Source organism: Lysobacter sp. CC-YZS074 (genome assembly GCF_056739745.1).
Genome location: NZ_CP200301.1, coordinates 2,344,366 through 2,400,567, shown reverse-complemented (window position 1 = coordinate 2,400,567; position 56,202 = coordinate 2,344,366). Strand labels below are relative to the sequence as shown.

The 56,202-nt window shown below is 67.3% G+C and carries 55 protein-coding genes and 3 tRNA genes (1 of these 58 only partly in view); 43 read left to right on the top strand and 15 right to left on the bottom strand.

Going from position 1 to position 56,202, the window contains the following annotated elements:
• Positions 1 to 353: the 5' end (the start) of a tRNA (N6-isopentenyl adenosine(37)-C2)-methylthiotransferase MiaB gene (gene miaB, locus U8331_RS10850; protein WP_481131044.1), read on the bottom strand. It extends 1,048 nt beyond the left edge of the window; 353 of the gene's 1,401 nt are visible here — the first part of the coding sequence; the start codon lies at positions 351 to 353; its stop codon lies off the left edge, out of view.
• Between the two features lie 167 nt (positions 354 to 520).
• On the opposite strand from miaB, the gene U8331_RS10845 reads away from it, so the two are divergent.
• The 6 genes from U8331_RS10845 to U8331_RS10820 all read left to right on the top strand — a co-directional run bounded on the left by U8331_RS10845 (position 521) and on the right by U8331_RS10820 (position 5,679).
• Positions 521 to 1,417 carry a lytic transglycosylase domain-containing protein gene (locus U8331_RS10845; RefSeq protein ID WP_481131043.1) on the top strand — a complete coding sequence of 299 codons (897 nt, stop codon included), beginning with the start codon at positions 521 to 523 and terminating at the stop codon, positions 1,415 to 1,417.
• A gap of 166 nt (positions 1,418 to 1,583) precedes the next feature.
• Complete coding sequence (gene petA, locus U8331_RS10840; protein WP_481131042.1) at positions 1,584 to 2,240, top strand: ubiquinol-cytochrome c reductase iron-sulfur subunit; 657 nt, start codon at positions 1,584 to 1,586, stop codon at positions 2,238 to 2,240.
• A 3-nt stretch (positions 2,241 to 2,243) separates the two neighbouring features.
• On the top strand, positions 2,244 to 3,503 hold the full coding sequence (locus tag U8331_RS10835) for a cytochrome b (protein WP_481131041.1): 1,260 nt from the start codon (positions 2,244 to 2,246) through the stop codon (positions 3,501 to 3,503).
• Between the two features lie 22 nt (positions 3,504 to 3,525).
• Complete coding sequence (locus tag U8331_RS10830) at positions 3,526 to 4,260, top strand: cytochrome c1 (protein WP_481132960.1); 735 nt, start codon at positions 3,526 to 3,528, stop codon at positions 4,258 to 4,260.
• Between the two features lie 165 nt (positions 4,261 to 4,425).
• A complete protein-coding gene (locus U8331_RS10825) occupies positions 4,426 to 5,061 on the top strand; it encodes a glutathione S-transferase N-terminal domain-containing protein (protein ID WP_036209291.1) in 636 nt (211 codons plus the stop codon).
• Between the two features lie 108 nt (positions 5,062 to 5,169).
• The gene (locus U8331_RS10820) at positions 5,170 to 5,679 is read left to right on the top strand and encodes a ClpXP protease specificity-enhancing factor (RefSeq protein ID WP_481131040.1); all 510 of its coding nucleotides are present in this window, start codon (positions 5,170 to 5,172) and stop codon (positions 5,677 to 5,679) included.
• Positions 5,680 to 5,748: 69 nt separating this feature from the next.
• Here the strand turns inward: U8331_RS10820 and U8331_RS10815 are convergent, their stop codons facing one another.
• Positions 5,749 to 6,072, bottom strand: coding sequence for a DUF3301 domain-containing protein (locus U8331_RS10815; RefSeq protein WP_481131039.1), 324 nt, complete (start codon positions 6,070 to 6,072; stop codon positions 5,749 to 5,751).
• On the opposite strand from U8331_RS10815, the gene U8331_RS10810 reads away from it, so the two are divergent.
• Entirely contained in the window at positions 5,981 to 6,931 is a 951-nt protein-coding gene (locus U8331_RS10810; protein WP_481131038.1) for an FHA domain-containing protein, read from the top strand. The two genes, U8331_RS10815 and U8331_RS10810, sit on opposite strands and share 92 nt — an antisense overlap.
• A 12-nt stretch (positions 6,932 to 6,943) precedes the next feature.
• Here U8331_RS10810 and nadC read toward each other — a convergent pair whose 3' ends face one another.
• Together nadC and U8331_RS10800 are read right to left on the bottom strand one after the other, a co-directional pair.
• The gene (gene nadC, locus U8331_RS10805; protein WP_481131037.1) at positions 6,944 to 7,810 is read right to left on the bottom strand and encodes a carboxylating nicotinate-nucleotide diphosphorylase; all 867 of its coding nucleotides are present in this window, start codon (positions 7,808 to 7,810) and stop codon (positions 6,944 to 6,946) included.
• Positions 7,807 to 8,076 carry a Trm112 family protein gene (locus tag U8331_RS10800; RefSeq protein ID WP_481131036.1) on the bottom strand — a complete coding sequence of 90 codons (270 nt, stop codon included), beginning with the start codon at positions 8,074 to 8,076 and terminating at the stop codon, positions 7,807 to 7,809. The genes nadC and U8331_RS10800 overlap by 4 nt, the downstream gene beginning before the upstream one ends.
• Before the next feature lie 108 nt (positions 8,077 to 8,184).
• Here U8331_RS10800 and purE point away from each other — a divergent pair, with 108 nt between their 5' ends.
• Together purE and U8331_RS10790 are read left to right on the top strand one after the other, a co-directional pair.
• Positions 8,185 to 8,688, top strand: a complete 504-nt coding sequence (purE, locus tag U8331_RS10795; RefSeq protein ID WP_481131035.1) for a 5-(carboxyamino)imidazole ribonucleotide mutase — start codon at positions 8,185 to 8,187, stop codon at positions 8,686 to 8,688.
• Positions 8,685 to 9,833 (top strand): 5-(carboxyamino)imidazole ribonucleotide synthase, encoded by a 1,149-nt coding sequence (locus tag U8331_RS10790; RefSeq protein WP_481131034.1) that lies wholly within the window; start codon positions 8,685 to 8,687, stop codon positions 9,831 to 9,833. Before purE ends, U8331_RS10790 begins: the two co-directional genes overlap by 4 nt.
• Positions 9,834 to 9,899: 66 nt before the next feature.
• On the opposite strand, the gene U8331_RS10785 is transcribed toward U8331_RS10790, so the two are convergent.
• A complete protein-coding gene (locus U8331_RS10785; protein ID WP_481131033.1) occupies positions 9,900 to 10,478 on the bottom strand; it encodes a superoxide dismutase in 579 nt (192 codons plus the stop codon).
• A 160-nt stretch (positions 10,479 to 10,638) separates the two neighbouring features.
• Between U8331_RS10785 and grxD the strand changes: the two genes are divergently transcribed.
• The 5 genes from grxD (at position 10,639) to ppnN (ending at position 17,251) form a co-directional block, all read left to right on the top strand.
• The gene (grxD, locus tag U8331_RS10780; protein WP_481131032.1) at positions 10,639 to 10,959 is read left to right on the top strand and encodes a Grx4 family monothiol glutaredoxin; all 321 of its coding nucleotides are present in this window, start codon (positions 10,639 to 10,641) and stop codon (positions 10,957 to 10,959) included.
• The gene (locus U8331_RS10775; RefSeq protein ID WP_481131031.1) at positions 10,956 to 11,699 is read left to right on the top strand and encodes an SDR family NAD(P)-dependent oxidoreductase; all 744 of its coding nucleotides are present in this window, start codon (positions 10,956 to 10,958) and stop codon (positions 11,697 to 11,699) included. The genes grxD and U8331_RS10775 overlap by 4 nt, the downstream gene beginning before the upstream one ends.
• Positions 11,700 to 11,732: 33 nt before the next feature.
• Positions 11,733 to 12,332: a YhgN family NAAT transporter gene (locus U8331_RS10770; RefSeq protein WP_481131030.1), complete on the top strand. Its 600-nt coding sequence runs from the start codon at positions 11,733 to 11,735 to the stop codon at positions 12,330 to 12,332.
• Between the two features lie 255 nt (positions 12,333 to 12,587).
• A complete protein-coding gene (locus U8331_RS10765; RefSeq protein WP_481131029.1) occupies positions 12,588 to 15,758 on the top strand; it encodes a TonB-dependent receptor in 3,171 nt (1,056 codons plus the stop codon).
• A 110-nt stretch (positions 15,759 to 15,868) separates the two neighbouring features.
• The gene (ppnN, locus tag U8331_RS10760; RefSeq protein WP_481131028.1) at positions 15,869 to 17,251 is read left to right on the top strand and encodes a nucleotide 5'-monophosphate nucleosidase PpnN; all 1,383 of its coding nucleotides are present in this window, start codon (positions 15,869 to 15,871) and stop codon (positions 17,249 to 17,251) included.
• A gap of 50 nt (positions 17,252 to 17,301) precedes the next feature.
• Here ppnN and U8331_RS10755 read toward each other — a convergent pair whose 3' ends face one another.
• A complete protein-coding gene (locus tag U8331_RS10755; RefSeq protein ID WP_481131027.1) occupies positions 17,302 to 18,318 on the bottom strand; it encodes a sensor histidine kinase in 1,017 nt (338 codons plus the stop codon).
• A gap of 167 nt (positions 18,319 to 18,485) precedes the next feature.
• On the opposite strand from U8331_RS10755, the gene U8331_RS10750 reads away from it, so the two are divergent.
• The 6 genes from U8331_RS10750 to U8331_RS10725 are packed head-to-tail and all read left to right on the top strand — an operon-like array spanning position 18,486 to position 25,019.
• Entirely contained in the window at positions 18,486 to 19,091 is a 606-nt protein-coding gene (locus U8331_RS10750) for a GspH/FimT family pseudopilin (protein WP_481131026.1), read from the top strand.
• A gap of 16 nt (positions 19,092 to 19,107) precedes the next feature.
• Positions 19,108 to 19,581: a type IV pilus modification protein PilV gene (gene pilV / locus U8331_RS10745; protein ID WP_481131025.1), complete on the top strand. Its 474-nt coding sequence runs from the start codon at positions 19,108 to 19,110 to the stop codon at positions 19,579 to 19,581.
• A 20-nt stretch (positions 19,582 to 19,601) separates the two neighbouring features.
• The gene (locus tag U8331_RS10740) at positions 19,602 to 20,570 is read left to right on the top strand and encodes a PilW family protein (protein WP_481131024.1); all 969 of its coding nucleotides are present in this window, start codon (positions 19,602 to 19,604) and stop codon (positions 20,568 to 20,570) included.
• A complete protein-coding gene (locus U8331_RS10735; RefSeq protein ID WP_481131023.1) occupies positions 20,567 to 21,103 on the top strand; it encodes a pilus assembly PilX family protein in 537 nt (178 codons plus the stop codon). Before U8331_RS10740 ends, U8331_RS10735 begins: the two co-directional genes overlap by 4 nt.
• An 11-nt stretch (positions 21,104 to 21,114) precedes the next feature.
• Positions 21,115 to 24,558: a pilus assembly protein gene (locus U8331_RS10730; protein ID WP_481131022.1), complete on the top strand. Its 3,444-nt coding sequence runs from the start codon at positions 21,115 to 21,117 to the stop codon at positions 24,556 to 24,558.
• A 2-nt stretch (positions 24,559 to 24,560) separates the two neighbouring features.
• Positions 24,561 to 25,019: a type IV pilin protein gene (locus U8331_RS10725; RefSeq protein ID WP_481131021.1), complete on the top strand. Its 459-nt coding sequence runs from the start codon at positions 24,561 to 24,563 to the stop codon at positions 25,017 to 25,019.
• Positions 25,020 to 25,073: 54 nt separating this feature from the next.
• Here U8331_RS10725 and U8331_RS10720 read toward each other — a convergent pair.
• Both U8331_RS10720 and U8331_RS10715 read right to left on the bottom strand, forming a co-directional pair.
• Positions 25,074 to 25,150: transfer RNA gene (locus U8331_RS10720), tRNA-Asn, on the bottom strand.
• A gap of 34 nt (positions 25,151 to 25,184) precedes the next feature.
• Positions 25,185 to 25,766, bottom strand: a complete 582-nt coding sequence (locus U8331_RS10715) for a GspH/FimT family pseudopilin (protein WP_481131020.1) — start codon at positions 25,764 to 25,766, stop codon at positions 25,185 to 25,187.
• Between the two features lie 136 nt (positions 25,767 to 25,902).
• Between U8331_RS10715 and uvrB the strand changes: the two genes are divergently transcribed.
• The gene (gene uvrB, locus U8331_RS10710; protein ID WP_481131019.1) at positions 25,903 to 27,948 is read left to right on the top strand and encodes an excinuclease ABC subunit UvrB; all 2,046 of its coding nucleotides are present in this window, start codon (positions 25,903 to 25,905) and stop codon (positions 27,946 to 27,948) included.
• Positions 27,949 to 28,031: 83 nt separating this feature from the next.
• A tRNA-Val gene (locus tag U8331_RS10705) sits at positions 28,032 to 28,106 on the top strand.
• 117 nt (positions 28,107 to 28,223) lie between these two features.
• Here U8331_RS10705 and U8331_RS10700 read toward each other — a convergent pair.
• The 4 genes from U8331_RS10700 to U8331_RS10685 all read right to left on the bottom strand — a co-directional run bounded on the left by U8331_RS10700 (position 28,224) and on the right by U8331_RS10685 (position 30,818).
• Positions 28,224 to 28,460, bottom strand: coding sequence for a helix-turn-helix transcriptional regulator (locus U8331_RS10700; protein WP_481131018.1), 237 nt, complete (start codon positions 28,458 to 28,460; stop codon positions 28,224 to 28,226).
• A complete protein-coding gene (locus tag U8331_RS10695; protein WP_481131017.1) occupies positions 28,457 to 28,864 on the bottom strand; it encodes a hypothetical protein in 408 nt (135 codons plus the stop codon). The genes U8331_RS10700 and U8331_RS10695 overlap by 4 nt, the downstream gene beginning before the upstream one ends.
• A gap of 760 nt (positions 28,865 to 29,624) precedes the next feature.
• Entirely contained in the window at positions 29,625 to 30,083 is a 459-nt protein-coding gene (locus U8331_RS10690) for a hypothetical protein (RefSeq protein WP_481131016.1), read from the bottom strand.
• 99 nt (positions 30,084 to 30,182) lie between these two features.
• On the bottom strand, positions 30,183 to 30,818 hold the full coding sequence (locus tag U8331_RS10685) for a tyrosine-type recombinase/integrase (protein ID WP_481131015.1): 636 nt from the start codon (positions 30,816 to 30,818) through the stop codon (positions 30,183 to 30,185).
• A gap of 1,044 nt (positions 30,819 to 31,862) precedes the next feature.
• On the opposite strand from U8331_RS10685, the gene U8331_RS10680 reads away from it, so the two are divergent.
• From U8331_RS10680 to U8331_RS10580, 21 genes are all read left to right on the top strand, one after another.
• Positions 31,863 to 32,879, top strand: coding sequence for a UDP-glucuronic acid decarboxylase family protein (locus tag U8331_RS10680; RefSeq protein WP_481131014.1), 1,017 nt, complete (start codon positions 31,863 to 31,865; stop codon positions 32,877 to 32,879).
• On the top strand, positions 32,866 to 34,014 hold the full coding sequence (locus U8331_RS10675) for an NAD-dependent epimerase/dehydratase family protein (RefSeq protein WP_481131013.1): 1,149 nt from the start codon (positions 32,866 to 32,868) through the stop codon (positions 34,012 to 34,014). The genes U8331_RS10680 and U8331_RS10675 overlap by 14 nt, the downstream gene beginning before the upstream one ends.
• Positions 34,011 to 35,144, top strand: coding sequence for an NAD-dependent epimerase/dehydratase family protein (locus tag U8331_RS10670; RefSeq protein ID WP_481131012.1), 1,134 nt, complete (start codon positions 34,011 to 34,013; stop codon positions 35,142 to 35,144). Before U8331_RS10675 ends, U8331_RS10670 begins: the two co-directional genes overlap by 4 nt.
• Entirely contained in the window at positions 35,141 to 36,103 is a 963-nt protein-coding gene (locus U8331_RS10665) for an MDR/zinc-dependent alcohol dehydrogenase-like family protein (protein WP_481131011.1), read from the top strand. Before U8331_RS10670 ends, U8331_RS10665 begins: the two co-directional genes overlap by 4 nt.
• Positions 36,100 to 37,113, top strand: a complete 1,014-nt coding sequence (locus U8331_RS10660; RefSeq protein ID WP_481131010.1) for a Gfo/Idh/MocA family protein — start codon at positions 36,100 to 36,102, stop codon at positions 37,111 to 37,113. Before U8331_RS10665 ends, U8331_RS10660 begins: the two co-directional genes overlap by 4 nt.
• Complete coding sequence (locus tag U8331_RS10655) at positions 37,103 to 38,272, top strand: glycosyltransferase family 4 protein (protein WP_481131009.1); 1,170 nt, start codon at positions 37,103 to 37,105, stop codon at positions 38,270 to 38,272. Before U8331_RS10660 ends, U8331_RS10655 begins: the two co-directional genes overlap by 11 nt.
• Positions 38,269 to 39,411: a CgeB family protein gene (locus U8331_RS10650; RefSeq protein WP_481131008.1), complete on the top strand. Its 1,143-nt coding sequence runs from the start codon at positions 38,269 to 38,271 to the stop codon at positions 39,409 to 39,411. The genes U8331_RS10655 and U8331_RS10650 overlap by 4 nt, the downstream gene beginning before the upstream one ends.
• Positions 39,404 to 40,495: a CgeB family protein gene (locus U8331_RS10645; RefSeq protein WP_481131007.1), complete on the top strand. Its 1,092-nt coding sequence runs from the start codon at positions 39,404 to 39,406 to the stop codon at positions 40,493 to 40,495. The genes U8331_RS10650 and U8331_RS10645 overlap by 8 nt, the downstream gene beginning before the upstream one ends.
• A complete protein-coding gene (locus U8331_RS10640; RefSeq protein WP_481131006.1) occupies positions 40,492 to 41,616 on the top strand; it encodes a CgeB family protein in 1,125 nt (374 codons plus the stop codon). Before U8331_RS10645 ends, U8331_RS10640 begins: the two co-directional genes overlap by 4 nt.
• Entirely contained in the window at positions 41,600 to 41,881 is a 282-nt protein-coding gene (locus tag U8331_RS10635) for a hypothetical protein (protein ID WP_481131005.1), read from the top strand. The genes U8331_RS10640 and U8331_RS10635 overlap by 17 nt, the downstream gene beginning before the upstream one ends.
• Positions 41,874 to 42,662, top strand: coding sequence for a TIGR04290 family methyltransferase (locus U8331_RS10630; protein WP_481131004.1), 789 nt, complete (start codon positions 41,874 to 41,876; stop codon positions 42,660 to 42,662). Before U8331_RS10635 ends, U8331_RS10630 begins: the two co-directional genes overlap by 8 nt.
• Positions 42,663 to 43,082: 420 nt before the next feature.
• On the top strand, positions 43,083 to 44,984 hold the full coding sequence (thrS, locus tag U8331_RS10625; protein WP_481131003.1) for a threonine--tRNA ligase: 1,902 nt from the start codon (positions 43,083 to 43,085) through the stop codon (positions 44,982 to 44,984).
• A gap of 66 nt (positions 44,985 to 45,050) precedes the next feature.
• Entirely contained in the window at positions 45,051 to 45,575 is a 525-nt protein-coding gene (infC, locus tag U8331_RS10620) for a translation initiation factor IF-3 (RefSeq protein ID WP_481132959.1), read from the top strand.
• Between the two features lie 236 nt (positions 45,576 to 45,811).
• Complete coding sequence (gene rpmI / locus U8331_RS10615) at positions 45,812 to 46,009, top strand: 50S ribosomal protein L35 (RefSeq protein WP_036207173.1); 198 nt, start codon at positions 45,812 to 45,814, stop codon at positions 46,007 to 46,009.
• Positions 46,010 to 46,022: 13 nt separating this feature from the next.
• Positions 46,023 to 46,382: a 50S ribosomal protein L20 gene (gene rplT / locus U8331_RS10610; RefSeq protein WP_445099907.1), complete on the top strand. Its 360-nt coding sequence runs from the start codon at positions 46,023 to 46,025 to the stop codon at positions 46,380 to 46,382.
• Between the two features lie 217 nt (positions 46,383 to 46,599).
• Positions 46,600 to 47,610, top strand: coding sequence for a phenylalanine--tRNA ligase subunit alpha (gene pheS / locus U8331_RS10605; RefSeq protein WP_481131002.1), 1,011 nt, complete (start codon positions 46,600 to 46,602; stop codon positions 47,608 to 47,610).
• Between the two features lie 19 nt (positions 47,611 to 47,629).
• The gene (gene pheT / locus U8331_RS10600; protein WP_481131001.1) at positions 47,630 to 50,017 is read left to right on the top strand and encodes a phenylalanine--tRNA ligase subunit beta; all 2,388 of its coding nucleotides are present in this window, start codon (positions 47,630 to 47,632) and stop codon (positions 50,015 to 50,017) included.
• A 28-nt stretch (positions 50,018 to 50,045) separates the two neighbouring features.
• A complete protein-coding gene (locus tag U8331_RS10595) occupies positions 50,046 to 50,351 on the top strand; it encodes an integration host factor subunit alpha (RefSeq protein ID WP_481131000.1) in 306 nt (101 codons plus the stop codon).
• A complete protein-coding gene (locus U8331_RS10590) occupies positions 50,344 to 50,700 on the top strand; it encodes a MerR family transcriptional regulator (protein WP_481130999.1) in 357 nt (118 codons plus the stop codon). Before U8331_RS10595 ends, U8331_RS10590 begins: the two co-directional genes overlap by 8 nt.
• A 61-nt stretch (positions 50,701 to 50,761) precedes the next feature.
• Positions 50,762 to 50,838, top strand: a tRNA-Pro gene (locus U8331_RS10585).
• A 285-nt stretch (positions 50,839 to 51,123) separates the two neighbouring features.
• The gene (locus tag U8331_RS10580; RefSeq protein ID WP_481130998.1) at positions 51,124 to 52,140 is read left to right on the top strand and encodes a TraB/GumN family protein; all 1,017 of its coding nucleotides are present in this window, start codon (positions 51,124 to 51,126) and stop codon (positions 52,138 to 52,140) included.
• 17 nt (positions 52,141 to 52,157) lie between these two features.
• Here U8331_RS10580 and dxs read toward each other — a convergent pair whose 3' ends face one another.
• The 3 genes from dxs to U8331_RS10565 all read right to left on the bottom strand — a co-directional run bounded on the left by dxs (position 52,158) and on the right by U8331_RS10565 (position 56,134).
• On the bottom strand, positions 52,158 to 54,074 hold the full coding sequence (gene dxs / locus U8331_RS10575; protein WP_481130997.1) for a 1-deoxy-D-xylulose-5-phosphate synthase: 1,917 nt from the start codon (positions 54,072 to 54,074) through the stop codon (positions 52,158 to 52,160).
• A 190-nt stretch (positions 54,075 to 54,264) separates the two neighbouring features.
• Entirely contained in the window at positions 54,265 to 55,332 is a 1,068-nt protein-coding gene (locus U8331_RS10570) for a hypothetical protein (RefSeq protein WP_481130996.1), read from the bottom strand.
• 121 nt (positions 55,333 to 55,453) lie between these two features.
• Positions 55,454 to 56,134 (bottom strand): HNH endonuclease, encoded by a 681-nt coding sequence (locus U8331_RS10565; protein ID WP_481130995.1) that lies wholly within the window; start codon positions 56,132 to 56,134, stop codon positions 55,454 to 55,456.
• Positions 56,135 to 56,202 lie beyond the last annotated feature (68 nt).

The following is a 56,202-nucleotide window of genomic DNA, read 5'->3' as shown; positions in this document are numbered from 1 at the left end:
ACGTACGGCGCGCGCTTGACGATCGCCTCGCCTTCCTGGCTCGCCACGCAGCCGCCGACACCGATCAGCACCGGCCGCTCCCCCTGCTTCAACGCCTTCCAGCGACCCAGCTGGCTGAATACCTTTTCCTGGGCTTTTTCGCGTATCGAGCAGGTATTGACCAGGATCACGTCGGCTTCTTCGACGTTCGTGGTCAACTCCAGGCCGTCGGAGGCGGCCAGCACGGCGGCCATCTTGGCCGAGTCGTACTCGTTCATCTGGCAGCCGTGGGTCTGGATGAAGAGCTTTTTCGCGCCGGCCGTGACGGTCACGGCGGCATCGTCCCGCGACGGGACGGCAAGGATGTCGGTCATTTCGGGTGTCCGGGAAGGGCGGCGGTTAATCCGCGCCGGAGTGGCTGACTGGAAGCCGAACAGTTTAGCCCGGAGACGGTGCGAACCCGCGCGGTCCGTCGCGTTTTGGAAAACTTTGCGGAATCAGGGGCTTGGCAAGTTCCGGGTGAAGGGGGACACTCGTGTCCATGAGGGGAGGGATCGGGTTTCTCGCGCTTGCCTGCCTGCTGGTCGCCACGCCCGTGGTCGCCGGCACCGTGTACCGCTGCGACAGTGCCGACGGCGGTCGCAGCTACGTCAGCAAGCGCATCCCCGGCGCGAAGTGCAGCGCCATCAGCAGTTATACCGCCAGCAAGTCGCCGCCGCCGGCGGCCAAGACGGCGCCGGGCGCGGCGGCGGTCGGCAGCGCCACCCCGGCGAGCCGCACCGAGGGTTCACCCGCGTCGGTCTCCGCCTCCATGACCAACGCCGCGCCGGTGCGTCCGGTCCAGTCCGGTTCGGCCGGATCGCGCTTGGTCCAGGGGCAGGTGTATTCCTACATCAAGGACGGCGTGCGCCATTACACCAGCGAGCGGCCCAAGGGCGCGGTCGCCCGGGCCAGTGCGGTACGCACCATCCAGTACAGCTTCCTGGAGACCTGCTACGCCTGCGCGGCCAAGCCGGGGGTGGATTTCGGCAATGTCCGTCTCAACACGACCGCCTACCGCGATGAAATCGCCGCGGCCGCGGCGAAGCACGGCGTCGACGAGGCGATCGTCCGCGCCATCATCCATGCCGAGTCGGCGTTCAATCCGACCGCCTTGTCGCGGGTAGGTGCGCAGGGTCTCATGCAGCTCATGCCGGCGACCGCGCGCCGCTTTGGCGTGGGCAACGCGTTCGACGCCGGGCAGAACATCCAGGGCGGGGTGGAATACCTCGCGTGGTTGCTGAAGCGGTTCGACGGCAACCTGACCCTCGCCGCCGCCGGCTACAACGCAGGCGAGGGCAATGTCGACAAGTACAACGGGGTTCCGCCCTTCAGCGAGACGCAGCGGTACGTCCAGCGCGTGGGCGTGCTGGCCGAGCGCTATCGCGCGGCGCAGTGACCTTCGCGTGCCGCGTCGCGAGCGGAATCGGGACAAGGTCACCGCGTAACCGGATTGTCGGGTCGTTAACCGTTCCGTTACACTTCCCCGTCTTTTGAGCCGCCAGCCGTCGCCAGTGGCGCGGGCTGTGCGGTGAACGTCGATTTCAAGATTTGCGGAGTGCCGGATGGCCAACCAAGGGATCCATGATCCTCGCAGCGAGCACGCGGGCGTGCCCGCTGGCGAGCCCGTCAACCACGGTCGCCGCAGGTTCCTGACCGCGACCACCGCCGTGGTCGGCGCCGTCGGTGCCGGTTTTGTGGCGGTGCCGTTCATCAAGTCGTGGAACCCCAGCGAGCGCGCAAAGCTTGCCGGTGCGCCGATCAGCGCCGACATCAGCACCCTCGACGTGGGCCAGCGCCTCGTCCTGGAATGGCGCGGCCAGCCGATCTGGATCGTGCGCCGCTCGCCGGAGATCCTGCAGGCGTTGCCGACCCTCGACGACCAGCTGCGCGACCCGATGTCGGAGAACCCCGAGCAGCAGCCGGCCTACGTGCTCGAGGGCGACGCCCACATGCGCTCGATCAAGCCGGAGGTCTCCGTGCTGGTCGGCCTGTGCACGCATCTGGGCTGCTCGCCGGAAATGAAGGCCGAGATCCGCCCCGAACCGTTCGACCCGAACTGGAAGGGCGGTTACTTCTGCCCGTGCCACAAGTCGCGCTTCGACATGGCCGGCCGGGTGTTTCAGGGCGTGCCCGCACCCACCAACCTGCTCGTGCCGCCGCACCACTACGAAAACGACACCACCATCGTCATCGGTGTCGATCCTCAGGGAGCTGCCTAAGCCATGGCGAAGATCATCCAACGCCTGTCGGTGGGCATGACCAACTGGGTCAACGCGCGCGCCCCCGGCCTCGCTCCGGTCTACAAGAAGCACATGACCGAGTACTACGCGCCGAAGAACTTCAACATCTGGTACATCTTCGGTGTGCTGTCGCTGGTGGCCCTGGTCAACCAGATCGTCACCGGTATCTTCCTGACGATGCACTTCAAGCCGAGTGCGGCGGAAGCCTTCGCGTCCGTCGAGTACATCATGCGTGACGTGGAGTGGGGCTGGCTGATCCGCTACATGCACTCCACCGGTGCCTCGCTGTTCTTCATCGTGATCTACCTGCACATGTTCCGCGGCCTGCTCTACGGCTCCTACAAGAAGCCGCGCGAGCTGGTGTGGATCCTCGGCATGCTGATCTACCTGGTGCTGATGGCCGAAGCCTTCATGGGCTACGTGCTGCCGTGGGGCCAGATGTCGTTCTGGGGCGCCAAGGTGATCATCTCGCTGTTCGGCGCGATCCCGGTCATCGGCAACGGCCTGACCGAGTGGATCATGGGTGACTACCTGCCCGGCGATGCCACCCTCAACCGCTTCTTCGCATTGCACGTGATCGCGATGCCACTGGTGCTGTTGCTGCTGGTCGTTCTGCATCTGGGCGCGCTGCACGAGGTCGGCTCGAACAACCCCGACGGCGTCGAGATCAAGAAGGGGCCGAAGGGCAACCGCTGGTCGCCAGTGGCACCGACCGACGGCATCCCGTTCCATCCGTACTACACGGTCAAGGACACGGTGTTCGTCGGGTTCTTCCTGCTGTTCGCCGCATTCATCATTTTCTTCGCCCCGGCATTCGGTGGCTGGTTCCTCGAGCACGACAACTTCGTCGAGGCCAACCGCCTGGTGACTCCGGAGCACATCAAGCCCGTCTGGTACTACACCCCGTATTACGCGATGTTGCGGGTCATCCCCGACAAGCTCGGCGGCGTGATGGTCATGTTCGGTGCGATCGCGATCCTGTTCGCGGTGCCGTGGCTGGACCGCAGCAAGGTCAACTCGGTTCGCTATCGCGGCTGGATCTCCAAGCTGATGCTCGCCGTGCTCGCGGTGTGCTTCGTCTGGCTCGGCAAGATCGGTGCCGGCCCGGGTACCGATCCGGTGGAAACGATCATCGGGCGTGTCCTGACCTTCCTTTATTTCGCCTTCTTCATCACGATGCCGCTGTGGACCAAGATCGACAAGACCAAGCCGGTGCCGGAACGGGTGACGATGCATGACTAAGTCCAAGCTTTTCCGCAACCGGATGTTCTCCCGCTTCGCCACCGTCGTGGCCGGACTGCTGGTTTCGGCTTCGGCCGTCGCCGCCACCGGTGGCGAGCTCGAGCACGCGGGCGTCGACCTCGGTGACCAGGCTTCGCTGCAGCGCGGCGCCCAGCTGTACATGAACTATTGCTCGGGCTGCCATTCGCTCAAGTACCTGCGTTACTCGCGGATCGCCGAGGACCTGGACCTGACCGAAGACCAGGTCATGGAGAACCTCAACTTCACCGGCGCCAAGTTCGGTGAACAGGTCCGCATCGCGATGCCGGAAGAGCACGCGACCGAGTGGTTCGGCAAGATGCCGCCGGATCTCAGCCTGATCGCGCGCGTGCGTGGCAGCGACTGGATCTACACCTATCTCAAGTCCTTCTACCTGGACGAGTCGTCGACGCTGGGCTGGAACAACAAGCTGTTCCCCAACGTTTCGATGCCGAACCCGCTGTGGGAGCTGCAGGGCCTGCAGCATGCGGAGTACGGCGATCCCGACCCGGCCACTGGCGAACGCGCCGTCACCGGGCTCAAGGTCACCCAAGCGGGGACCATGGACCCGCAGGCGTTCGACCAGGCGGTGCGCGACATCACTGCATTCCTCGAGTACGCCGGTGAACCGGCCGCCCTCAAGCGCCAGAGCATGGGCGTGTGGGTGATCCTGTTCCTCGCCGCGTTCACGTTCCTCGCCTGGCTGCTGAAGAAAGAGTACTGGCGCGACGTGCACTAGGCGTTCCCGCTGGAAAGGCCCGCACCCCGTCGTGCGGGTTTTTCCATGTCGGGCCGGGATGCCGGTCCGGCGGCGGGTGGACGCGACTCGAGGCCGTGACGACCGCCCGCGCTGGGTGGGCGGCGTCTTGCGACCGGCGGATTCCGGGCGCTGGAGAGGTCGATGATGGCGGCGAGTCCCCGTATGCGTAATGCCCTTACCCTGTTTTCCTCGAACGACTGCGTCCTGTGCCACCGCGTGCGGCTGGTGCTGGCTGCCAAGGGCGTTACCTACGACCTGATCCCGGTCGATCCGCAGAATCCGCCCGAAGACCTCGTCGACCTCAACCCCTACCACTCGGTGCCGACGCTGGTCGAGCGCGATCTGGTGCTGTACGCGGCCAGCGTGGTGAGCGAATACCTCGACGAGCGTTATCCGCACCCGCCGCTGATGCCGGTCGATCCGCTGTCGCGGGCCCGGCTCCGCCTCGCGATGCTCCGCCTCGAGCACGACTGGGTGCCGCAGGTACAGGCCATCCAGCTCGGCAACAAGGCCCAGGCCGACGCCGGCCGCAAGCGCCTGAAAGAGCTACTGACGGCCTCGGTCCCGTTGTTCAAGGCGTTCAAGTTCTTCCTCAACACCGAGATGAGCCTGGCCGACTGCGCCATGGCACCGATCATCTGGCGCCTGCCCGCCCTCGGGGTGCCGCTGCCGAAGGATGGCAAGGCGATCGAAGATTACGGCAACCGTATTTTCCGCAATCCGGGCTTTACCCGCAGCCTGACCGAACAGGAACGCCGCCTGCGCGACCTGCCGGCCTGAGCTCCGAGGCCGGCATGCCCGTGCGGGCGCCACCGGATGTGGCGTGATGAACGCGCGCCGGTCGTCCGAACGCGTCGCGTCCACGCGCGACTGCTCTAGACTGCACGCATGAATGAACATGCGCCAATGACCAGCCACCGCCCGTACCTGTTGCGGGCGCTTTACGAGTGGATCGCCGACAACGACATGACGCCGCACCTGCTGGTGGATGCCACCCGCGCCCATGTGCGGGTGCCGGCGCATGCGGTGAAGGACGGCAGGATCGTCCTGAACGTCGCGCAGCGGGCGGTGTCGGGCCTGCAGATGGACAATGAACTCATCAGTTTCAGCGCCCGCTTCGGCGGCGTCAGCCAGGCGGTGTCGGTGCCGGTCGGGGCCGTGCTGGCGATCTACGCGCGCGAGACGGGGCAGGGGATGGCATTGCCGGAAGACGCCACGGACGAAGCCGATGGCGGCACAGCCGCCGTATCGGATGATCGTCCGGCATTGAGTGCGGTGCCGGGCGAGAGCCGCCAGGAGACGAACACGACGGAAGGTGACGGCGACGGCGAGGGACCGGAGCCAGCGCCGGACGGATCCGGCGCTCGGCGCGGCGCGCACCTGCGCGTGGTCAAGTAAGGCTTCGCAGGCGACCTGCCGGCCCGCGGATACCGGAGGGCGGGAGGCGCGTCATCACTGCACGCGTCATTACTGCAATCGCGCCGGCGCCGGTGTGACCGGGCCGCTGAAGGACACCAGCCGGTCGCCTCGTAGCACCAGTCGCCCTGCATGGCGGTCCGCGCCGTTGCGGGAGTAGTCGAAGCGGAACGTACGTTCGAAGCCGAGCCAGCCGCTGTCCTGCCGGCACAGCCGCAGTCCGATCGCGTGGACGCTTTCGTCGAGCCACTGGACGCCGGCAGCCCGGCACGCATCGCGGCCCATGCGTTCTGCCTGCTCGGCCGCGGCACGGCCCGCGCTCCAGAACGCGAACACGCCCGCTGCGACGATCATCACGATCAACAAGGTTGGCATTGGCTTAATGTGGCGGCGCCCGATGTCGCGCGCAAGAGGCGCGGGATCGCTTTTCAGGGGGAAAGCATCCGACATGAAACTGGTCTTCCCGGGTGGCGAGCACCCGCAGGTCCTGCTCGGCCGTGGCATCAACCGGGTCGGCTCGGACCCCCGTGCGAACATCGTCCTCGACCGCCCCGGCGTCATGCCGCAGCACTGCCAGCTCCATGTCACCGAGCACGGCGTGATGCTGTCGGTGTCGAACGGGATGGCGGTCAGTGTCAACGGCCGGCCGGTCGACGGGCTGATCCGGCTGCGGCCGGGCGACAGCGTGTGCTTCGACCAGGTCCAGGCCCGGCTTGCGTCGCTCGAGCCGATCACGATGGCGGCGTCGGACGTGGCCGCCGGTTTTGCGCGGCCGGCCGCCAACGACGATCCCGGCGCCACCGCGGTGCGCCCGGTGCTGCCACGCTTCACGTTGCGCGTCCTGTCCGGCCGTGCGGCGGGACGCAGCTATCCCCTGGTCGGCCCGGTGACGGTGGGGCGTGCGGCGGAGTGCGACGTCCAGCTCTCCGACGACGGGATTTCGCGGCGCCACGCGCGCCTGGTTCCCGGCGCGGACGGTGTCCGGCTGGAAGACCTGGGTTCCTCCAATGGAAGCCTCGTCAACGGCAAACCGGTGTTGCGTGCGGTCGTTCGCGCCGGTGACGAGATCGGCTTCGATTCGGTCCGGTTCCGTCTCGTCGAAGCGGGAGCGGTGGAGCCGATCCATGTCCCTGCCACCGCCGGACGCCGCAACACGCAGGTGCCGGTCTGGGTGTGGTCCGCGGCCGGCGCGATCGGTCTGGTCGTACTGGTGGCGTTCGCCTTCCTGCCCTGAGTCGCAGGCGCGTCAGGCGGCGACCGGCGGCGGCCCGAGCTTGAGCGACAGGTCGATGGCGCGGACGTGCTTGGTCAGTCCGCCGATCGAAATGCAGTCCACCCCGTCTGCGGCAATGGCGCGCAGGCCGTCGAGATCGACCCCGCCGGACACCTCGAGCGGGACCGGCCTGGGGTGCGCGGCAGTGATCGCCACCGCCTCGCGGCGGGTGGGCGCGTCGAAATCGTCGATCAGGATCCGGTCGCATCCGGCGTCCAGCGCCTCGCGTAACTGCTCCAGCGTCTCGACTTCGACGATCAGGGGCAGTGCGGGCTGGGCGTCACGGGCGATGGCGATGGCCCCGGCGAGCGAACCGGCGGCGCGGACGTGGTTCTCCTTGAGCATGACGGCATCGAACAACCCCATCCGGTGGTTGTGCCCGCCGCCGACGCGAACGGCGTATTTCTGCGCCTGGCGCAGGCCGGGAATGGTCTTGCGCGTGTCGAGGATCCGCGCGCCGGTGCCCCGCACCGCGGCGACATGCAGCGCCGTGGCCGTAGCCGTGGCCGAAAGGGTCTGCATGAAATTGAGGGATGCTCGCTCGGCGCTCACCAGGGCCCGCGCGCGGCCCTGCAGTGTCGCCAGCACGGTTCCGGCAGCAACCCGTTCGCCTTCGCCGACCCGCCAGTCGATCCGCACGTCCGGGTCGAGCGCGCGATGGCAGGCGTCGAACCAGGGACGGCCGCAGACGATCGCGTCCTCCTTGCACAGCAGGTAGGCGCTGTCGTCGATGTCCGGCAGCAGTGCCGCGGTGACATCGCCGGTGCCGAGGTCCTCGGCCAGCGCCGCGGCCACGTCCGCCGCGACCGCCTCCAGCGGTGGAGCGAAGTCCGCGCTCATGCCGGCGGGAAACCGTCGACCTGCGCGGTGGCGAGCGCTTCCTCGGCCAGCAGCACGGGAATCCCGTCGTCGACCCGGTAAACCCGCTTGCGGTCCCGCGTCACCAGCGCCTCGCGCAGCGGCCCGGACTGGGGCGAGCCGTCGCCGCGGACGACGCCGCCAGCCGCGATGGCCTGGTTGATGGCCTGCAGGTCGCGGTTGTCGACCAGCGCGAGCGGTTGGCGGGTGCTGGGGCAGACGAGCAGGTCGAGCAGCTTGCGATCCACGGGAACTCCTTGGTCGATCGCCGGTGCGGCCGTCCGGATCCCGTGCGGACCGGCGGTGAAGCACCGGCGGAAGGTCGGTAGAATACCGTTTTGCCGCAGGGCCGAAACATGACAGACACCGCGCAGGCGCCGCTCGTCGGCATCGTGATGGGCTCCCGCTCCGATTGGGAAACGATGCAGCACGCCGCCGCACGCCTCGAAGCGCTCGGCGTGCCGCACGAGGTCCGCGTGGTTTCCGCGCACCGCACGCCGGACGTGTTGTTCGATTACGCGGCAAGCGCGGCCGGGCGCGGATTGCGCGCCATCATCGCCGGCGCGGGCGGCGCCGCGCACCTGCCGGGGATGCTGGCGGCGAAGACGGCGGTGCCGGTACTCGGCGTGCCGGTGCAATCGAAGGCGCTGAACGGCATGGATTCGCTGCTCTCGATCGTGCAGATGCCGGCCGGCATCCCGGTGGCGACATTCGCGATCGGCAACGCCGGGGCGGCCAATGCCGCGCTGTTCGCGGCGGCGATGCTCGCCGGCAGCGAGCCGGGGATCGGCGAGGCACTGGCGCAGTTCCGCCAGCGGCAGACCGATGACGTCGCCTCCAACGACGACCCCCGCCGATGACCACGGTCGGCATTCTCGGCGGCGGCCAGCTGGCCCGCATGCTCGCGCTGGCGGGTGCGCCGCTCGGCCTCCGGTTCCTGGTCATGGATACCTCCGCGGACGCGTGCGCCGGCCAGTTCGCGCCGATGGTCGTGGGCAACTACACCGACGAGGCGGCGCTTGCGGAGTTCGCTTCGCGGGTGGACGTGGCGACGTTCGATTTCGAGAACGTCCCGTCGGACTCGGCCGAGTGGCTGGCCGGCCGCGCCGATGTTTTCCCGAATCCGCGCGCATTGGGTATCGCCCAGGACCGGCTCGCCGAGAAGAACCTGTTCAGGGAGCTCGGCATCCCGGTGCCGGAGTTCGCCGCCATCGACACCCGTGAGACACTCGGCGACGCGGTCTCGCGCATCGGCACGCCTTGCATCCTCAAAACCCGGCGCCTGGGCTACGACGGCAAGGGTCAGTTCCGGATCAGGACGCCGGACGATGTCGATGCGGCATGGCAGGCGCTGGGCGAACAGGCCGCCAGGGTCGGGTTGATCCTGGAGGGCTTCGTGGCCTTCGAGCGCGAACTGTCGGTGGTCGCGGTGCGCGGCCGCGACGGCGAGTTCCGCGCATGGCCGCTCACCGAGAACTGGCACGTCGACGGCGTGCTTTCGGCGAGTCTGGCACCGGCGGCGGTGGAGGACGCCCTTGCGGCCACCGCTTTCGAATACGCCAGGTCGCTCGGCGAAGCGCTGGACTACGTCGGGGTGTTCGCTCTCGAACTGTTCTGCCGCGATGGCGAACTGCTCGCCAACGAACTAGCCCCGCGCGTGCACAACTCGGGGCACTGGACGCTCGAGGGCGCCGAGACCAGCCAGTTCCAGAACCACCTGCGCGCGGTGCTCGGCATGCCGTTGGGGTCGACCCGCACGGTGGGCCACGCCTGCATGCTCAACTGGATAGGCACGATGCCTGATCCGGCCGCCGTCCTGGCCGAAGCCGGTGGGCATTGGCACGACTACGGCAAGAGCGCCCGGGAAGGTCGCAAGGTCGGCCATGCCACCCTGCGGGCCGATTCGCCCGATGAGCTGGCCACCGCCCTGGAAGGGGTGGCGGCCGGGCTGGCACGACACGCCCAGGTGGCTCCCGTCGTGACCCGCCTGCGCGAACGGGGCTGACGTCCGGCCCCAATGAAAACGGCCGGGTCGCCCCGGCCGTCGGCATCACGGGTCAGCGGTGGGCGCTCACTTCATGTTCGAAGCGACGAACTCCCAGTTGACCGTGTTCCAGAACGCCTCGACGAACTTCGGCCGCGCGTTGCGGTAGTCGATGTAGTAGGCGTGCTCCCACACGTCGCAGGTCAGCAGCGGAGTGTCTTCGCCGGTCAGCGGGGTGTTGGCGTTGGACGTGCTCACCAGCGCCAGCGCGCCATCCGGGCGCTGCACCAACCAGGCCCAGCCGGAACCGAAGGTCTTGATGGCGGTCTCGCTGAACTGCGCCTTGAACGTGGCGAAGTCGCCGAACGCCGTGCTGATCGCCTCGGCGAGCGGGCCGGTCGGCTCGCCGCCGCCGTTGGGCGACATGCAGTTCCAGAAGAAGGTGTGGTTCCACACCTGGGCGGCGTTGTTGAACATCGCGCCCTGCGACTTGCGGATGATGTCCACCAGCGGCATGTCGGCGAACTCGGTGCCCTCGATCATCTTGTTGAGGTTGTCGACGTACGCCTTGTGGTGCTTGCCATGGTGGTAATCGAGCGTCTCGGCGGAAATGTGCGGCTCGAGGGCGGCGCGATCGTAGGGCAGGGGAGGCAGTTCGATGGCCATGTGGCGGGCTCCTTGGGTGAGAGGGCTGGCTGGGGGAACGCCGGAGTGCGACCGCGTGGTCGCGTCGGCGGCACTTCGAAGGATTACAATTCACATTCTATCCCCACGTCCCGTCGGCGGGCCGCTTCCGGCCGGGACGGGTCATCCCAGGAGTGAAGCAATGTCCGTGCTTGAGCGGATCCAGGCCGAGGTCGAAGGCCATCCGATCGTGTTGTTCATGAAAGGCACCGCGCAGTTCCCGATGTGCGGCTTTTCCAGCCGTGCCGTGCAGGCCCTGCAGGGAGCCGGCGCCACCGCGCTGCACACCGTGAACGTGCTGGAGGACCCGGAGATCCGCGCCAATCTGCCGCGCTATTCCAACTGGCCGACGTTCCCGCAGTTGTTCATCCACGGCGAGCTGATCGGCGGCTGCGACATCACGATGGAATTGTTCGAGTCGGGCGAGCTGGCCCGCATGATCAGCGAAACCCAGAGCCAGTGAGCGCACCGCAGGAGACCGGCGCGACCGCGTCGCTCGACGGTCGGGTGGTACTCGTCACCGGCGCCACGGGCGGGCTCGGCAGTGCCGCGGCCAAGGCGTGTGCGCGTGCGGGCGCTACCGTGGTGCTGCTCGGCCGCGCGCTGGCCCGGCTGAACCGGGTGTATGACGCGGTCGCCGCCGAAGGTCCCGAGCCGCTGCTGTACCCGCTGGACCTCGAAGGGGCCGGTCCGGACGATTACCTCGAGCTGGCCCGCCGCGTCGGCGACGAACTGGGCCGGCTCGACGGTGTGCTGCACTGCGCCGCCGAATTCCGGGGCCTGACCCCGCTGCTGCAGACCGACCCGGCCGCGTTCGCCCGCGCGATCCACGTCAACCTGACGGCGCCGTGGTGGCTGAGCCAGGCGTGCCTGCCGCTGCTGGCGCGGGCCGAGGACGCGGCGCTGGTGTTCGCCGTCGATGACCTGGCCCGGGTCGGCAAGGCCAACTGGGGCGGCTACGGGGTGGCGAACCACGGCCTGGCGGCACTCGTCGCCATGCTGCACGCCGAGCTGGCGCATACGACCGTCCGCGTTGCCGGCCTGCAACCCGGTCCCATGCGTACCCCGCTCCGCGCGCGGGCCTATGTCGACGAGCACGACCGCGCCGCTCGCGATCCGCAGGCCTATGCACAGGCCTGCGTGACGCTCCTGTCGCCGGAGGGCGCGGCTCACCGGGGCAACGTCTGGTCGCCGTCGCCGTGACCGCACCGGCCCCATCCTGACCGGAGTTCCCCCATGACCGTCGCGTCCGCAGCGCTGCTGCTGTTCCTCATCCTCGACCCGCTCGGCAACATCCCGGTGTTCCTGAGCCTGCTGCGGACCCTGCCGCCGCAGCGCCAGCGGATCGTGCTTGCACGCGAACTGCTGATCGCGCTGGCAGTGCTGATGCTGTTCCTGTGGGCCGGCAAGTACTTCCTGGAGGTGATGCACCTGCGCCAGGAATCGGTATCGATCGCCGGCGGCATCGTCCTGTTCCTGATCGGTATCCGGATGATCTTCCCGCCGCCGGAAGGCCTGATGGGCGAGTTGCCCGACGGCGAGCCCTTCATCGTGCCCATGGCCATTCCGCTGGTCGCCGGCCCGTCCGGTATGGCGGCAGTGATGCTGATGGGCAGCAACGAGCCGGGGCGACTGGGCGAGTGGAGTCTGGCGCTGATGATCGCCTGGGGTGCGACCGCGGCCATCCTGTTCTCGGCAACGGTCCTCTACAAGTGGCTGGGCCGGCGTGCGCTGACCGCGGTCGAGCGACTGATGGGCATGTTGCTGGTGGCGATTTCGGTACAGATGTTCCTGGACGGCCTGGGAACCTACCTGCAGCTGACGCCGCCCGCCTGACCGGGTGTCATTCCAATGTCATACGATCCGGGCAAGGCCCTCCCGAGCCTCCTTGTTGAAGCGTTCGGACGACGTCCGCAGTCATGAAACTGTCAAGCGCCCGCAGTAGTATCGCGGCGTGTTAAACTCGCGTTAACCGGCGTTCGCGCCGGTTTGTCGTGTCCGATCCGCCCGCGTGATCGTTCCGTGATCCCGGGCCCGTGCAAATTTCCAGTCCCGAGGCCATCGCAAATGTCCCACTCCAGCCGCGTCCGCATGTCCAAGCTCACGCTGGGCCTGCTCGCCGTCCTTGCCGCCGCTCCCGCTTTCGCCCAGAGCACATCCGCCGGTGTCGGTGGCCAGGTCTTCGGTGCTGACGGTCAGCCCGTAGTGGGCGCAGACGTCACCATCGTCCATACCGAGTCGGGCACCGTCAGCCGCGTGACGACCGATGCCAGCGGCCGGTACACCGCGCGGGGTCTACGCGTAGGCGGCCCGTACTCCATCACCATCAACAAGGCGGGCGCAGGTACGACGTCCCAAGAGGACGTCTACCTCCCGCTGAACCAGGTGGCGACGGTCAACGCGCAACTCAACGACGACGTGACGACGCTGGAGTCGGTCCAGGCCGTCGCCGTGGCCGGCTCGGAGATCTTCAGTGCCGAGAAGATGGGCACCGGCACCAACGTCAGCCAGGAGCAGATCGACGCACTGCCTTCGGCCAGCCGCAACATCCAGGACTACATCCGTCTGGATCCGCGCATCTCGCAGATCAGCAAGTCCGACGGCGCGATCTCCGCCGGCGGCCAGAATTCCCGCTTCAACGTGATCCGCATTGACGGCGTCAGCAGCAGCGACCCGTTCGGCCTCGAATCCAACAACATGCCGACCGAGCGCCAGCCGGTGTCGATGGACGCGATCGAGGAGATCAACATCGATCTGGCCAACTACGACACCACCATTTCCGGTGGTACCGGTGCGGTGGTCAACGCGGTCACCAAGTCGGGTACCAACGAGTTCCACGGCACCGCCTACTACAACCTGCGCGACGGCGACTGGGTTCGCGAGGACCTGCAGGGCGAAGAGTTCAACGGCTTCGACGAGGAGGAGACCTACGGCTTCACCCTCGGCGGCCCGATCATGAAGGACAAGCTGTTCTTCTTCGCCAACTACGAGCAGTTCACCCGCGCCGCTCCGGGCACCAGCCTGGCGGGTACCCCGTACGGCCGTGGCGAGATCACCGATGGCGACATCGCGCGCGTGCAGGCGGCCGCGCAGGGCTACGGCTTTGATGCCGGCGGCTTGATCCCGCCGGCGAGCAGCGAGACCGATATCGAGGAATACGCCCTCAAGCTGGACTGGAACATCAACGAGAACCATCGCGCTGCGCTGCGTTACAGCAAGCTCGAGCAGGTGGTTCCGAAGCTGCCGGGCATCGGCAACTCCAGCATCGCGCTGAGCAGCTACTGGTATGACCAGAACAAGACCTTCGAGAGCCTGGTCGGTGAGGTCTTCAGCAACTGGACTGACGATTTCTCCACCGAGTTCAAGGTTTCGCGCCGTGACTACACGTCGGAAGCGGCGACCAACGGCAGCCTGCCCAGCATCTCCATCGACGTGGGCGAGCAGTCGATCAATCTCGGCACCGAGCGCAACCGTCACGCCAACCTGGTCGAGACCGAGCAGTTGAACCTGTTCGGCGCCGCCACCTGGTACGTCGGCGACCATGCGTTCAAGTTCGGCTTCGACCACGAGGACAACGACATCCTCAACTTCTACGGCCGCGACATCAACGGCGCTTACGAGTTCGACAGCATCGACGACTTCGAGGCCGGCACCCCGTCGCGCTACCAGGTCCGCGCACCGCGTCCGGGCGGCAGCTATGCAGACATCCCGGCGGCCTACAACTTCAAGAACACCGGTGTCTTCATCCAGGACGACTGGGCCGTCAACTACAACCTGAGCTTGATGTTCGGCGTCCGCGTCGACATGCCCGAGTTCGGCGACAGCCCGATCTACAACGCCCGCGTCGAGGAGATCTACGGCCTCGACAACACCGTGACCGCGGACAAGGAACTGGTGCAGCCGCGCTTCGGCTTCAACTACACCTTCGACACCGAGCGCCCCACCCAACTGCGTGGCGGCGTCGGTCTGTTCCAGGGTGGCAACCCGAACGTGTGGCTGGCGGGTCCGTTCCAGAACACCGGCCTGAACTTCGACTCCTACGACTTCCGTGGCGACGATGCCCCGGCCTTCGATCCGACCGTGCCGCCCACCATCGTGGGTGACGCAGGCACGCCGCTGATCACCGCCGACATCATGGAGCCGGGTCTGGCGCTGCCGTCGATCTGGAAGGCCAATCTGGCCATCGACCACGAGTTGCCCTGGTATGGTGTCGTTGCGTCCGCCGAACTGCTGCTGACCAAGAACAAGGACGCGCTGTGGTTCGATCGCGTCGATGTCGGCAGCCCGACCTATTACGGCCAGGATGGCCGCGCCATCTACTGGAATGACGAGGGGCTGGACCCGGCCAGCGCGGGTCGCTTCGGCATCGACGCCGGCCTCAACGGCGCGCGTGACCGGGCGAACAAGAATCCGGCCGTCAATCAGGCCATCGTCATCCGCAACACCAACAAGGGTTCGGCCCGCCAGCTGACCGTCGCGCTGTCCAAGCCGATGGTCGAGAACTGGGGCTGGACGCTGGGCTACACCTACACCGACGCGACCGAGTTCAGCCCGGCTACCAGCTCGCAGAACTCGTCGAACTGGGGCAACACGATGGTGTTCAACACCAACGAGCCGGTCGGCTACAACTCGCGCTACGCCATCCGTGACCGATTCACCGGCGTGCTGACTTGGCAGAAGGATCTGTTCGGTGACAACACCACCAGCTTCGGCCTGTTCTATGAAGGCCGTTCGGGTCGTCCTTACAGCTACATCTATTACAACGACATCAACGGCGACAGCGCGGAGACCAACGACCTGTTCTATGTGCCGGCGGGTCCGGGTGACGTGATGTGGACCGGTGGTGCCGAGATGGAGCAGGCATTTTTCGAGTGGATGGAGGCCAACGCGCCGGAGCTTCAGGCCTACCGTGGCCAGGTCGCTCCTGCGAACGAGTTCCGCGCCGGGTGGACCAATACGTTCGACGTCCGCGTCAGCCAAGAAATCCCGGCGTTCTTCGCGGGACACAAGGCCGAGATCGCGCTGGACATCATGAACGTCGGCAACTTGCTCAACGAGGACTGGGGTCTGATCGAGGACTACGGGTTCTACTCGACCCGCCGCGTCGCCAACTACGCCGGCATCGATCCCGCCACTGGCAAGTACATCTACAACTTCAGTGGCTCGACCGACAATGCAGAGATCCAGGAGACCAATGGCGACGGTATCAACACCGGTGTTTCCCGCTGGTCGGCGATGCTGAGCTTCAAGTACAAGTTCTGATCCATCCGGAACGACGCACCACGAAAACGGCCGGGGCAACCCCGGCCGTTTTCTTTTGCCGGCCGCGCCACTAGAGTCGTCCGGATAACAACGACAAGACGAGTCATCGAATGAACCCACCTGCCAACGCCACCCTGCCCACCTGCAATGCGCACATCCACCCGCGCGGCGGCCTGGACATCCTCTCGCGCGCCGAAGTCGCCAAGCTGGCCGACGCATCCGCCGGCGGCATGCACGACCTGCTCCGTCGCTGCGCGCTGGCGGTGCTGACCAGCGGCAGCCAGTCCGACGATCCGCGAGCGGCGCAGGAGCTGTATCCCGACTTCGACATCCAGGTGCACCAGCAGGACCGCGGCGTGCGCATCGATCTCCACCATGCCCCGGCGATGGCGTTCGTCGACGGTGAGATCATCCAGGGCGTGGCCGAGCTGCTGGCGGCGGTCGTGCGCGACCTGGCCTACCGCGCGATCGAGCTGGGGGAAGAGGGCGGTCGTGACCTCGACAGCAGCGGCGGCATCACCGATGCCGTGTTCGGGCTGTTGCGCAACGCGCGCGCGCTGCATCCCGCCGATCCCAACCTGGTGGTCTGCTGGGGCGGCCATTCGATCAACCGCGAGGAATACATGTACACCAAGGAGGTCGGCTACCAGCTCGGCCTGCGCGAACTCGACATCTGCACCGGCTGCGGCCCGGGCGCGATGAAGGGGCCGATGAAGGGCGCGACCATCGCCCATGCCAAGCAGCGCCGGCGCGCCGGTCGCTATATCGGCGTCACCGAGCCGGGCATCATCGCGGCCGAGTCACCGAACCCGATCGTCAACCACCTGGTGATCATGCCGGACATCGAAAAGCGCCTGGAGGCGTTCGTCCGCATCGGCCACGGCATCGTGGTGTTCCCCGGCGGCGTCGGCACGGCGGAGGAGATCCTGTACCTGCTCGGCATCCTGCTGCGCGAGGAGAACGCCGGCGTGCCGTTCCCGCTGATCCTGACCGGCCCGACCGCTTCGGCACCGTACTTCGAGCAGATCGACCGCTTCATCCGGCTGACCCTGGGCGACGCCGCCACCGAGCGCTACGAGATCATCACCGGCGACCCCGCCACCGTGGCCAAGCGAATGGCCGCGGGCGTCCGCAAGGTCCGCGAGTACCGCATCGCCCAGCGTGATTCGTTCTTCTTCAACTGGTCGATCAACATCCCGCTGGAGTTCCAGGTGCCGTTCATCCCGAGCCACGAGGCGATGGCCGGGCTGGACCTGCACCACGGCCGCAAGCCGTTCGAACTGGCCGCCGACCTGCGCCGCGCGTTCTCCGGCATCGTGGCCGGCAACGTCAAGGAAGAGGGCATGCGCCGGATCGAGGAGCGCGGCCCGTTCCTGATCCACGGCGACACCGACATGATGCAGTCGCTCGACGCGCTGCTGCGCGCGTTTGTCGAGCAGCGTCGGATGAAGATCGCCGGTGACTACAAGCCCTGCTATCGCGTGGTGGCGTAGTCGCTTCCAGCGGCGGAGCTGACCTGCAATTTGCGTTCGTTCCGCCGGGGTCAGGGCTCCACCGGCAGCCGCACGGTTGCCACGAACCGACCGTCCACCACCTCGGTCTGGACGCTCCCGCGGCCGCCGGTCAACGCCTCGATACGTACCTGCGACGCGTTGAGGCCGACCCGGTGTCCCGGCGCCGCAGGCCCCCCGGGCACCGGCAGCGGATTGCTGATCCGGACCACCACCGTGTCGAGCACGGTGCTCACCGTCACCTCGACGTCCCCGCGGCTCATGCGTTCGGCGCCGTGGCGGATCGCATTTTCCACCAGTGGCTGGATCGACAGCGCGGGTACCGTGACCGCCGGCATGGTGCGCGGCAAGTCCCAGCGGACCTGCAGGCGCTCCCCGAACCGCAGCGACTCGATTTCGAGGTAACGGCGGGCCAGCGCCAGTTCGTCCTCCAGGGAAATCCGTCGCGGGCCGGCGAGGGCCGCCCGGAACAGGTCGGCCAGGTCCAGCAGCAGCCGCTCGGCCGCTTCGGGATGCTGGTGCACCAGCGCCGCGCCCGTGTTGAGGGTGTTGAACAGGAAGTGCGGCCGGATGCGGGCCTGCAGCGCCTGCAGTTCGGACTGCTTCGCCCGCACGGCGTGCAGGCGGCCACGCCAGTGGTTCTGGAAGGCGGCGACCCCCAGGAAGCCCACCGCGAGTGTCACGCCCGTCAAGCGCATCGCCAGGAAAATCCACTCGGCTCCGGACATGGACCAGGCGTCCCGGGCCAGCAGCCACGCGAGTGCCACAACCACCCACGTGTTGATCAGCAGCAGCGCCAGGGTGAGCCACGTCAATCGCACCGGGGGTAGGTCCGCCAAAGGCCTGCGGAGCAGATAGAGCATTCCCAGCGTAAGCAGGCTGACCCACTGGATCGCGAGCGAAGCCAGGCCGAACGCCACCAGTCGCCCCTCTGTCATGGCGGTTGACAGGGCCACGACCAGGGCAAGGCATTCCCCGGCCAGAACGACCCAGGTCAGTGTCGAGGCCTGCCATAGAGCGTCGAGTGGCTGAGGGCGTGGGGCGTCCATTCGGGGTCGTGGCTCGGGGGATCCATATGATGCCTGCGCAACCGCGTCCCGACAGGGACCGTCCGGGCACCGGTCGTGCCGCCGATGCGGCCGCCCATCGGTCGGGAGTGGCATGTCCGTGGGGTCCGCTCCTACCCTTGCGGCATATCAACCCGGGGGAGGGGCTGATGGACACCTGCCATCGTAGCGGCATCATGTCTGCAACCGCCAAGGCGCGCGGCTTCACATTGGTGGAGCTGATGGTGACGCTTGCGGTCGCCGCCATCCTGATGATGGTTGCGGCACCGAGCTTCACCGGGCTCGTCAATGGCAACCGCCTGACGAGCGGGGCCAACGAGCTGGTCGCGGCCATCCAGACTGCGCGGACCGAGGCGGTGCGGCTGAATGTCCGTGTGATTGTCTGCCGCAGCACGGATGGCCAGACCTGTGCCGGTGCGGGTGACCTGTGGCCGGCGTGGGTGGTGTTCGCCGACGACGATGCAGACGGCAACCTCGATGCCGCAGAGCAGGTGCTGCGCGTCGGCAACGCCCATCCGAGCCTCCAGGTACGGGCGAGCAACGCCATCACCGCCGATCGCCTGTTGTTCCGGCCGGACGGTTTTGCCCGTGACAGCGCCACGCCGAACGGAGCGTTGCTGACGGCTTCGTTCGGGGTATGCCTGCCGACCGATCGACCCAAGGAAAACCTCCGCCTGGTAAGCATCGGCTCGGGTAGCCGCATTTCAACGGTCGCACGGAGCGGGCAGGGTCAATGCCCGCAACCGGCCAACTGACGAACGGGAGCAATCGATGTCGGTTATTTGTTCACCTCGCATCCCGGCGCGGTCCCGCCAGTCCGGTGTGGGCCTCATCGAGGTACTCATCGCCGTGCTGATCATGGCGATCGGAATGCTGGGCATAGCCGCCCTGCAGGCCACGGCGCTGCGTAACAGCCAGAGCTCTCTGGAGCGCAGCCAGGCCGTTGTCTACAGCTACGCGATGTTCGACGCCATGCGCGCCAACCTTCCGGCGGCACGTGCTGGTCAGTACGACATGGCAATGCAGTGCAACGCGCTGACCGGAGGAACGCTTGCGCAGAACGATCGTTCCTCATGGTTGACGGCTCTCAAACAGACCCTCGGTGACGACACCTGCGGCCAGATCGCCTGCGCGGCCGTGCCGGGCGGAGATGCACGAAATTGCACGATCACCGTGCGTTGGAACGACTCGCGCGGCACCGACGGCGCCGCCCAGCAGACCCTCACGACACAGACGCGCATATGAGCCGGAACAGGATCCGCAACGTGGGCCCCCGCAGTACGCGGGGCCTGAGTCTCATCGAGCTGATGATCGCCATGGTGCTGGGGCTTCTGGTGACCGGTAGCGCGATCGGGGTGTTCCTTTCGAATCAGCAGACCTATCGATCGACCGAAAGCCTGGCGCGCATCCAGGAGAGCGCGCGGATCGCCTTCGAGATGATGGCGCGGGAGATGCGGGAGGCCGGTGGCAACGCGTGCTCGCGTGGACTGCCGGTGGCCAATGTCCTTGAAAGCCCCAACCAGTGGTGGAGCAACTGGAGCAATGGCCTGCAGGGCTACAACGACGGTGCCCTGCCGGCCAGCAGTGGAACCTCCGATGCGGTCGAACTGGTTTCCGGTGCATCCGGGGGGGTAACGGTCACCCAGCACAACCCGAGCTCGGCGCAGTTCAAGGTCAGCACGAGCAATCATGGTTTCGAGAGCAACGACATCCTCGTCGTGTGTGACTACACGCAGGCGGCGATATTCCAGGTGACCAATGCGAACCCGGCCAATGTCACCATCGTGCATAACTCCGGCACCGGCACGATCGGCAACTGCACGAAGTCACTGGGCCTGCCCTTGCCGGCAGCCGATTGCCCGCATGGTACGGGTGGTGGCAGCGGCTCCAACAAGACCTATGGCCCGAACTCGCAGGTGATAAAGCTTCGCGCCACCCGCTGGTATGTCGCCGACAACGGTCGTGGGGGGCGCTCGTTGTACCGCCTGCGGATGGCCAAGGGCACCAACCAGGTCGTGGACGAGATCACGGAGGGGGTCGACGACATGCAGATCACCTATCTCGTCGAGGGAGCCAACCAGTATGTGAACTCCACGGCCGTGGCCGACTGGTCCGCGGTGGTGGCGGCCCGTATCGAACTGCAGCTGCAAGGAACCGCGCGAGTGGGCACTGACGGGCAGGTCCTTGGTCGTGAGTTGCAGCACGTAGTGAACCTGAGGAATCGCACCTCATGAAGACGTCTTCCCTTGCCTCCGCACGCGCGCAGCGCGGCGTGGCTCTCATCGTGGTACTGGTGCTCCTGCTCGCAATGACCCTGATCGGCGTGGCGAGCCTGCGCGGTGCACTGCTCGAAGAGCGCATGAGCGCCAACATGTACGACCGGAGCATCGCCTTCCAGGCGGCGGAAGCCGCGTTGCGTGAAGCCGAGCAGCGACTGCTCCAAGCGGGAGTCCAGGCGTCCTTTCCAACAGGCGCGGGCGCCTGTACGAACGGCCTGTGCGCCACGCCCGTGCCGGCGGAGAACAAGCCCGACCGCGCCGATGACCCCAACTTTGCCGGTTGGGTAAATGCGACCCAGGTGAACGACATGGCCGGAACTCCCCAATATTTCATCGAGTACATGGGCGATGCCCCTGCGTGGCCAAGCTGCCACCTCCAGATGCCCGTCCACCCGACCTGTATCCGCTCCCGCTACCGCATCACCGCTCGCAGCAGCAGTCAGGACCGGGCCGCGGTCATCCTGCAGTCCAGCTTCGCCGGGTCATGACAAGGAACCCCATGAACGCCAGCACTCAACGTCGTGTTCACGCGAACGCCTTCCTCGCCGCCTTCCTCGCGACCTGTCTTTCGCTCCCGGCCAACGCGGTGGATATCCCGGAAGTCCCGCCGAGCTCGGGCAATGGCGTGCCGCCCAATATTCTCTTCATCCTTGATGATTCCGGCTCGATGGTCTTCCAGACCATGCCCGCCGACAATTACCTGAGCAATCTGCGCGACACGATCCAGCATCGCTCGTATGTCCACAACACGATCTTCTACAACCCTGCCATTGATTACCGGGCATGGATGGCCGCGGACGGCAACCGCTTGACCGGTGGTACTACCTTCAGCAGTGCCTACGCCGACCTGAGCAAGGCCGATAAGCCGATCAATCTCGGTTCCGACAACAGCTGCCAGCAGGTGGACGAGAACGGTACCAATCGGTGGGTGTGCGGTGGTGAACAGACGTTCTATGTGCCCCGGGATCCCGCTCGCACCGATGCGGCCTACCTTGATGACGACGACAACTATTACCGGTTTGTAATTGAACCCAACGGCGACGTTAAGCGGCAGACCCGCAAATCGAATGGAAGCTGGGGAAAAAAGACGGACGCTACTCCGACAGGTCGAACCGAAGCCGCCGAGCGGAACAACTATGCCACCTGGTTCTCGTACCACCGCACCCGCATGAAGGCTGCGAAGGCCGGCGCCAGTGAGGCATTCGCAGGGCTCGACGAGGACAAGTACCGCGTTGGCTTCACCACCATCTGGGGGCCGAACGGAAGCGGAGCCGACAATTCGGAGTTCCTCATCCCGGTCGGAACGGACAACGGTCTGTTCCGTGACAGCAACCGGACCACGTGGTTCAACCGGCTCTTCGCGGCCCGCGGCTATAACGGCACTCCGTTGAGGCGTGCCCTGCAACGGGCCGGCAACTATTTCAGCCAGACAAGCTCCTCCGGCCCCTACGGCGGCAATCTGGATCCCGACAACAACCAGTTCCAGTGCCGACAGAACTTCTCCATCCTGACCACGGACGGATACTGGAACGGTTCCAATCCTGACGGAATCAGCAACCCTGACAATTCTTCCGGGCCGACCATCAACGGTCCCCTCAACGATCAGGGCCTGCCCAGCAAGACTTTCACCTACGCCGCCGAAGCCCCGTACAAGGGCAGCAACAGCACGACGCTGGCTGACGTCGCCATGCATTACTGGAAGAACGACCTTCGCACCGACATGGCCAACGTGGTGCCGGTGTCGGCGGCGAACCCCGCGTTCTGGCAGCACATGGTGACCTTCGGTATCTCGATCGGCTTGTCTGGAACGGTGGACCAGACTTCGGTCAAGGCGGTTATGGAGAAGGGTGGCGTGAGCAGGAACGGCACCGATCTGAGCGACTGGCCGAATCCGATGGATACGGAGAACCGCGAGCGCATCGACGACCTGCTGCATGCGGCGGTGAACGGCAGGGGCGAGTTCGTGGCAGCCTCCAACCCGGACGCATTCCAGAAGGGGCTGCAGGATGCGTTGGCGGCGATTGCGGCGCGGACGTCATCCGCATCGAACGTCGCCGCCAGCAGTACTTCCCTGACCACCGGGTCGAGGCTGTTCCAGGCCACTTACGTGGGCGGCGAGTGGGCAGGTGAACTCAAAGCCATTCCGATTGTCGATCGGAGGCCGCAGCTGAATTCACCAGTTTGGGTGGCCTCGGCGCAGATGCCCGTCAGTAGTTCGTCACGGGACGTTTTCACCCATGATGGAAGCGGCAAGACCTTCAGCCATGGCAGTCTGTCCAGCAATATCCGCAATCAGCTGGCCACCCCGCCCGCGGCAGGCATAGACAACGACGATCTGGCCGAAGCGAGAATCGACTACATCCGTGGCGACAACGCCCTGGAGCAGTCCGAAGGCGGTCCGTTCCGCAACCGCTATCGCCCAAGCGCCGGGCGTGTGCCGCTGGGTGACATCATCCACTCTTCGCCGGTTTATCACGCCAGCGAGGATGACGCGGGTACCGACGTTCTCTTCGTAGGTGCCAACGACGGCATGCTGCACGCGTTCAATGCCGAGACGGGCGCGGAGATGTTTGCCTATATCCCGGGCGGCACGGACTGGGAGGCGCTGGTCGATTTCACCAGCCCCGACTATTCACATTCCTACTTCGTCGACGGACCCATAGCGGTATCCGATCGGACTCTTGGAGGCGGAAGCAATGTTCTGGTCGGTACGATGGGCCGGGGAGGCAAAGGTCTGTTCGCACTCAACGTCACTTCGCCGGGCTCCTTCTCGACCAGCGACGTGCTTTGGGATATCACCACGCAGGACGACGGCGACCCTGACTTGGGATTCGTCCTCGGCCGCCCCTTCTTCGCGCGGCTGAACAACGGGCGTCCTGGCGTCATATTCGGCAACGGCCCCAACAGCGCCAGCGGGAGCGCGGTGCTTTACGTGGTGGACCTGCTGAGCGGTGCCGTGATCAAAAAGATCGACACGGGCGTGGGCGGCGACAACGCCCTCGCGGCGCCCACCGGCTGGGACGAGGACGGCGACGGCCGTGTGGATCTCGTCTATGCGGGTGACATGAAGGGCAATCTCTGGAAGTTCGACCTGACCCACAGCAATCCCGTCCAATGGGACCTGGCGATGGAGGATCCGTTGTTCGTCGCCACCGACGCGAGCGGGAACAGGCAGCCCATCACCAATGCGGTCTCCATCGCAACCGACCCGGAGAACTACCAGCGCTGGATTCTTTTTGGCAGCGGGCGGCTCTACAACGATGCGGACCTGTGGAACGCCAACGGAACCGTCAATCGTTCGGTCCAGAGCATCTACGGCATCCAGGACCATGATGATGCACTGGGCACCCGCGCTGCGATCGACGGAGCAGCCGATGGCATCGCCGTGCGCAGGATCGATGTGGCTGGCGTCGCCGAGAACGGTATGCCGGTCCGCGGATTCGAACCCTCGGACGTGGGCTTGGGCGTCAACCAGAAGGGATGGGTGGTCGACCTGCTTACTCCTCCAGCCCCTGGCACCGCGGAAGGCGAACGCGTGATCGGCGAGGTCCAGGTCGTTGCGGGCGTGATGGTGTTTTCGACGATGCTGCCCAGTACCGATCCCTGCACTCCTGGTGGTCGTGGCTACTTGAACGCGCTCAATGCATTTACCGGCACCAGCGTTCCCGAGCACTTTTTCGATGTTGACGGCGATGGCGAGTACAGCGACGACAACGTGGGAGGAAGCGGCGGCGGCGGTGATGACGATGGGGACGGCGGTGGCGGTGGAGACGACGGGGTGCCGGTGGGATCGGTGGACCTGGGTGTTGGCAGCCCGACGGATCCGGGCTGGATGACACCGCTCGTGTGCGTCAACGGCACCGCAGGTGAGACCGGATGTATCCCGTATGACGGCGATGCGCTTTCCGGCCGGATCTCCTGGCGCGAAATTCTGAGGAACTGACAATGAACTTGATCCATTCGCGAAGCGCATGGGCGCCGAATCGCCGGACAGGGGGATTTACTCTGATCGAGCTGATGATCGTCGTGGCGATCATCGCGATCATCGCGGCGATTGCGTACCCCAGCTATCAGAACCACGTCACGAAGACCCGCCGGGCGGCTGCCGCGTCGTGTGCCTTGGAGGCCGCCCAGTTCATGGAGCGCTTCTATACAACGAATCTGCGATACAACCAGGATCGCGCCGGAACGGCCGTGGCATTGCCACAGATGCAGTGCGCTTCCGAGCTCCAAGATCACTACGGCATCAGCTTGGCTGCCACTACCGCCACGACCTATACGATCGAGGCAGAGCCCCGGAATGGGCAGGCGACCCGCGACACGAAATGCGGAACCCTGACCCTGCGGCATACGGGGCAGAAGGAGATCGATGGCTCGGCCAATGAGGTCTCGGACTGTTGGTGACCAACCTGCCAGGCAAAAAAAGGCCCGCATCGCTGCGGGCCTTCTTTTTTATTTTGGCGCCCGAAGTTGGACTCGAACCAACGACCCCCTGATTAACAGTCAAGTGCTCTAACCAGCTGAGCTATTCGGGCGGGGATGCGCATTGTAAGCGCTGGGACGCCGCGGTCAAGTCTGTTGCGCCTGTGGAACATAGGGACAAGCCACCCCTGACTTCGCCCGTTCGCTCCTTGGCCGCCCCGCGTTGTTCACCACCACTTTTCCCAGCAGCCGAGACTCCCCAATCGTGCACAGGCGGATGCTGAGATTGCTGCCGTAGGACCAGCCGTCCGGCGTGAACCGGACGTGCGTCCTGCCGTTGGTACTTCTAAGGGCTATTCCGGCACCGACGTCGTGGACCCGCTGGAGGATCGCGTTGGCCCCCGCTGGTTGTCCCGCCCGATGCGGGTCTGCGAACAGTATCCAGCCGTTCCGCCAGACCGCGTCTCCACGACAGCTCACTCCGTCGCTACTGGGACAGACGGTGACGGGAGCGTTGTGCCTGATCGCCGCGAGCCTTGCGGTTGCAAGCGAGCTGGTCAGTAGGTGGTAGGTGTTGGCCTCGCGCGCCCGCTGGAGAACGCTGGCGAAAGCCGGGACGCCGATCGTCACCAGTACGGCCAACACCGCCAATGTCGCCATCAGTTCGGCCAAGGTGAATCCCCGTACCACGCTTCGCGCGTCCTGCGCCATCGCACTGCTCCATTTCATGGGGCCCTATCGTCGCCAGGACGAGACTGAACAGCAGTCGGCCACAGGGTGGGAACCGGGTAGGGAAATGCCGCGACGACCTCCATGTACCCGTGCTTCTACACTGGGCGTTTCCGCGCCCGACACCGCCGAGCCGATGACCGACAGCCCCACGCCCGAACACGCCAAGCAAGGCGTTTTCCAACTCGTCTCCCCCTACCAGCCCGCCGGGGACCAGCCGCAGGCGATCGAGAAGCTCGCCGAGGGGTTCGAGAACGGCCTGGCGCACCAGACCCTGCTCGGCGTCACCGGCTCGGGCAAGACCTACACCATCGCCAACGTGATCCAGCGGGTGCAGAAGCCCACGCTGGTCATGGCGCCCAACAAGACGCTGGCGGCGCAGCTGTACGGCGAGTTCAAGTCGTTCTTCCCGCACAACGCGGTCGAGTACTTCGTCAGCTACTACGACTACTACCAGCCCGAGGCGTACGTGGCGTCGTCGGACACCTTCATCGAGAAGGACAGCTCGGTGAACGAGCACATCGAGCAGATGCGGCTGTCGGCGACCAAGGCGCTGCTGGAGCGGCGCGACTGCATCATCGTCTGCACGGTCTCGGCGATCTACGGTCTGGGCGATCCGAACGAGTACTTCCGGATGGTGCTGCACATGGTCCGCGGCGAGCGGATCGACCAGCGCGAGCTGATCCGCCGTCTGACCGAGATGCAGTACACCCGCAACGACACCGAACTGCGCCGCGGCACCTACCGCGTACGTGGCGAGGTGATCGACGTGCATCCGGCCGAGTCGGAGATGGAAGCGGTGCGGATCGAACTGTTCGACGGCGAGATCGAGAACGTCACCGCGTTCGACCCGCTCACCGGCGAGACCCTGCGCAAGTTGCAGCGCTATACGATCTACCCGAAATCGCACTACGTCACCACCCGCCGGACGGTGCTGGACGCGGTCGACGCGATCAAGGACGAGCTGCGCGTGCGGCTGGAGCAGCTGTACGCGCAGAACCGGCTGGTCGAGGCCCAGCGACTGGCCCAGCGCACCCAGTTCGACCTGGAGATGCTGGCCGAGGTCGGCTACTGCAACGGCGTCGAGAACTACTCCCGCCACCTCACCGGCCACATGCCCGGCGAGCCGCCACCGTGCCTGTTCGACTACCTGCCGCCGGACGCGCTGCTGGTCTGCGACGAATCGCACGTGACCGTTCCGCAGGTGGGCGCGATGTACAAGGGCGACCGCTCTCGCAAGGAAACGCTGGTCGAGTTCGGGTTCCGGCTGCCGTCGGCGCTCGACAACCGTCCTTTGAAATTCGAGGAGTGGGAAGGCCGCTCGCCGCGCGCGATCTTCGTTTCGGCCACGCCCGGCAAATACGAGCTCGAGCACTCGGAAGGCGAGATCACCGAACTGGTGGTGCGCCCGACCGGGCTGATCGACCCGGAGGTGGAGATCCGTCCCGTCGCCACGCAGGTCGATGACGTGCTCGGCGAGATCAACGAGCGGGTGAAGCTCGGCGACCGTGTCCTGATCACCACCCTGACCAAGCGCATGGCCGAGAACCTCACCGAGTACCTCGGCGAGCACGGCATCCGGGTGCGCTACCTGCATTCGGACATCGATACGGTGGAGCGGGTCGAGATCATCCGGGACCTGCGGCTGGGCAAGTTCGACGTGCTGGTCGGCATCAACCTGCTGCGCGAAGGGCTGGACATGCCCGAGGTGTCGCTGGTGGCGATCCTCGATGCCGACAAGGAAGGCTTCCTGCGTTCGACCGGCTCGCTGATCCAGACCATCGGCCGCGCCGCCCGCAACGTGCGCGGCAAAGCGATCCTGTACGCCGACCGGATCACCGACTCGATGAAGCGGGCCATCGAGGAAACCGACCGCCGGCGGGCCAAGCAGGTGGAGTACAACGCCGAGCACGGCATCACCCCGCAATCGGTGAGCCGGCCGGTGGTCGACATCATGGAGGGCGCGCGGGTCGATCCGGACGCGCTCAAGGGGCGCGGCAAGGCCCGCAAGGCCGCCGAGGAAGCCGCCGAGTACGCGGCGCTCAGTCCGGGGCAACTGTCGGCCCGGATCAGGAAGCTCGAGCAGCAGATGTACCAGCACGCCCGGGACCTGGAGTTCGAACAGGCCGCCGCGGTGCGCGACGAGCTGAACAAGCTCAAGGAAATGGGGTTCGCGGGCTGAGCCCCGCACCGTGCATCGCGCTATTGCCGGAACCGCCCGGCCGGGCTAAACTGCGCGCCCTCTCGCCGGGTTCCACAGGCGAAGGGCGGTTAGCTCAGCGGTAGAGCACTACCTTGACATGGTAGGGGTCACAGGTTCGAACCCTGTACCGCCCACCAATAGATCAACGACTTAGCTCGTTGAGCATTGGGGAGTACGGCAGAAGTACGGCAAACAGCGATGCTGTTTCCTGCTCCTGTGTCGTACTCCCTTTTTGCTTTCTGCAGTTCGTCCCGCTACGCAGCGAGCCGCGCTGCCTGCGCCTCCGCCGCCTTCCTGTTGATCCAAGCGTTGACCTCTGATGCCAGCCACCCGACGGCGCGTGGCGCAATCTGAAGCTTCGCAGGGAAGTCTCCGTTGCGCTCCAAACGGTCGAGCGTTGAGCTGGTGAGGCCGGTGGCCTGAAGTACCTGTCGTTTCCTGATGATCGGATCAGCAATGCCGGGGATGGTCGCTGTCGCTGCAGTACTCATTCCTGGCCTTCCTCGCTGTGACCTTCGCGAGCGCGTGGTGGCAGTTCGCGGCAGTCCTTGTGCGCCTTACCACCAGCGACCACGACTAGATTGGAGCGCCGCAGGTTGAGCGGGTTCCCGTCGCGGTACTTAACCTGCTGCGCGTAGCGGGTTTGCATGATGAGCCGTGCGACCGTTCGGAGATCCCTGCCCGGTAGCTCAGCCTTGACGTAACCGCGATTGTTGCGGGGGCTGCCGTTGTAGTTCAGTTGCCAGTTTGAAGAGGTGCCGCCCTCAATGATTCGTGCGTAGTCGTCCGCGCAGATGGTTGCGTGGTCACCGTTGGGTAGAGGGACGAGGGCGCAGCGTAGGCCGTCGGCGTCGGTGAAGTAGCGCACGGGGCGCAGGGTCTGGGTCTTGCTCATTGGATTGGTTCCGTACGTCGGCCACGCAGCAACGCAGCGCAAGGCGCGAGGCTCTGCACTGGTGGCGGCGTGAGTGGAGGTGACGCGCCCACAGGTGCGGGCACGGATACCCATGCCGCCTCTTGGGCGATGCTGGGTTATCGATACGGGGACTTGGGTTCGGGTAGTTGCCTGCCGGCAGGTTTCGCCGTGGTTCGGCATCGGCCCTGCATCGACGTTACGCGGCCTGTGGCGCGTTCTACGAGGCGCTGTGACGTATCTTCTACGGGGTTCGGGTATAGGGTCTGGCCGGGCGTCTGGCGGCCATGGAGGCGGCTACAGGCGGAGTGCGGACGGTGCTGTTCGCAAAAAAAAGAGCCGACCACCTGAGCGAGTGGTCGACCCTTGGGGCAGCGCGGCGCAAGTGCGGCCGACAGCTGCTGTACGGACAAGTTGCCCGAGAGAAGAGAGCTAACAGTCAGGCCTGAGTTTCTTCCTTGATGGTGGCGATAGACTCAGTCCACGAACAGCCACGGAGGGTTGAACCATAGGTAGCACCCTAGGGCCCAACTACTTTAAGTAACGTTAGGTTTGACCCGGGGGGGGGCTTCCAGCCCTCCCTATACGGGGACTTGGGGCACTCGCTCTAGACGGGGACTCAGCACCTACCCCCCCCCTCCTGTTCAAGCTGACCGCCCCCATGGGGGACAGTGTCTGCAGAGACTAGTACTTAAACACCCCCACGAAAAAATCCAACAAAAAATCAACGTCCCTGCAGAGCCTAGGCGTTGCTCAATTGTGGATCCGTCGACTCGTCCGAAGCTGCGGACCCATTGCCGCGCATCCATGATGCCTCGCCTGTCTCAACGAAATGCGCTAGCTGCATACGCATGGCTTCCGTGAGGCCCATATCGGTCCCGCCACGCATCATCGATTGGAAGACGCGCTCGGCCTGCAGCTGCCTCGGTCCTAATTCACGATGGACAGCCACAATCTCGGATTTCGTACGGTTGATGCACTGCGCTTTTGTGATCTCGGTTGCCCTTGTCAGGGCCGCGATGGCAAAGCCTTCCATCCCTAGTGCTTTTGGATTCCCGATGGTGCGAGCGGCCGCAGCCCGCAGCAGCAGCCTGTCCGCAAAGGCTTCCAAGGACTCGTGGTCATTGCCATCATGGAAGGTGCGGCGGCCGGCTTGGTAAGCGGAAACGACTTCGCTGGACCCTTGTCGCCAGATGGTCACTACAGCCACGACCGCTACTGCGGCTACTCCAGCCGCAACCAATATCCACGTCATCTGATCCCCTGTAAAAGCTAACTATCCCCGCCGTGATGCTAGCAGTCAGATTGCGAGCGTCGCCAGCGCCGCCGTTGCTCGTTCCTGCAGAAGATGGCCATAGGTCTTCTCGATCATCCGTACGGAGGTGCCGGCCAACTTCGCCACTGTAAGCAAGTCAGTTCCCCCGCCGATCACGAGGTCGGTGATGACGGAGTGGCGCAAGGTATATGCCGCCGTCCCGGGAGGCAGGGAAGCTGCTCGCGCGGCTGCGCTTATGGGCTTCTTCCACGCATCCTTGTTCCACCCACTCCCGTCGGCTCGCATGAAGATGAAAGCGGCCGGTAGCTTTCCCCTGATTTGCTCCCGCAGCAGATCGGCCGTCGCAGGCGGCAGCACCAGCGTTCGACCTTCGCCCGCCTTATCGTTTCGTACAGTCAACGTGCTACGTCGAGCGTCGAAGTCGCCAACGCGAGCAGCAGCAAGCGCACCGGGGCGCAAGGGGAGTAGGCACAGCGCACGGCAGAATGCCTGAGCATCTGCAGGGAGTTCATGCACAAGCGCCTGCCGTTCTGCCCGAGTTAGATATAGGTCGCGACGGCTGTTGACCTCTACGGGCTTCAACGCCTCACGCCAAGCGTGGTCGGTCAGCACGTCACCATTCCTGTACGCTTCATACAGCGCAGCGCGGAAAGGAACCATGTCCCGGTTGGTAGTTGCTTGACTCCGTGGGCGAGTGGTCTTTGGACCCAACTTGTTCCGCGACACCTGTGCGGGCATCGCAGCGAGTCGGTCGCGCCATGCGCGAACCTGTCGGGCGGTCAGCTTGTGCAGTAGAACAGGCGCGATAGGGTCACCATAGACGTATCGCTCAAAGCGCCCAGCGGCATCCTTTGGGCCACGCTCGGCGTACCGTTCGCAAGCATCCCGCACCGTCAGCACCTCATGGGAGCCGCCGGATGAAAGGTGCTTGAACCACTCCAGAGCTTCCTTGACTGCAGCGCCGAATCTTTCACTTGGCGGAAGGTGGCCGAAGTCTCCCAGCGACCGTGTCGGGCGCTTCCCGTTGTCCGCGTCATTGAAGCGAGCGATCCACGTTCCGGCGCCTCCCGACTTCGACGGACGGAACCCGATGGCTTGTCCGATGGCCAGGTTTTGCCAGTACGGCTCCCGTCGAGACTTCAACCGCTCTCGGCTACGCACCGTTCTCAGATCTACCACTGCCTTCCCCCTTCGTAAGTCTGCAGCGAGCGGGCGGCGAGTCTAGCCAGTACGGCAGTAGTACGGCAAACGTAGTGGATCGAGTGGAGTCTAGTGGCTATGCAAATCAGTTGGTTGTGGTTAGGTGGGGTCTCTTGAATGCCCGTTTCCCAGCCTTGACATGGTAGGGGTCACAGGTTCGAACCCTGTACCGCCCACCAGTTTCACACATGCAACGGCGGGGTCCTTCGGGGCTCCGCCGTTTGCATTTGCGCGATCGTCCCGTGTTTGTCCCGGGCCGGGGCGCCATGGTCGAGCCGCCATCAGCCGCAGGCACAAGGCCACGCCAGAAAGATTTTCGCCGCGCGGCAATTGTTGCAGCGGGCGCCGGCACCCGTTCCATCGCCACTTTCCGTACACACGCGCCCTGCAAGCCTCTCCGTGCGCTTCGGCCGCTTGGCACCGATCTTGCGCTGCAGACACTTGGAAGAAGCTTGCTTTCACCGCGGCGGGTGTCTTCACCCGTCGCCCCAGACCAGGTGGAATATGGACGGATCAATCGGCAAGAAGAAGAGCACCGACCCGGTCGCGCTGGTGACCGGTGGTGCCGGATTCCTCGGTACGCATCTGTGCGCCCGGCTGCTCGGGGACGGCTACCAGGTGGTCGCGCTGGACAACCTCGTGACCGGCAGCATGCACAACCTGGCGCCGCTGCTCGACCACCCCGCTTTCCGGTTCGTCCGGCACGACATTACGCAGCCGTTCCAGTTGCGGGTCGACCGGATATTCAACCTCGCCTGCTGCGCCTCGCCGGTGCATTACCAGGCCGACCCGGTGAAGACGATCCGCACCTGCATCGACGGGTCGATGAACATGCTCCGGCTGGCCCACGAGTGCGACGCCCGGATCTTCCAGGCGTCCACCAGCGAGATATACGGCGAACCCGAGGAGCATCCACAACGCGAGAGCTACCGCGGCGCGGTCAGCACCGTCGGGCCGCGCGCGTGCTATGACGAAGGCAAGCGCTGCGCGGAAACCTTGTTCTTCGATTACCACCGCCTGCACGGCGTGCAGATCAAGGTGGCCCGCATCTTCAACACCTACGGCCCGTGCATGCGTGCCGACGACGGCCGGGTGGTGTCCAACCTGATCGTGCAGGCGCTCGCCGACGAACCGATGACCATCCACGGCGACGGCAGCCAGACCCGGTCGTTCTGCTACGTGGAGGACCTGATCGACGGCATTGTGCGGTTGATGGACACGCCCGCGGAATTCACCGGGCCGGTCAACCTGGGCAATCCGTGCGAGGTCACCGTCCTGGAACTGGCGCAGCGCATCATCGAGATGACCGGCTCGCGCTCGCGGCTGGTGCATCGGCCGATACCGGTCGACGACCCGACCCGGCGGTGCCCGGACATCGCGCTGGCCCGCGAGGCGCTCGGCTGGTCGCCGAAGGTGCCGCTGGAGGAGGGGCTGCAGCGTACGGTGGCCTGGTTCGAGCGGACGATGACCAGCGCACCCGATATCGACACGAACCTGGAGGTTGCCCGTGGCGTCGCCTGAGCAGGGGCGCCGCGACGGCGCATTGAAGACGGTCCTGATCACCGGCGGCGCCGGCTTCGTCGGGTCTCACCTCGCCGATGAACTGCTGGCGAAGGGATACCGCGTCCGCGCCCTCGACAACCTGTCCGAGCAGGTCCACGGCGACGGCATCAGCCGGCCGGACTACCTGCACGAGGACGTCGAACTGGTGCGCGGCGATGTGCGCGACCCGGCCGCGGTGCGCCGCGCGCTCTCCGGGGTGGACGCGGTGTTCCATTTCGCCGCGGCGGTCGGCGTTGGCCAGAGCATGTACGAGATCGAGCACTACACCGACGTCAACAACCGCGGCACCGCGGTGTTGCTGGAGGCGCTCGCCGCCGCCCCGGTGCAGCGGCTGGTGGTTGCCTCGAGCATGAGCATCTATGGCGAGGGGCTGTACCGCGACGGCGCGGGCGGGGTCGTGAGTCCGCCGGAACGCCAGCTCGCCCAGCTCGCCCGGGGCGAGTGGGAACTGCACGACGGCCACGGCGTGCTGACCCCGGTGGCGACGCCGGAGAGCAAGATCGCCTCCCCCTCGTCGGTGTACGCCCTGTCCAAGCTCGACCAGGAGCGGCTGTGCCTGATCGTCGGCCAGGCGTATGGCATCCCGACCACCGCGCTGCGCTTTTTCAACATCTACGGCACCCGCCAGGCGCTTTCCAACCCGTATACCGGCGTGCTGGCGATTTTCGCTTCGCGCTACCTCAACCGGCGCCCGCCGCTGATTTTCGAGGACGGCCACCAGCGGCGCGATTTCGTCAGCGTGCGTGACGTGGCGCGGGCCTGCCGGCTGGCCCTGGAAACGCCCGAAGCGGACGGACAGGTGCTCAACATCGGCAGCGGCCGCTCGCTCAGCGTGCTGGAGGTCGCCGGGCAGATGGCCCATGCGCTCGGCGTCGACGATCTGCCGGCCGAAGTGACCGGCAAGTACCGCACCGGCGACATCCGTCATTGCTTCGCCGACATCGACCGCGCCGCCGACGTGATCGGCTACCGGCCGCAGGTCGAACTCGAAGAGGGGCTGGAGGAACTGGTCGACTGGATGGTCGGCCAGAGCGCGTTTGACCGGGTCGACGCGGCCGCTCAGGAACTCGCCCGTCGGGGGTTGCAACGGTGACCGGCAGCGCAACCGAACGGACGGCGGGGGCCCACGCGATGGCCGAGTCGGGGCCGGTGCTGATCACCGGCGGCGCGGGCTTCATCGGCACCAACCTGGCCGATCGCCTGCTGGCGGCGGGGCGCGAGGTACGGGTCTACGACAACCTGTCGCGCGCCGGCGTGGAGCAGAACCTGCAGTGGTTGCGCGAGACCCACGGCGAGCGGCTGCAGGTCGACATCTCCGACGTGCGCGATGCCGACCGCCTGCGGAGCGCGGTGGACGGGGTGTCGCAGGTGTTCCACCTGGCGGCGCAGGTCGCGGTGACCTCCAGCCTCGACGACCCCGCCGAGGATTTCGAGGTGAACCTGCATGGCACCCTGAACCTGCTGGAAGCCATCCGCCACGCGCGTCGCCCGCCATCGCTGGTGTTCACCTCGACCAACAAGGTCTACGGCGCCCTCGAGGATGTCGCGCTGGACGCCACCGGGAGCCGCTACCAGCCCCGCGACGCGGACCTGCGGGACACCGGCATCGGCGAGGCCCGGCCGCTGGATTTCCACAGCCCCTACGGCTGCTCCAAGGGCGGCGCCGACCAGTACGTCCTCGATTACGCGCGCAGCTACGGCCTGCGCACGGCGGTGTTCCGCATGAGCTGCATCTACGGTCCGCACCAGTTCGGGACCGAGGACCAGGGCTGGGTCGCGCACTTCCTGATCCGGGCGTTGCGCGGCGAGCCGATCACCCTGTACGGCGACGGCCTGCAGGTGCGTGACATCCTCTACGTCGAGGATCTGGTCGACGCGTTGCTGCGCTGCCAGGCGCGGATGCCGGACGTGGCCGGCCGTGCATTCAACATCGGTGGCGGCCCGGCCAATACGGTCAGTCTGGTGGAACTGCTCGAGCAGATCGGCCGGCTCACCGGGCGACAGCCTTCGGTGGAGCATGCCGATTGGCGCACCGGGGACCAGCGCTACTACGTTTCCGATTCCGCCGCGTTCGTTGCAGCGACGGGCTGGGCGCCGAAGGTCGGCGCGATCGAGGGTGTCCGGCGGCTGCACGACTGGCTGGTGGCGCAACGGCGAGGCGAACGGTCCGCTGTCGCCACGGCGGACCGGGGTCTGCGCGCCGTCGGGACCAGCGCCGCATGAGCGCCATGCAGGCCGCCGTGCTGCGCGGCGATGGGCGCATCGAGGTCCAGCGGTCGGCCCGGCCGGAACCTTCGCCGGGACAGGTGCGGGTACGGCTTGCGGGCTGCGGCGTGTGCGCGTCCAACCTGCCGGTCTGGGCCGGCAAACCGTGGTTCGAGTACCCGCTGGAACCGGGGGCGCCGGGCCACGAGGGCTGGGGCGAAGTGGATGCTGTCGGCGATGGCGTGGACGAATGGAAGCCCGGCGACCGCGTCGCACTGCTGTCCGGCCACGCCTATGCCGAGTTCGACGTGGCGCCCGCCAGTGCCCTGGCGCGGCTCCCGGTCTCGGTGGGCGATCGTCCGTTGCCGGGCGAGCCCCTGGCCTGCGCGATGAACATCTTCCGCCGCAGCGACATCCAGCCCGGGCAGCGCGTGGCCGTGGTTGGCGTGGGATTCATCGGCGCGCTGCTGATCCAGCTCGCCACCCGCACCGGCGCGGAGGTCATCGCGCTGTCGCGCCGCCCGTATTCGCTGCAGGTGGCGAAGGACTGCGGTGCGGTCGAGACCTTCCAGACCGAGGACTGGTACGCGGCCATCGACCAGGTCAATTCACTGACCGACGGCACCGGTTGCGCCCGGGTGATCGAAGCCGCCGGCGAGCAGGCGACGCTCACCATCGCCAGTGGCATCAGCGGCGAAGGCGGGCGCCTGGTGATTGCGGGCTACCACCAGGACGGACCGCGAGAGGTCGACATGCAGCAGTGGAACTGGCGCGGACTGGACGTGATCAACGCCCACGAGCGCGACCCGGCGGTCGCCGCGCGCGGCTTGCGCGAGGCCATGGAAGCGGTGGAGGACGGCCGCCTCGATCCCTTTCCGCTGATGACCCACCACTACCCGCTGGACGGCCTGCGCGACGCCTTCGAGGCGATGCGGCAGCGCCCGGAAGGATTCCTCAAAGCGACGGTGAGCCTGTGAACGCACAACTGCAACCTTCGACGCGACGTCCGCGGCTCGGATTCCTCGGTGTCGGCTGGATCGGCTGCCAGCGCATGCAGGTACTGGCCGGGAGCGGGGTGGCCACGGTGGCGGCCATCGCCGATGCCAGCCGCGACGCGACCGCGGCCGCGTCGGCCTGCGCTCCGGACGCGCGGGTCGCCCCGGACCTTGCCGGCCTGCTGGCCGAAGACGACCTGGACGGCGTGGTGATCGCCACGCCCAGCGGAGCGCACGCCGGGCAGGCGATCGCGGCGCTGGAGGCGGGACTCGCGGTGTTCTGCCAGAAGCCGCTGACCCGCACCGCCGACGAAGCGCGGCAGGTGCTCGCCGCTGCGCGTCGTGCGGACCGCCTGGTCGACGTCGACTTCAGCTACCGCCACGTCAACGGCGTCGCGGCCCTGCGCGACCTGGTACAGGGCGGCGAGCTGGGCGACCTCTATGCCGTAGACCTCGTATTCCACAACGCCTACGGACCCGACAAGGCGTGGTTCCACGACATGCGCCAGTCCGGCGGCGGCTGCGTGATGGACCTGGGCATCCACCTGGCGGACCTGGCGCTGTGGATCGCCGGGGCGGCCGACACGGCCTCGCTGGATGCGCAGCTGTTCGCAAAGGGGAGGGCACTGCCGCGGCCGGTGGCCGAAGTGGAGGATTACGCGACCGCGCAGTGGCGCCTCGAGAGCGGCGCAAGCGTGCGGATGGCGTGCTCCTGGCACCTGCCGGCCGGTCGCGACGCGGTCATCGAGGCTTCGTTCTACGGCACCCGCGGTGGCGCGGCGCTGCGCAACGTCGACGGGTCGTTCTACGACTTCACCGTCGAACGCTTCAACGGCACCGCACGCGAGCGCATCGCCGGGCCGCCGGACCCCTGGGGCGGCCGCGCGCTCGTGCACTGGGCGGGCAGGCTGGCCGACGGCGAGCGGTTCGACCCGGCGGCCGGGCACCTGATCGATGTCGCAACGCTGGTGGACGGTATCTATGGACGTTAAGTGCGCAGCCGCGCCCGGCCAGCGGGTGCTGATGACGGCCGACACGGTCGGCGGTGTCTGGCAGTACGCGCTGGAGCTCGCCCGCGTCCTCGCCCGGCGCGGCGACGAGGTCCTGCTGGCGACGATGGGCGGTGAACCCAGCCCCGACCAGCGACGCGATGCCGGAGCGATTCCCGGGGTCGAACTGCGCACCAGCCCATACAGGCTCGCGTGGATGGCGGACCCGTGGGACGACGTCGAGCGGGCCGGTGACTGGCTGCTCTCGCTGGCCGCCGAGTTCCGGCCCGACATCGTCCAGCTCAACGATTACAGCCACGGCGACCTGCCGTGGGGCGCGCCGGTGCTGATGGTCGGGCATTCCTGCGTGCTGTCGTGGTGGCAGGCGGTGCACGGCGAGCCGGCGCCATCGGCCTGGTCGCGATACCACGACCGTGTGCGCAGCGGCCTCTACGCGGCCGACATGGTGGTCGCCCCGACCGCCGCGATGCTTGCCGCGCTGACGCGCCATTACGGCCCGCTGCCGGCGTCGCGGGTGATCGCCAACGGGAGGCGCCTGGACACCGTGTCCGCCCGCACGCGCGAGCCGATGATCCTCGCGGCCGGCCGCCTCTGGGACGAAGCCAAGAACGTGGCGGCGCTGGCCGAGGTCGCCCCGCGGCTGCCGTGGCCGGTGTGCATCGCTGGCGAATCAAGGCATCCGGACGCGAACCACCAGGGCGCCGGCCGCCGTGACCTGCTCAACGTGCGCGCGCTCGGGCGGCTGTCCTCGGCCGATTTGTCCGAGTGGTTCGCCCGCGCGCCGATCTACGCCCTGCCGGCGCGGTACGAGCCGTTCGGCCTGTCGGCACTGGAGGCGGCGCTGTCGGGCTGTGCCCTCGTGCTCGGCGATATCCGCAGCCTGCGCGAGGTGTGGGACGACGCCGCGGTGTTCGTCCCGCCGGACGACCCCGACGCACTCGAAACGGCACTGAAAAGCCTCATCGACAACGAGCCGCTGCGGCGCTACTACGCCGACCGTGCGCAGCGGCACGCGCAGCGGTTCACCCCCGAAGCAATGGCGCGCGGCTACTGCCAGGCCTATGCCGAGCTGCTGGCGCGGCGCCGCCCCGCCGTGCCGATGGCGATGGACCACCACGCGGCGGCGGAGGTGGCGCCGTGAGGTTCGTCATGTTCTACCACTCGCTGGTGTCGGACTGGAACCACGGCAACGCGCATTTCCTGCGTGGCGTGGTCGCCGACCTGCTTGCGCGCGGACACGAGGTGGCGGTGTACGAGCCGGAGGACGGCTGGAGCCGGAGCCAGCTGATCGAACGGCACGGCCGCGCGCCGATCGAGGAGTTCGAGCGGCGTTTCCCGCAACTGCGCAGCCGCACCTACGACCCGGCCACGCTCGACCTGGAGCTGGCACTCGACGGCGCCGACGTCGCCCTGGTGCACGAGTGGAACGACCCGGCGCTGATCGCCGCGATCGGTGAGCGGGCGCCGCGCGGCTGCCGGTTGCTGTTCCACGATACCCACCACCGCTCGGCGACGGCGCCCGGGGAGATGGCGCGGTTCGACCTGTCCGGCTACGACGGCGTGCTGGCGTTCGGCGAGGCCGTGCGGCAGCGCTATCTCGACCATGGCTGGAGCGCGCGCGCCTGGACCTGGCACGAGGCCGCCGACATCCGGGTGTTCCACCCGCTGCCGGACGCGCCGCGCGAAGGCGACCTGGTGTGGATCGGCAATTGGGGCGACGACGAGCGCAGCCGCGAGCTGCACGAGTTCCTGATCGATCCCGTGCACCGGATCGGGTTGAAGGCGCGGATCCACGGCGTGCGCTATCCCGACGCAGCGCTCGCCGCATTGAAGGCCGCGGGGATCGACTACCGTGGCTGGTTGCCGAACCACCGCGCGCCGGACGTGTTCGCCCGGCATGCGGTGACCGTGCACGTGCCGCGCCGGCCGTATGTCGAGGCCCTGCCGGGCATTCCGACGATCCGCGTGTTCGAGGCGCTCGCCTGCGGCATCCCGCTGGTCTGCGCGCACTGGCCGGACGCCGAAGGGCTGTTCACGCCAGGCCGGGATTACCTGGTCGCCGAGGACGGGCAGCAGATGCAACGCCACCTGCGCGAGATCGTCTACGACCCGGCCGCGGCAGCGGCGCTGTCCGCCCACGGGCTGGCCACCATTCGCGCCCGCCACACCTGCGCACACCGCGTCGACGAGTTGCTGTCGATCCTCGAGGAACTGGACGCGTCGACGCCCGCCCGCGCCGCAGAGACGCCCCTCCGAACCGGAACCCTGTCCCATGCCTGAGCGCCTGCACATCGCTTTCTTCGGGTCCAGCCTGGTGTCGTCGTACTGGAATGGCGCCGCGACCTACTACCGCGGCATCGTCCATGCGCTGCACCGGCGCGGCCACCGGGTGACGTTCTACGAGCCCGACGCATTCGAACGCCAGCAGCATCGCGACATCGACGATCCCGACTGGGCGAAGGTGGTGGTGTATCCGGGCGAGGGCGAGGACGGGGTCACCCGGGCGCTCGAGCAGGCGCGCGGCGCCGACGTGGTGGTCAAGGCCAGCGGTGTCGGCGTGTTCGACGCGCTGCTCGAGCGCGAGGTCCTGAACCTGCGTTCGGACCGCTGCAACGTGGTGTTCTGGGACGTGGACGCACCGGCGACGCTGGAACGCGTGCACGACGATCCGTCCGACCCGTTCAGGGCATTGATCCCACGCTATGATCTGGTGCTGACCTACGGCGGCGGGCCACGCGTGGTGGCGGCGTATCGTGGTCTCGGAGCGCGCGACTGCATCCCCGTCTACAACGCGCTCGACCCGGCGACCCACCATCCGGTTGCGGCCGAGTCGCGCTTCCGTGCCGATCTGGGCTTCCTCGGCAACCGCCTGCCGGACCGCGAGGCGCGGGTGGACCGGTTCTTCTTCGATGCCGCGCGGCGCGCGCCCGGGCAGCGGTTCCTGCTGGGTGGCAGCGGCTGGGACGAAGGCGTGCCCGGCAACGTCGAGCGCCTCGGCCATGTTTCCACCCGAGACCACAACGCGTTCAACTGCAGCGTCCGCATGGTGCTCAACGTCAACCGCGAGAGCATGGCGCGGTTCGGCTGGTCGCCGCCGACGCGCGTGTTCGAGGCGGCCGGTGCCGGCGCCTGCCTGATCGTCGACGCGTGGGAGGGCATCGAGGATTTCCTCGAACCCGGCCGTGAAGTGCTGGTGGCCGGCGACGGTGCGCAGGTGGCCGGCTTCCTCGAATCGGTCGATGCCGACGAGGCGGCGCGCATCGGCGAACGTGCCCGCCAGCGCCTGTTGGCCGACCACACCTACGACCACCGGGCAGAACAGGTCGAGCGCCTGCTGCTGGCCGAGGCGAGCGTCACCGCATGACCCGATCCTTGGACATCGTCGTGCTGGGGCTCACCCTGCGCTCGTCGTGGGGCAACGGCCACGCCACCACCTGGCGCGCGCTGATCGATGCGCTGTGCGAACGGGGCCACCGGGTGCTGTTCCTGGAGCGCGACAAGCCCTGGTATGCCGACAACCAGGACGCGGTCGGCGACCTGCCGGGCCGGCTTGAGCTCTACGACGACCTCGACGAGCTGGCCGACCGCCACGCCGACGCGGTCGAACGCGCCGACCTGGTCATCGTCGGCTCCTACGTGCCGGAAGGCATCGAGGTGGGCGACTGGGTCCAGTCGGTCGCGCGCGGCGCGGTCGCCTTCTATGACATCGACACGCCGGTCACCCTCGCCCGGCTGGACCGCGGCGACTGCGACTACCTGCATCCGCGGTTGATCCCGCATTACCACCTGTACCTGTCCTTCAGCGGAGGCCCGTCGCTGCAGGTGCTCGAACAACGCTACGGCTCGCCCATGGCGGTGCCGCTGTACTGCTCGTTCGATCCGTCGCGCTACCACCCCGAATCGCGTGAACCGCGTCATGACCTGGGGTACATGGGCACGTACAGCGATGATCGCCAGCCGGTGCTGGAGCGCTTGCTGATGCAGCCGGCGCGCGCGTGGGCGGAAGGACGGTTCGTGGTGGCGGGGCCCCAGTACCCCATTGCGATCGACTGGCCGGACAACGTCGAGCGGATCGATCATCTGGCCCCGGCCGATCACCGGCGGTTCTACAACGAGCAGCGTTTCACCCTCAACGTCACCCGCGCGGACATGGTGGCCGCCGGCTGGTCGCCGAGCGTGCGGCTGTTCGAGGCGGCCGCGTGCGGCACGCCGATCATTTCCGACCCCTGGGACGGGCTGGACACGCTGTTCGAACCGGACGAGGAGATCCTCATCGCCCGGTCCGGTGACGACGTGCTGCACTGGCTCCGTGACATGCCCGACGCGCGGCGACGCCGGATCGGCGAGGCCGGCCGGCGCCGCGTGTTGGCCGAACACACCGCCGCCCACCGGGCGGAGACGCTGGAACGGTATTTCGATCGGGCCGTCCAGCGCCGTCTTGTTGTCCGATCGACCGGGAGAGTGTGCGATGGCAGCGAAGCATGAGGCGCAAACGACGACCGACCACGACGAAATCAAGCGCTGGGTGGAGGCGCGCGAGGGCAAGCCCGCGACCGTCAAGGACACCGGCGAGGACGGCGAGGAGGTTGGCGTACTGAGGATCTCGTTCCGCGACGATGCCGCGCTGGAGACGATCAGCTGGGACGAGTTCTTCGAGAAATTCGAGGACGAAGAGCTGGCCTTCCTCTACCAGGAGGAAACCAAGGACGGCAAGCGCAGCCGTTTCTTCAAGCTGGTCGAGCGTGAGTAGTCCGCTGGCCCAGGCCGCGGGCAACACCGCCGACCTGCAGGCACAGGTCGACGCGCTGGCGCCGTGGTTCCACAACCTGCGCATCGATGGCGTACAGACCGCTCCGGAGCATGCGCTGGGCGACTTTCCTTCCTTCAAATGGAAGGAGATCTCGCCGCACGTACCGGCCGACCTGTCCGGCTGGAGCGTGCTCGACATCGGCTGCAATGCCGGCTTCTACACCTTCGAGCTGGCGCGCCGCGGTGCGCGCGTCACCGCCATCGACCTCGATCCCCATTACCTGCGGCAGGCGCGCTGGGCGGCCGAACGACTGGGTCTGCAGGACCGGGTCGAGTTCCGCCAGATGCAGATCTACGACCTCGCCCGCGAGCCGGAGCAGTTCGACCTGGTGTGGTTCATGGGCGTGCTGTACCACCTGAGGCATCCGCTGCTCGCGCTGGACATCATCCGGCGCAGGACCCGGCGGCTGATGGTGGTGCAGACCCTGACGATGCCGGGCGATGCGGTGCTCGCGGTGCCGGAAGATCTCGACATCGATGATCGCGACCGGCTGCGCGAACCGGGCTGGCCCGGCATGGCCTTCATCGAAAAGCGCCTGGCGTGCGACCCGACCAACTGGTGGGCGCCCGATCACGCGTGTGTGGAAGCGATGCTGCGAAGTGCCGGGTTCGACGTGAAGGCGAAGATCGCCCACGAGACCTACCTGTGCGAACCGGCCGCGGAGGGCGGTGAGATGGCCGGGATGATCGACGCGGAGTTGCGGGCCGCGACTGGCACCTGAAGGCGCGTACACGGGGCGGCGGGCTCCGTGCGCGCGCCGCCCCGGCCCGACCTCGTGGCCGCGCCAGTGCGCAGGATTGCCGTTCCGCGCCGGCGCGGCCCTCGGTATTTGACTCCCCGCGCCGATCCTCCACTATCATTGGCCCGAGCCGCGGCCGCCGCCGCGGACGGTCAAAAAGGTGGCCCGCGGAAAAAACGCCGGCCGAGCGTGCGACATGGACACTACCATCGCCCATCTCTGATCCCGCCCGAAGGCTTCCGCACTGCGCAGGCGCCCTCGTGGCGCTTTTTGTTTGTCCGGCCGCCGGCCCCCCTCCATGCTGTTGTAGGAGCGGCTTGAGCCGCGATCGGATGCCCGGTCGCCCGTCCGGTTCCATGATCGCGGCTGAAGCCGCTCCTACAAAACCCGAACACGAACCCCATGATCGCCATCACGCTCCCCGACGGCTCGCGCCGCGAGTTCGACCACCCCGTTTCCGTCGCCGACGTCGCCGCCTCGATCGGCCCCGGCCTGGCCAAGGCCGCGCTGGCCGGCAAGGTCGACGGCCGGCTGGTCGACACCGGTTTCCGCATCGACCACGACGCGACCCTCGAGATCGTCACCGACAAGCACCCGGACGCGCTCGAAGTGCTGCGCCACTCCACCGCCCACCTGCTGGCCCAGGCCGTGCAGCGCCTGTACCCGGGCGCGCAGGTCACGATCGGCCCGGTGATCGACAACGGCTTCTACTACGACTTCGCCTACGAGCGCCCGTTCACCCCGGAGGACCTGCCGGCGATCGAGGCCGAGATGCAGAAGATCGTCAAGGAGGCGCAGCCGGTCAGCCGCAGCGTCAAGTCGCGCGACGACGCGGTCGAGTACTTCAAGGGCATCGGCGAGCACTACAAGGCCGAGATCATCGAATCGATCCCGGCCAACGAGGAGCTGTCGCTCTACAGCCAGGGCGAGTTCACCGACCTGTGCCGCGGCCCGCACGTGCCGGGCACCGACAAGCTGCGCAGCTTCAAGCTGATGAAGGTGGCCGGCGCCTACTGGCGCGGCGACCACAACAACCAGATGCTGAGCCGCATCTACGGCACCGCCTGGCTCAACGACAAGGACCTGAAGGCCTACCTGCACCAGCTGGAGGAGGCCGAGAAGCGCGACCACCGCAAGATCGCCAAGGCGCAGGACCTGTTCCACCTGCAGGAAGAGGCCCCGGGCCTGGTGTTCTGGCATCCGAAGGGATGGTCGATCTGGCAGGTGGTCGAGCAGTACATGCGCAAGGTGTACCGCGAGTCCGGCTACCAGGAGGTGCGCTGCCCGCAGATCCTCGACGTGTCGCTGTGGCAGAAGTCCGGCCACTGGGACAATTACAAGGAGAACATGTTCTTCACCGAGTCGGAGAAGCGCACCTACGCGCTCAAGCCGATGAACTGCCCGGGCCACGTGCAGGTGTTCAACCACGGCCTGCACAGCTACCGCGACCTGCCGATCCGCTACGGCGAATTCGGCGCCTGCCACCGCAACGAGCCGTCCGGCGCGCTGCACGGCATCCTGCGCGTGCGCGGCTTCACCCAGGACGACGGCCACGTGTTCTGCACCGAGGAGCAGATCGAAGCCGAGGTCACCGCGTTCCATGCGCAGGCCATGAAGGTCTACGCCGACTTCGGCTTCACCGACGTGCAGGTCAAGCTGGCCCTGCGCCCGGAGCCGCGGCTCGGTGACGACGCCACGTGGGACAAGGCCGAGGAAGCCCTGCGCGCCGCATTGCGCAAGGCGGGGGTGGAGTGGGAGGAACTGCCCGGCGAGGGCGCCTTCTACGGCCCGAAGATCGAGTACCACCTGCGCGACGCGATCGGCCGCACCTGGCAGCTGGGCACCATGCAGGTCGACTTCATGATGCCCGGTCGGCTCGGCGCCGAGTACGTCGACGAGCACAGCCAGCGGCGCCACCCGGTCATGCTGCACCGCGCCATCGTCGGCTCGATGGAGCGCTTCATCGGCATCCTGATCGAACACCACGCCGGCCTGCTGCCGGCGTGGCTGGCACCGGTGCAGGCGGTGGTGATGAACATCACCGATGCCCAGGGCGAGTACGTGGAGGAGGTCCGGAAAACCCTTGCAAATCAAGGATTCCGGGTGCAAAGCGATTTGCGTAACGAGAAAATCGGCCGTAAGATTCGCGAGCACACGCTGCTGCGCGTGCCTTACCTGCTGGTGGTCGGAGACCGCGAGAAGGAAAACGGCATGGTTGCGGTGCGGACCCGCGGAGGGGAGGATTTGGGGTCGATGACCGCCGCCGAATTCGCCGCGCGTTTACGTGACGAGAACGCCCGCTGAGGCAGCGTGGCATACAGACCCGGCCGCACCGACGCGGCCGGCACGATCGATACCGGAGATTGCAATATCAGTACCCCCGACAAGCGGAATCGCAAGAACCAGGAAATCCGCGTCCCCAGAGTGCGTGTGATCGGCAGCGACGGCGAAATGGTCGGCGTCCTGTCGCGCGATGAAGCCCTGAGCCTTGCCCAGGAAGAAGGACTCGACCTGGTCGAGATCCAGCCGCACGGCGACCCCCCGGTCTGCCGCGTGATGGACTTCGGCAAGTTCATGTTCGACCTGCAGAAGAAGGCCAACGCGGCCAAGAAGAAGCAGAAGCAGGTCGAGATCAAGGAGGTCAAGTTCCGCCCGGTCACCGATGAGGGCGACTACCAGATCAAGCTGCGCAAGATGCGCGGGTTCCTGGAGGAAGGTGACAAGATCAAGGTCAACATCCGCTTCCGTGGACGCGAGATGAGCCACCAGGAGCTCGGCCGCGAGATGGCGGCGCGGATCGAGGCCGATCTCGGCGAAGACATTGTCATCGAATCGCGCCCGCGCCTTGAAGGCCGGCAGATGGTGATGATGATCGCGCCGAAGAAGAAGGCCTGAGGTCCCGGTCGGGCGAGCCGCCCGGCCGAAACGACTGATTTCAAAGCGGTATTTGCAACCCCGGCTGACGGACGGCATAATGGCCGGCCCGGTTCGCCGGGGTTTGTTGTGTGTTGAAGCCAGGACCTGTCGCGATCCTTCCGGATCAACGACTTACAAGCCGGCACGGGCAGGACGGAAAGCGTGGCGCGAGCCACCGCCCAGGCCAGTGACAAGAACCCGTAAGGACATTCGCAATGCCCAAGATCAAGACCCATCGCGGTGCGGCCAAGCGTTTTCGCAAGACCGCGTCCGGCAAGTTCAAGTGCGGCCACGCCAACCGTAGCCACATCCTCACCAAGAAGGCGACCAAGCGGAAGCGCAACCTGCGGCAGACGAACCACGTCCGCGCCGAGGATGCCGGTCGTATCACCCGCATGTTGCCGTACGCCTGAGGAGGACTGAGAAATGGCACGAGTCAAACGTGGTGTGCAGGCGCGTCGTCGCCACAAGAAGATCCTCAAGCAGGCCAAGGGCTACTACCACGCCCGCCGCAAGGTCTTCCGCGTCGCCAAGCAGGCGGTCACCAAGGCGCTGCAGTACGCCTACATCGGCCGCAAGCAGAAGAAGCGCAATTTCCGTTCGCTGTGGATCACCCGCATCAATGCGGCGGCCCGCGCCAACGGCATGAGCTACAGCCGCTTCATGAACGGCCTGATGAAGGCCGGCATCACCCTCGACCGCAAGGTGCTGGCGGACATCGCCGTGCACGACGCGGCGGGTTTTGCCGCGCTGACCGAGAAGGCCAAGGGCGCGCTCGCAGCGTAAGGTGTCGCGTCGCGGCCGTGCCGGTGACGGCGCGCCGCGATCGGACAACGAGGTACACGCATGGGGAAGGGCGCAAGTCCTTCCCCATGTTCGTTTTCGGAATGGGCTTCCCGTAGGAGCGACGTCAGTCGCGACCTGTACATCGCCTCAAGCGTTCGGCGGGTCGCGACTACGTCGCTCCTACAACGGAATCGCCCGGTGACATCGGGATTGCGCAATGAGTGACATCCAGGCATTGACCACCCAGGCCCTCGCCGACATCGCCGCGGCTGATTCGCCGACGGCGATCGAGGCATTGCGGATCGCACTGGTCGGCAAGTCCGGCAGCATCACCGGCCAGCTCAAGCAGCTGGGCAGGCTGCCGGCGGAGGAGCGCAAAGCCGCCGGCGCGGCGATCAACGAGGCCCGCGACGCGGTCACCGCCGCGCTCGGCGAGCGCAAGGCCGCGCTGGAATCGGCCGCGCTCGACGCCCGCCTCGCCGCCGAGACCATCGACGTCACCCTGCCGGGTATCGATGCCGCCCGCGGCGGCCTGCACCCGGTCAGTCGCACGCTGGAGCGCATCGCCGACATCTTCGGGCGGCTCGGCTTCGAGCTTGCCGACGGCCCCGAGATCGAGGACGACTGGCACAACTTCGAGGCGTTGAACTTCCCGCCCCACCATCCCGCGCGGGCGATGCACGACACGTTCTACTTCGCCGACGGCCGCCTGCTGCGCACCCACACCTCGGGCGTGCAGGTGCGCTACATGCAGGACCTGCTCGCCGCCGGCGGCCAGCCGCCGCTGCGGATGATCGCCGCCGGCAAGGTCTACCGCAGCGACAGCGACCAGACCCACACGCCGATGTTCCACCAGGTCGAGGGGCTGCTGGTCGACGAGCACGCCAGCTTCGCCGACCTCAAGGGCACGTTGGCCGAGTTCGTGCGGGCGTTCTTCGAGCGCGATTTCGAGATGCGTTTCCGCCCGAGCTACTTCCCGTTTACCGAGCCCTCGGCCGAGGTCGACATCGCTTGGCAGCAGCCCGACGGCTCGACCCGTTGGCTGGAGGTGCTCGGCTGCGGCATGGTCCACCCGAACGTGCTGCGCAACGTCGGCATCGACCCGGAGAAGTACACCGGCTACGCGTTCGGCCTGGGCGTCGAGCGCTTCGCGATGCTGCGCTACGGGGTCGACGACCTGCGCAGCTTCTTCGAGAACGACGTGCGCTTCCTGCGCCAGTTCGCCTGACCCGCACACGGATTCCGCGATGAAATTTTCCGAGAGCTGGCTGCGCCAGCACGTGCCGACCACCGCCAGCCGCGACCAGCTGGTGGCGACGCTGACCGCGATCGGGCTGGAAGTCGAGGAGGTCACCGACCTCGGCGGCGCGCTCGACAACGTGGTGGTGGCCGAGATCGTCGGCGCCGAAAGGCACCCCGAGGCCGACCGCCTGCAGGTCTGCACGGTCGATGCCGGCAACGGCCAGACGGTGCAGATCGTCTGCGGCGCGCCGAACGCGCGCGTGGGCCTGAAGGCACCGCTGGCGAAGGTCGGTGCGGTGCTGCCCGGCGGCATGGCGATCAAGCCGGCGAAGCTGCGCGGCGTCGAGTCCTTCGGGATGCTGTGCTCGGCCAAGGAGCTGGGCACCGACGCTGATGCCTCCGGCCTGCTGGAGCTGCCGGCCGACGCCACCGTCGGCCAGCCGATGGCCGAACTGCTCGGCCTGCCGGACGCCAGCATTGAGATCAAGCTGACCCCCAACCGCGCCGACTGCTTCGGCGTGCGCGGCATCGCCTACGACGTCGCCGCCGCCTCCGGCAGCGAGGTCGCGCCGCTGGAAATCGCGCCGGTGCCGGCCGCCAGCGAGGCCGGCCTGCCGGTCGAGCTGCACGCCGGCGCCGACGCGCCGCGCTACTGCGGCCGCGTGATCGAGGGCGTCGATGCCGCCGCGCCGACTCCGTGGCGGATCGCCGAGCGGTTGCGCCGCAGCGGCGTGCGACCGGTGAGCCTGCTGGTCGACGTCACCCAGTACGTGATGCTCGAACTCGGCCAGCCGATGCACGCGTTCGACCGCGACACCCTGACCGGCCCGGTCGGCGTGCGCCGCGCCCGCGATGGTGAAACCCTGACCCTGCTCGACGGCCGCGAGGCAAAGCTCGACGATGGCTTCCTGCTGGTCACCGACGCCGACCGCCCGGTCGCGCTGGCCGGCGTGATGGGCGGGTTCGATACCCGGGTGACCGATGCCAGCCGCAACGTCTTCCTCGAGTCCGCGCACTTCGCGCCCGAGGCGATCATCGGCCGCAGCCGCAAGCTCGGCCTGCACACCGATGCCGCCCACCGGTTCGAGCGTGGCGTCGACCCGGAGCTGCCGCGGCTCGCGCTGGAATACGCGACCCGGCTGATCCTCGACGCTGCCGGCGGCACGCCGGGTCCGGTGGTCGAGGCGACGCTGCCCGAGCACCTGCCGCAGCCGCGGCCGATCCTGCTGCGCCGCGATCGGCTGGCGCGCGTGCTCGGACTCGCGGTCGCCGACGGCGAGGTGGAGCGGATCCTCCGCGCGCTTGGCCTGGCGGTCGAGGCCGATCCGGCCGGTTGGCAGGTCACCGCGCCGAGCCGCCGCTTCGACCTCGCGATCGAGGAGGACCTGATCGAGGAAGTCGCCCGCATCCACGGCTACGACGCCGTGCCGACCACGCTGCCCGGCGGCGCGTCGCGGCTGGTGGCGCCCAGCGAGGCACGGATCGAAGGCGGGATGGTGCGCCGCCACTTGGCCGCGCGCGGTTGCCTGGAGGCGCTGAACTACGCCTTCGTCGACGCCACCCTGCTGCAGGCCTGGGGCGCCACCGACGGGAGCGTCGCGCTGGCCAATCCGCTGAGCGCCGAGCTCGGCGTCATGCGCACCATGCTGCTGCCGGGGCTGGTGGCCGCGCTCGGCCGCAACACCGCGCGTCAGCAGTCGCGCGTTCGGCTGTTCGAGATCGCCAACGTGTTCACCGCGCGGGCCGGCGAAGCGCCTTTGCATACGCAGCGGATCGCGGCTGCGGTCTGCGGGAGCGCCGACCCCGAACAGTGGGGCAGCGCCTCGCGCCCGGTCGGCTTCCACGACCTCAAGGGTGACCTCGAGAGCCTGGCGGCGGTGTCGGGTGCGCGGCTGGAGTTCCACCCGTCGGAGCCGGCGTGGGCGCATCCGGGCCGCTCGGCCGACGTGTTCCGGGTCGACGGCGACGCCGAGGTCCGCCTCGGCTGGATCGGCCAGCTGCACCCGCGGCTCGCCGGCGAACTGGACATCGACGTCGACGTGCTGGCGTTCGAGCTCGATCTCGACCCGCTGCTGACCCGCCCGCTGCCGAGGGCGACGACGCGTTCGCGCTTCCCGTCGGTCCGCCGCGACCTTGCCTTCGTGGTCCCGCAGGACGTCGCCTGGGGCGCGCTGGCGGCCACCGTCCGGGCCGCCGCCGGTCCGGCCCTGCGCGATCTGGTGCTGTTCGACGTGTACCAGGGCAAGGGGGTGGAATCTGGATGCAAGAGTCTCGCTATGGGCTTGATTCTGCAGGAAGAAACCCGCACTCTGACGGACCACGACGTGGACGCGGTGATCGCCGCGGTGACTGCGGAACTGCAACAGCGGCACGCGGCCGCGATCCGCGGCTGAGTGGCCGGGGAGCGGCAGGAAGGACACGATGGCACTGACCAAGGCTGAAATGGCCGAACGCCTCTTCGACGAGGTCGGGCTCAACAAGCGCGAGGCGAAGGAGTTCGTTGACGCGTTCTTCGATACCCTGCGGCAGGCTCTGGAAAGCGGCCGGCAGGTGAAGCTCTCGGGTTTCGGCAACTTCGACCTGCGCCGCAAGAACCAGCGACCGGGCCGCAACCCCAAGACCGGCGAGGAGATCCCGATCTCCGCACGCACCGTGGTCACCTTCAAGCCGGGGCAGAAGCTCAAGGAGCGGGTGGAAGCCTACGGCGGAGGCGCGACCCATGCTTGACCCGGGCAGCAACCGCGAGCTTCCGCCGATCCCGGCCAAGCGCTACTTCACCATCGGCGAGGTCAGCGAGCTGTGCGACGTCAAGCCGCACGTGCTGCGTTACTGGGAGACCGAGTTCCCCTCGCTGAACCCGGTCAAGCGCCGCGGCAACCGCCGCTATTACCAGCGCCACGAGGTGCTGATGGTTCGCCAGATCCGCGGGCTGCTGTACGAGCAGGGCTACACCATCGGCGGCGCACGGCTGCGGCTGGAGGGCGAGGCCGCGCGCGACGAGTCGGCGCTGAGCTCGCAGATCATCCGTCAGGTGCGGATGGAGCTGGAGGAAGTGCTGCAGCTGTTGCGGCGCTGACCGCACCGCACAACTCGGCTATACTCACCGCCCGCTCGCGGAGCGGACCAAGCAAGACTTTCGGGGCGTAGCGCAGCCTGGTAGCGCACCTGTCTGGGGGACAGGTGGTCGTCGGTTCAAATCCGGCCGTCCCGACCAATTCAGCGACGTTGTCGACACCAGACGCCCGGCGTGCAGCGCCGGGCGTTTTTGTTTTTGTCATACCGCGAGCTCCGGTCGGGCCGTGTCGCGGGAACTCGCACGTGCACCCGCGGTCAATCCGCGACCTGTCCGTGTCGATCCGCGGTGCGGCAGCCCATGGAACAAGGAGCGAATGGAATGCGCAACGCCGTTGCAATGGTTTTTGAGATTGTCCTCGCGGGCGCGCTTGCCGCGCCCGCGGCCGCCGCGGAAGCCGGTGGACCCTCACCCCGGTCCGTACAGATGCCGCAGGTTCCTCCAGCGGCCAGCGAAGCCATCCGCGACCTGGACACCGTGGTGGTCACCGGCACGCAGCCCGGACCGGGGCTGTGGAAAGTGATCGACGGGAATGGCCACGTGCTGTGGGTGCTGGGCACGGTCAAGCCGCTGCCGCTCGACCTGCAATGGCAGTCGACAGAAGTCGAGGCCGTGATCGCGGAGGCGGATGAGGTGCTCTGGGAACCGGGCTTCGCGATGCACTGGGACCTCGGCTTTTTCAGCGGCCTTGCACTGCTGCCGTCGGCGCTCCGTATCCGCCGCAACCCCGACGGCAAGGAGCTGGAGGATGTACTGCCGCCCGATCTTTACGAGCGTTGGCGGTTGCAGAAGGAGCGCTACCTGGGATGGGAGCTGAGCGTGGAACGCTGGCGTCCGATGTTCGCCGCCCACAAGCTCCACGAAGCGGCCCTGGAGAAGCATGGCCTCGGCGACGCGGTGCTGGGGCCACGACTCAAGCAGGCGACCGAAGTGGCGGGGCTCGAACCGACCGCGGTCAATGCGCGTACCGACGTTGATGAACCGCGGCAGCTGATCCGCGATTACAACCGCACCGCACTCGATGACTCGGCATGCATGGAGGGCACCCTCGAACAGCTGGAAACCGGGATCCCCCGGCTGGTCACGCGTGCCAATGCCTGGGCCACTGGCGACATCGAGACCCTGCGGCGCCTGCCGGAGCAGCGCATCGACCGCGCCTGCATCGAGTCCGTCCTCGACAGCGATTTCGCGCAGCGGCACGGCTACGCCGATATCGGCGACCGGGTGAGGGCGGTGTGGGTGGAACAGGCGGAACGCGCCCTGGCATCGAACCGGGTGACGTTCGCACTGCTGTCGATGGATGAGGTGCTGTCGCCGGACGGCATGCTGTCCGAACTGGTGGGCCGCGGCTATCGGCTTGTGTCACCGGGCGATGCCGGGTCGGCGGACGACGACGGCGATGTGATCGCCGACCGCTCCGCGGGTCCTGCGCAGGCGCTGTAGGAGCGGGCGGGCCGCCGTCAGCCGACGGCCACTCCGCTCGATGTGCCCAGGCCGGGCCAGCGTGCCAGCACGCTGGCCTCGATGCCGGCGGCGTCGAGCCCCGCCTCGGCCAGCAGCTGCTCGCGGCTGGCATGGTGCTGGAACTCGTCCGGCAGGCCGAGGTGCAGCACCGGCAGGGTGATGCCCCCGGACGACAGCAGTTCGGCCACGCCGCTGCCCGCACCGCCCGCGACGACGTTGTCCTCGATCGTGACGAAGCCTTCGTGGCAGGCGGCAAGCTGCAGGACCAGCTCACGGTCGAGCGGTTTGACGAAGCGCATGTTGACCACCGTCAGCCCGAGCGCCGCGCCGACCTGCTCGGCCGCGGCGACCATCGCACCGAAGGCGAGCAGGGCGACCGGACCGCCTTCGCGGCGGACTTCGGCCTTGCCGATCGGCAGGGTATCCAGACCCGGCTGCAGCGCGACCCCGGGGCCGGTGCCGCGCGGGTAGCGCACCGCGGCGGGACCCTCGAAGCGGAAGCCGGTCGACAGCATCTTTCGGCATTCCTCCTCGTCGGCCGGCGCCATCACCACCATGTTCGGCACGCAGCGCAGGTAGCTCAGGTCGAGGTTGCCGGCGTGGGTCGCGCCGTCGGGGCCGACCACGCCGCCGCGGTCGATCGCGAACAGCACGTCGAGGTTCTGGATCGCGACGTCGTGCACCAGCTGGTCGTAGCCGCGCTGCAGGAAGGTCGAGTAGATCGCGACCACCGGCTTGGCGCCTTCGCAGGCCATGCCGGCCGCCAGCGTGACCGCGTGCTGCTCGGCGATGGCGACGTCGAAGTAGCGCTGCGGGTATTCGCGGCTGAAGCGCACCAGGCCGGAACCCTCGCGCATCGCCGGGGTGATGCCGAGCAGGCACTCGTCGACGGCGGCCATGTCGCATAGCCAGTCGCCGAACACGTCGGTGTAGGTCGGCTTCTTCGCGCCCGGCTTGCTGACCATGCCCTGCGTCGGGTCGAAGGGACTGACCGCGTGGTAGCCGATCTGGTCGCCCTCGGCGAGCTCGTAGCCCTTGCCCTTGGTCGTGATGATGTGCAGCAGCTGGGGGCCCTTGAGGCCCTTGAGCGTCTTCAGCGCGCCCAGCAGCGCGCCCATGTCGTGGCCGTCGATCGGGCCGGTGTAGTGGAAGCCGAGTTCCTCGAAGAAGGTGGACGGCAGCACCATGCCCTTCCACTGTTCCTCCCAGCGCTTGACGAAGCGCGCCGGCGCGCCGTGCTTGTCGCCGAGCAGCTTCTTGCCTCCCTCGCGGATCGCGTTGAGGGTACGGCTGCCCGACAGCCGGCCGAGCATCCGGGTGACGCCGCCGACGTTCTCGGAGATCGACATCTGGTTGTCGTTGAGGATCACCAGCAGATTCGGCTCGACGCCGCCGGGCTCGTCGCCCATGCCGCCGCCGTGGGCCAGCGCCTCGAACGCCATGCCGCCGGTGATCGCGCCATCGCCGATCACCGCCACCACCCTGCGGTCGTCGCCGGCGCGCTGCAGCGCGATCGCCATGCCCAGCGCGGCCGAGATGCTGGTCGAGCTGTGGCCGACGCCGAAGGTGTCGTATTCGGACTCCTCGCGCTTGGGGAACGGCGCGACGCCGTCCTTCTGCTTGACGGTGCGGATCGCATCGCGGCGGCCGGTGAGGATCTTGTGCGGGTAGGTCTGGTGGCCGACGTCCCACACCAGCCGGTCGACCGGCGTTTCGTACAGCCAGTGCAGGGCGACGGTCAGTTCGATCACACCCAGGCCCGCGCCGAAATGGCCGCCGGACTGCGCCACCTGTTCGATCAGGTAAGCACGCAGCTCATCGGCGATGGCCGGCAATTCCTCTTCGGGAAACCGGCGCAGGTCGGCCGGCACCGAGATGCGTGACAGGCGCGGATAGCGTTGTGGATCGATCATCAATACGGCATCGGACGGCAGTCGCCCATTGTCCCGCCGCCGCCGGGGCGGGGCAAGGTTGATGGCATCACCGCACTCCGCGCACGGGATGTGCCCCTTGGGCCGCGGACGAATCCATCTGCGCGATCACTCCCGCGCCCGTCGCGGCTGCTTGCGCGCGGGCGACCGTCGAAAGCGGCCGCCGCGCGACTCAGCGCCCGCGCAGGCGACCGAACAGTCCGCTGGACTTCGGCGCCTCGGGTTCGGGTTCGGGCGGGCGCTCCACGTCGGCGAACCCGGTAGCGAGGCTGGCATTGACGAAATCGGTGACATCCGGCTCCGGCACGCCGCTGGCTTCCGCGATTTCGGCAAGCGTCGCCGGCCCCTTCATCATCGCCGTGGCGATGCGGAAGTGCTTGGGGTACTCGCGTTCGGTCTGCGGCCATTTCAGCATCTGGTAACGCGCCTGCGGGTCGAAGCCCGGCATCAGCGTCCCGTGCCCGGACAGCAGCCCGCCGAACCAGACCAGCCGCGTCAGCGGCTGCGCCTCGCCGAGCGCGGACGCCTGTGCATCCCACTCGGCGGTTTCGACGAAGTCGCCGGCGACCAGGTCGTCGCTGACGTGCGGCGTCAACGGCTTGAGCGCGGCCGGGCCGTGGTAGCGACGCGCGGTGTTGTCGATCAGCAGCGTGGTGCCGTCACGTTCCAGCCGGACCTTGCCCTGGACGCGGCCGGACGCCAGCCATTCGGCCAACTTGCGTGGTTCGGGCTCGACTGCCGGCGGGCGTGGCTGCAGCGTCGGCGCGGCCGGCACCACCTGTGCGACTGCAGTGCTTCCCGGTTCGCGCGCATCGGCACCCACTTCCTCGGTCCGCGCATCGACCGTGCCCGGCGCCGGTGCCTGGGGCTGCTCCTCGGGCAACTGGTCCTGCGGCTGCGGCGCGGGGGTGAGACCGGCCGGCGAGGGCACCGCGACATCCGGGGCGAGCTCCTGCAGCAGCTGCGCCACCGAAGCGGCGTCGAAGGGTTGGCCGAGGCGGAAATCCGCCTGCGTGCGCGGAGCGGAAGTCAGCCCGACGACGGTTTTGCCCGAGGCGTGCAGGCGCAGCCAGCTCATCGGCCCGTACATGCTGTCCATGTCGACCACGATGTGGTCGGCCTGCGTTTCCGGGAGCAGTTGCCAGATGCCTCCGAGGCGGTTGTTGGCCTCCTCGAACGCTGCTTTCAGCGAGGTTTCCGTGGCCGGGTCCATGCCGGTCAAGCCGAAAGTCAGGGACATCTTCGAATCCAGTGATGCAGGTGACCGGAGTGTTGCGGAGGCGACCGCGAGCGTCAATGCGCCCGGAACGTCGGAACTGCGCGCATCCCGGCAATGGCTGACGCGGGCCCGACGCGGCGCGTCAGTTCAGTGAGCGCGCGTGCTTCTTCGGCAACTGGCTCTTCAGGAACGCCATCTGGTCGGCCAGGATGTTGCGGTTCGACAGGATCAGGTGCTCGACCCAGCTGGGGCGGTAGGGCACCGCCAGCAACGGCATGCCGGCCTGCTGCGGCGTGCGGTTGCCCTTGCGCGAGTTGCAGTGGAAGCAGGCGGCGACGACGTTCTCCCAGACGTCGCGACCACCTTTGGATACCGGCAGCACGTGGTCGCGGGTCAGTTGCGGGCGGTGGCACTCACGCCCGCAGTACAGGCACAGATGGGCGTCGCGGGCGAACAGGGCGGTGTTGGTCAACGCCGGCGTCGGATCGAGCGCATGCGCGCGCGCATGGCCGCGGGCGGCGACGATCGGGTGCAGTTCGAGGAGGCTCTGCTGTCCGCTGAAGCGGTTGGTGCCGCCGTGCACCTGCAGGCAGGGGTCGCCCAGCGTCCAGGCGACCGCGTCGCGGGCATACAGGCAGGCGGCCTGCTGCCAGTTCATCCAGTCGAGCACGCGGCCGTGCGCGTCGAGCGCGAGCAGGCGGACGGAATTGAGAAGTTCGAGTGCGTGTCGCGGGGCGACCGGAGGACGGTCCGGAACGGGCCGGGTGGTCCCCGCCACGGATCCGGAGTTGACGAGGCGTAGCGGCGCTCGGTCGGTCTCCATCGGGACCGAGCATATACCCGATTTGTGGCCGGTTGTCTGTACCGCCGACACGTGCGCGACCCGGCCAC

Bases quoted from the DNA above. Each gene is read 5' to 3' on its own strand.
- U8331_RS10655 (WP_481131009.1), top strand. From the start codon at position 37,103: ATGGACGTTAAGTGCGCAGCCGCGCCCGGCCAGCGGGTGCTGATGACG.
- thrS (WP_481131003.1), top strand. From the start codon at position 43,083: ATGATCGCCATCACGCTCCCCGACGGCTCGCGCCGCGAGTTCGACCAC.
- rplT (WP_445099907.1), top strand. From the start codon at position 46,023: ATGGCACGAGTCAAACGTGGTGTGCAGGCGCGTCGTCGCCACAAGAAG.
- U8331_RS10810 (WP_481131038.1), top strand. From the start codon at position 5,981: ATGCGTTCTGCCTGCTCGGCCGCGGCACGGCCCGCGCTCCAGAACGCG.
- U8331_RS10685 (WP_481131015.1), bottom strand. From the start codon at position 30,818: ATGGTTCCTTTCCGCGCTGCGCTGTATGAAGCGTACAGGAATGGTGAC.
- U8331_RS10785 (WP_481131033.1), bottom strand. From the start codon at position 10,478: ATGGCCATCGAACTGCCTCCCCTGCCCTACGATCGCGCCGCCCTCGAG.
- nadC (WP_481131037.1), bottom strand. From the start codon at position 7,810: ATGAGCGCGGACTTCGCTCCACCGCTGGAGGCGGTCGCGGCGGACGTG.
- pheS (WP_481131002.1), top strand. From the start codon at position 46,600: ATGAGTGACATCCAGGCATTGACCACCCAGGCCCTCGCCGACATCGCC.
- U8331_RS10735 (WP_481131023.1), top strand. From the start codon at position 20,567: ATGAAGACGTCTTCCCTTGCCTCCGCACGCGCGCAGCGCGGCGTGGCT.
- U8331_RS10565 (WP_481130995.1), bottom strand. From the start codon at position 56,134: ATGGAGACCGACCGAGCGCCGCTACGCCTCGTCAACTCCGGATCCGTG.
- U8331_RS10845 (WP_481131043.1), top strand. From the start codon at position 521: ATGAGGGGAGGGATCGGGTTTCTCGCGCTTGCCTGCCTGCTGGTCGCC.
- U8331_RS10580 (WP_481130998.1), top strand. From the start codon at position 51,124: ATGCCGCAGGTTCCTCCAGCGGCCAGCGAAGCCATCCGCGACCTGGAC.
- U8331_RS10725 (WP_481131021.1), top strand. From the start codon at position 24,561: ATGAACTTGATCCATTCGCGAAGCGCATGGGCGCCGAATCGCCGGACA.
- grxD (WP_481131032.1), top strand. From the start codon at position 10,639: ATGTCCGTGCTTGAGCGGATCCAGGCCGAGGTCGAAGGCCATCCGATC.
- U8331_RS10830 (WP_481132960.1), top strand. From the start codon at position 3,526: ATGTTCTCCCGCTTCGCCACCGTCGTGGCCGGACTGCTGGTTTCGGCT.
- pilV (WP_481131025.1), top strand. From the start codon at position 19,108: ATGTCGGTTATTTGTTCACCTCGCATCCCGGCGCGGTCCCGCCAGTCC.
- U8331_RS10790 (WP_481131034.1), top strand. From the start codon at position 8,685: ATGACCACGGTCGGCATTCTCGGCGGCGGCCAGCTGGCCCGCATGCTC.
- U8331_RS10590 (WP_481130999.1), top strand. From the start codon at position 50,344: ATGCTTGACCCGGGCAGCAACCGCGAGCTTCCGCCGATCCCGGCCAAG.
- U8331_RS10665 (WP_481131011.1), top strand. From the start codon at position 35,141: ATGAGCGCCATGCAGGCCGCCGTGCTGCGCGGCGATGGGCGCATCGAG.
- U8331_RS10730 (WP_481131022.1), top strand. From the start codon at position 21,115: ATGAACGCCAGCACTCAACGTCGTGTTCACGCGAACGCCTTCCTCGCC.
- U8331_RS10635 (WP_481131005.1), top strand. From the start codon at position 41,600: ATGGCAGCGAAGCATGAGGCGCAAACGACGACCGACCACGACGAAATC.
- ppnN (WP_481131028.1), top strand. From the start codon at position 15,869: ATGAACCCACCTGCCAACGCCACCCTGCCCACCTGCAATGCGCACATC.
- purE (WP_481131035.1), top strand. From the start codon at position 8,185: ATGACAGACACCGCGCAGGCGCCGCTCGTCGGCATCGTGATGGGCTCC.
- U8331_RS10815 (WP_481131039.1), bottom strand. From the start codon at position 6,072: ATGCCAACCTTGTTGATCGTGATGATCGTCGCAGCGGGCGTGTTCGCG.
- U8331_RS10770 (WP_481131030.1), top strand. From the start codon at position 11,733: ATGACCGTCGCGTCCGCAGCGCTGCTGCTGTTCCTCATCCTCGACCCG.
- U8331_RS10825 (WP_036209291.1), top strand. From the start codon at position 4,426: ATGGCGGCGAGTCCCCGTATGCGTAATGCCCTTACCCTGTTTTCCTCG.
- U8331_RS10595 (WP_481131000.1), top strand. From the start codon at position 50,046: ATGGCACTGACCAAGGCTGAAATGGCCGAACGCCTCTTCGACGAGGTC.
- U8331_RS10695 (WP_481131017.1), bottom strand. From the start codon at position 28,864: ATGAGCAAGACCCAGACCCTGCGCCCCGTGCGCTACTTCACCGACGCC.
- U8331_RS10755 (WP_481131027.1), bottom strand. From the start codon at position 18,318: ATGGACGCCCCACGCCCTCAGCCACTCGACGCTCTATGGCAGGCCTCG.
- U8331_RS10835 (WP_481131041.1), top strand. From the start codon at position 2,244: ATGGCGAAGATCATCCAACGCCTGTCGGTGGGCATGACCAACTGGGTC.
- pheT (WP_481131001.1), top strand. From the start codon at position 47,630: ATGAAATTTTCCGAGAGCTGGCTGCGCCAGCACGTGCCGACCACCGCC.
- U8331_RS10645 (WP_481131007.1), top strand. From the start codon at position 39,404: ATGCCTGAGCGCCTGCACATCGCTTTCTTCGGGTCCAGCCTGGTGTCG.
- rpmI (WP_036207173.1), top strand. From the start codon at position 45,812: ATGCCCAAGATCAAGACCCATCGCGGTGCGGCCAAGCGTTTTCGCAAG.
- petA (WP_481131042.1), top strand. From the start codon at position 1,584: ATGGCCAACCAAGGGATCCATGATCCTCGCAGCGAGCACGCGGGCGTG.
- U8331_RS10640 (WP_481131006.1), top strand. From the start codon at position 40,492: ATGACCCGATCCTTGGACATCGTCGTGCTGGGGCTCACCCTGCGCTCG.
- U8331_RS10700 (WP_481131018.1), bottom strand. From the start codon at position 28,460: ATGAGTACTGCAGCGACAGCGACCATCCCCGGCATTGCTGATCCGATC.
- U8331_RS10820 (WP_481131040.1), top strand. From the start codon at position 5,170: ATGAATGAACATGCGCCAATGACCAGCCACCGCCCGTACCTGTTGCGG.
- U8331_RS10570 (WP_481130996.1), bottom strand. From the start codon at position 55,332: ATGTCCCTGACTTTCGGCTTGACCGGCATGGACCCGGCCACGGAAACC.
- U8331_RS10715 (WP_481131020.1), bottom strand. From the start codon at position 25,766: ATGAAATGGAGCAGTGCGATGGCGCAGGACGCGCGAAGCGTGGTACGG.
- uvrB (WP_481131019.1), top strand. From the start codon at position 25,903: ATGACCGACAGCCCCACGCCCGAACACGCCAAGCAAGGCGTTTTCCAA.
- U8331_RS10750 (WP_481131026.1), top strand. From the start codon at position 18,486: ATGGACACCTGCCATCGTAGCGGCATCATGTCTGCAACCGCCAAGGCG.
- U8331_RS10680 (WP_481131014.1), top strand. From the start codon at position 31,863: ATGGACGGATCAATCGGCAAGAAGAAGAGCACCGACCCGGTCGCGCTG.
- U8331_RS10765 (WP_481131029.1), top strand. From the start codon at position 12,588: ATGTCCAAGCTCACGCTGGGCCTGCTCGCCGTCCTTGCCGCCGCTCCC.
- dxs (WP_481130997.1), bottom strand. From the start codon at position 54,074: ATGATCGATCCACAACGCTATCCGCGCCTGTCACGCATCTCGGTGCCG.